The sequence below is a fragment of the Pseudomonas sp. BF-R-19 genome (assembly GCF_019956445.1).
Taxonomy (GTDB): Bacteria; Pseudomonadota; Gammaproteobacteria; order Pseudomonadales; family Pseudomonadaceae; genus Aquipseudomonas; species Aquipseudomonas fluorescens_BH.
This window is the reverse complement of sequence record NZ_JAHBDN010000072.1, coordinates 1-41,999: the sequence shown is the minus strand read 5'-3', so window position 1 is coordinate 41,999 and position 41,999 is coordinate 1. Positions and strand designations below refer to the sequence as shown.

Here is a 41,999-nt window from a genome sequence, read left to right as displayed (position 1 = left end):
GCCAATAAAGATGCTGAATGATAAACCGCATTCGCGAGCAAGCCCGCTCCCACATGGGATTTGTGTAAGTTCTGAAAACACAAACCCCGGCACAGGGCCGGGGTTTGTGATGTTCCCTTACAACCTTAAACCAGCGCAGCAACTGCCGCGTTGAAGGTTGCGCTTGGGCGCATGGCCTTGCTGATCAGCTCGGCGTCGGCGTGGTAGTAACCGCCGATGTCCACTGGCTTGCCCTGAACGGCGTTGAGTTCGGCAACGATGGTTGCCTCGTTCTCGGTCAGGGTCTTGGCCAGGGTCGCGAACTGCGCTTGCAGTGCAGCGTCTTCGGTCTGGGTAGCCAGGGCCTGGGCCCAGTACAGCGCCAGGTAGAAGTGGCTGCCGCGGTTGTCGATGTTGCCGACTTTGCGCGATGGCGACTTGTTGTTGTCCAGGAACTGGCCGGTAGCCTGGTCCAGGGTCTTGGCCAGAACCAGCGCCTTGGGGTTGTTGTAGGTCACGCCCAGGTGTTCCAGGGACGCGGCCAGGGCCAGGAATTCACCCAGCGAATCCCAGCGCAGGAAGTTTTCTTCCAGCAACTGCTGAACGTGCTTCGGAGCCGAACCGCCAGCGCCGGTTTCGAACAGGCCACCGCCGTTCATCAGCGGCACGATCGACAGCATCTTGGCGCTGGTGCCCAGTTCCATGATCGGGAACAGGTCGGTCAGGTAGTCGCGCAGAACGTTGCCGGTCACCGAAATGGTGTCTTTACCTTCGCGGGTGCGCTGCAGGGTGTACTTCATCGCGTCGACCGGTGCCATGATCTGGATGTCCAGGCCGGCAGTGTCGTGATCCTTCAGGTAAGCCTGAACTTTCTCGATCACTACGCCGTCGTGGGCGCGCATCGGGTCCAGCCAGAAGATCGCCGGGGTCGCGCTTGCGCGAGCACGGTTGACGGCCAGTTTGACCCAATCCTGGATCGGCGCGTCTTTGGTCTGGCACATGCGGAAGATGTCGCCGGCTTCAACAGCCTGTTCCATCAGCAGGGTGCCTTTGCTGTCGGTCACGCGAACCACGCCGTCAGCCTTGATCTGGAAGGTCTTGTCGTGGGAGCCGTACTCTTCGGCTTTCTTCGCCATCAGGCCAACGTTCGGCACGCTGCCCATGGTGGTCGGATCGAACGCACCGTTGGCTTTGCAATCTTCGATCACAGCCTGGTAGATGGTGGCGTAGCAGCGATCCGGGATCACGGCCTTGGTGTCGTGCAGCTGGCCGTCGGTGCCCCACATCTTGCCGGAGTCACGGATCATCGCCGGCATCGAGGCGTCGACGATGACGTCGCTCGGCACGTGCAGGTTGGTGATGCCTTTGTCGGAGTTGACCATCGCCAGGGAAGGGCGAGCGGCGTAGACCGCCTGGATGTCAGCTTCGATGGCCGCTTGCTGTTCAGCAGGCAGGGCCTTGATGCGAGCGTACAGGTCGCCGATGCCGTTGTTCAGGTTGAAGCCGATCTGTGCCAACACGTCAGCGTGCTTGGCCAGTGCGTCTTTATAGAACTCGGCAACGATCTGGCCGAACATGATCGGGTCGGAGACCTTCATCATGGTGGCTTTCAAGTGAACCGACAGCAGCACGCCTTGTGCCTTGGCGTCTTCGATTTCGGCCGCGATGAAGCTGCGCAGGGCGTTTTTGCTCAGTACCGCGCAATCGAGGATCTCACCGGCTTGTACGCTGGTCTTTTCTTTCAGGACGGTGGCGGTGCCGTCTTGAGCGATCAGTTCGATTTTCACGGCGTCAGCGGCGTCGATCAGGGCGGCTTTTTCGCTGCCGTAGAAATCGCCGGTGCTCATGTGCGCGATGTGGGACTTGGAGTCCTTGGCCCAGGCGCCCATTTTGTGCGGGTGCTTGCGTGCGTAGTTCTTGACCGAAAGCGGCGCGCGGCGGTCGGAGTTGCCTTCACGCAGGACCGGGTTCACGGCGCTGCCCTTGATCTTGTCGTAGCGCGCCTTGGCTTCTTTGTCGGCGTCGCTGGTGACGGTCTCAGGGTAGTCCGGCAGTGCGTAGCCCTGAGCTTGCAGCTCTTTGATCGCGGCTTGCAGTTGTGGAACCGAAGCGCTGATGTTCGGCAGCTTGATGATGTTGGCTTCAGGCGTAACGGCCAGGGCGCCCAGTTCGGCGAGGTGGTCGGCTACGGCTTTGTCACCCAGTTGCTCGGGGAAGCTGGCCAGGATGCGCCCTGCAAGAGAGATATCGCGGGTTTCAACGGCGATATCAGCCGAGGCGGTGAACGCCTCTACGATAGGCAACAGTGAATAGGTGGCGAGGGCAGGAGCTTCGTCGGTGAAGGTATAGATGATCTTCGAGCGGGTGGGCATATTCGGATTAACTCTCTCTTCTTTGCTAAAGCGTGCGCAGAAACTCGAGGGCGCCGGGTAAGCGCGTTCGTTCAAAGTCATCCATGAGCCGAATATCGAGGTTTCGTTGCTGTGATGTTGGGTGCATCAGTAGGGCGTCAAGTAGCCGGACTGCGATAACAGGCCAGCTTGCCGGGCGGAAAGTCTCGTCGTAGAGCACTTCAGCCGTCGTGACCCTGTGGTCAGCGGCGGCATTATACATAGGTAGCTGGCAATCTGCCGATGGTTCATACGCAACGAATGTCGTCCATTGGTCTAAAGGTCGCAGGGGCAAGTCGGGCGTAGAGTCATTCGTCGTGCTTGGTTTTGGCGCTTTTCCCTTTGCTTTCAGGCTTGTAGCGCACGAGTTGCAAGGCTTTGCGCCAGATGGATGGAACATAGGGTTTGCGCGCCGATTCAACTGGGTTACGCTCGAACCAAGCCAGATGTTCAATCCAATCAATGGAGTTCAGCATGGGTTACAAGAAGATTCAGGTTCCAGCCGTCGGCGACAAAATCACCGTCAATGCAGACCATTCTCTCAATGTTCCTAATAACCCGATCATCCCCTTCATCGAAGGCGACGGCATTGGTGTCGACATCAGCCCGGTCATGATCAAGGTTGTCGATGCTGCTGTTAAGAAGGCTTACGGTGGCGAGCGCAAGATTTCCTGGATGGAAGTGTACGCCGGGGAGAAAGCGACTCAGGTTTACGATCAGGACACCTGGCTGCCTCAGGAAACCCTGGATGCGGTCAAGGATTACGTGGTTTCCATCAAGGGTCCGCTGACCACCCCGGTCGGTGGCGGCATCCGTTCCCTGAACGTGGCCCTGCGCCAGCAACTCGACCTGTACGTCTGCCTGCGCCCGGTGCGCTGGTTCGAAGGCGTGCCGAGTCCGGTCAAGAAGCCAGGCGATGTCGACATGACCATCTTCCGCGAGAACTCCGAAGACATCTACGCTGGCATCGAGTGGAAGGCCGGTACGCCGGAAGCCACCAAGGTCATCAAGTTCCTGAAAGAAGAAATGGGCGTTACCAAGATCCGTTTCGACGAGAACTGCGGTATCGGCGTCAAGCCGGTGTCCCTGCAAGGCACCAAGCGTCTGGCACGCAAGGCCCTGCAATATGTGGTCGACAACGATCGCGATTCGCTGACCATCGTGCACAAAGGCAACATCATGAAGTTCACCGAAGGTGCCTTCAAGGAATGGGCCTACGAAGTGGCGGCTGAAGAGTTCGGCGCGACCCTGCTCGACGGCGGTCCATGGATGCAGTTCAAGAACCCGAAAACCGGCAAGAACGTCATCGTCAAGGATGCCATCGCCGACGCCATGCTCCAGCAGATCCTGCTGCGCCCGGCCGAGTACGATGTGATCGCGACCCTGAACCTGAACGGCGACTACCTCTCCGACGCCCTGGCGGCGGAAGTGGGAGGTATCGGTATCGCGCCGGGCGCCAACCTGTCCGACACCGTGGCCATGTTTGAAGCCACCCACGGTACTGCGCCGAAGTACGCCGGCAAGGACCAGGTCAACCCCGGTTCGCTGATCCTGTCCGCTGAAATGATGCTGCGCCACATGGGCTGGACCGAAGCGGCCGACCTGATCATCAAGGGCACCAACGGCGCGATTTCCGCCAGGACCGTGACCTATGACTTCGAGCGTCTGATGGAGGGCGCCAAGCTGGTTTCGTCTTCCGGCTTCGGCGATGCGCTGATCTCGCACATGTAAGAAAACGCAGGCACACAAAAACCGCCTGATTCAAGTATTTGAGTCAGGCGGTTTTTTTATGGCGGGATGACGGTGTGGGCTTAAACTGTAACGGTCTGTTGCGGGGCGGATGTCGTCGCTTTCGAAGCATCCACCGGGTTGCCAATGTTGATCGCGTGCAGGCCTTTGGGGCCCTGGATGATGTCGAATACGACAGCTTGCCCGGCTTTCAGGGTTTTATAACCTTCCATCTGGATGGTGGAGTAGTGGGCAAACAGGTCTTCTGTCTTGCCGTCCTCGATGATGAAACCGTAACCCTTGGCGTTGTTGAACCATTTGACCTTGCCGCTGACCTTGCCGCCTGACATACCCAACTCCCTCTGCAACAGACTCCATCACTGGAGTATCATCCAGTACATCCGCAGTCGAATCTGTAAATAAGATTGACTCCGCGGACCTTTTTTACCCACTGTGGGCTCTATTGGTTGTAACACCGTTTTGCCGATAGTCAAGCTGACCCGGCAGTCGGAGTTGAAATCGCTGATAGCCGCCCCCACCACTGTATTTGAACAACTGACGAACCTTTCTTTCCATGCATGCAATCAGCCAGATTCGACTAACATTCAATCAGGATCGCCCTGATTTACACGACGACGATTCCGCAGGCATTGCTGTTCAGGAGGCAAAACCTGCACTACAGGCGCCGCCGATGTACAAGGTGGTTTTGTTCAATGATGACTACACACCGATGGATTTCGTCGTCGAAGTGCTCGAGGTGTTTTTTAACCTGAATCGCGAGCTGGCGACCAAGGTCATGCTGGCCGTCCACACAGAAGGGCGGGCAGTATGTGGAGTGTTTACCCGTGACATCGCCGAGACCAAGGCCATGCAGGTCAACCAGTACGCCAGGGAAAGCCAGCATCCGCTACTCTGTGAAATCGAGAAGGACGGTTAATCGCCGACCACTTGGGTATGAGGTGAAGCTATGTTAAACCGCGAGCTCGAAGTCACCCTCAATCTTGCCTTCAAGGAAGCCCGTTCGAAGCGTCATGAATTCATGACCGTCGAACACCTCTTGCTGGCCCTATTGGACAATGAGGCTGCCGCCACCGTTTTGCGTGCGTGCGGCGCGAACCTCGACAAACTCAAGCATGACCTGCAGGAGTTCATCGACTCCACCACGCCATTGATCCCCGTGCATGACGAGGATCGCGAAACCCAGCCAACCCTGGGCTTCCAGCGTGTGCTGCAGCGTGCTGTGTTTCACGTACAGAGCTCGGGCAAACGCGAAGTGACTGGTGCCAACGTGCTGGTCGCGATCTTCAGTGAGCAAGAGAGTCAGGCGGTGTTCCTGCTGAAACAGCAGAGCGTTGCCCGTATAGATGTCGTCAACTACATCGCCCATGGCATTTCCAAGGTGCCGGGGCATGGCGATCACTCTGAAGGTGAGCAAGATATGCAGGACGACGAGGGCGGTGAGTCTTCTTCCTCAGGCAATCCCCTGGATGCTTATGCCAGCAACCTCAACGAGCTGGCACGCCAGGGTCGTATCGATCCGTTGGTAGGTCGTGAGCTGGAAGTCGAGCGCGTCGCGCAGATCCTGGCGCGTCGTCGCAAAAACAATCCGCTGCTGGTGGGCGAGGCGGGCGTGGGTAAAACCGCGATTGCCGAAGGCCTGGCCAAGCGCATTGTCGACAACCAGGTGCCGGACCTGCTGGCCAACAGCGTGGTTTACTCCCTCGACCTGGGCGCCTTGCTGGCTGGTACCAAGTACCGTGGCGATTTCGAGAAGCGCTTCAAGGCGCTGCTCAATGAACTGAAAAAACGTCCGCAGGCGATCCTGTTCATCGACGAGATCCACACCATCATTGGTGCGGGTGCCGCGTCCGGTGGCGTCATGGATGCCTCGAACCTGCTCAAGCCACTGCTGTCGTCCGGTGATATCCGTTGCATCGGTTCCACAACGTTCCAGGAATTCCGCGGCATCTTCGAGAAGGACCGTGCTTTGGCCCGGCGTTTCCAGAAGGTCGATGTGTCGGAACCTTCGGTGGAAGACACCATTGGCATTCTGCGCGGCCTGAAGGGGCGTTTCGAAAGCCATCACAATATCGAATACAGTGATGAAGCCCTGCGCGCGGCTGCCGAACTGGCCTCGCGTTACATCAATGACCGTCATATGCCGGACAAGGCCATCGACGTCATCGACGAGGCGGGTGCCTATCAGCGCCTGCAACCGGTCGAGAAGCGTGTGAAGCGCATCGAAGTGCCGCAAGTCGAGGATATCGTCGCGAAAATCGCGCGGATTCCGCCAAAACACGTCACCAGCTCCGACAAGGAGCTGCTGCGTAACCTCGAGCGTGACCTGAAGTTGACCGTGTTCGGTCAGGATGCCGCGATCGACTCCCTAGCAACCGCGATCAAGCTGTCCCGTGCCGGCCTCAAGTCCCCTGACAAGCCTGTCGGTTCGTTCCTGTTCGCCGGGCCTACCGGTGTCGGTAAAACCGAGGCGGCGCGTCAGCTGGCCAAGGCCTTGGGTGTCGAGTTGATTCGCTTCGACATGTCCGAGTACATGGAGCGCCACACCGTATCGCGTCTGATCGGTGCGCCTCCGGGTTATGTCGGATTCGATCAGGGCGGTCTGCTCACCGAAGCCATCACCAAGCAGCCACACTGCGTGCTGTTGCTCGATGAGATCGAGAAGGCGCATCCGGAAGTCTTCAACCTGCTGCTGCAGGTGATGGACCACGGTACGTTGACCGATAACAACGGGCGCAAGGCGGATTTCCGTAACGTGATCGTCATCATGACGACCAACGCCGGTGCCGAGACCGCAGCCCGTGCTTCGATCGGTTTCACCTATCAGGATCACTCGTCCGATGCGATGGAAGTGATCAAGAAGAGCTTCACGCCGGAATTCCGCAACCGTCTGGACACCATCATCCAGTTTGGTCGCCTCAGCCATGAGGTCATCAAGAGTGTGGTGGACAAGTTCCTTACCGAGCTTCAGGCGCAGCTGGAAGACAAGCGTGTGTTGCTGGAGGTCACCGATGCAGCCCGTAACTGGCTGGCCGAAGGTGGCTACGACGCGGCAATGGGTGCTCGCCCAATGGCTCGCCTGATCCAGGACAAGATCAAGCGTCCGCTGGCGGAGGAGATTCTCTTTGGCGAACTGGCCGAGCATGGCGGTGTAGTGCACATCGACATCAAGGACGGCGAACTGACCTTCGAGTTCGAGACCACGGCCGAGATGGCCTGACGTTCAGAAGCAAAAAAAAAGGCGCCGAGAGGCGCCTTTTTGTTGTCTGCAGAATGCACATCAAAACTTGTGGGAGCGAGCTTGCTCGCGATGGCGGCGGTTCAGTCGGCAAAGATGTTGAATGAAAAATTGCTATCGCGAGCAAGCTCGCTCCCACAGGGTTTTGTGGTGTGGTCGCTAAATCGCAGACAAACAAAAACGCCCGGCATAAGCCGGGCGTCTTGTATTGACTTGATCAGCGGGCGCGGTAAGTGATGCGCCCTTTGCTCAAGTCATAGGGAGTCAGCTCTACGCGCACTTTGTCGCCGGTAAGAATACGGATGTAGTTCTTGCGCATCTTGCCGGAGATGTGCGCGGTTACGACGTGCCCATTTTCCAACTCCACACGAAACATGGTGTTGGGCAGGGTGTCGACGACAGTGCCTTCCATTTCGAAGCTGTCTTCTTTCGACATGCAGTAAAGCCCTCGGTGTCCAATGAATGGCCCGGTGCAACTGCGCCAGGCAAAAGCGGCGTGCATTGTGCCCGAAAAGTGGGGTTTAAGCCAAGGGGTTTAGGGCCGGCTCTAGTTTAGAACCACCCAGCGCTGATTAATCAGCAACTCAATGGGGCGATATTGAGTCTTGTAGTTCATTTTTTTGCAGTTTTTGATCCAGTAGCCTAGGTAGACCGCATCCAGCCCCAGCCGCCTGGCCTCGGCGATTTGCCAGAGGATTGCATAGCGCCCAAGGCTGCGGCGCTCTTCGGCCGGTTCGTAGAAGGTGTAGACCGCCGAAAGACCGTTCGGCAGTAAATCAGTGACGGCGACGGCCAGCAGCTGGCCGTTCAGGCGGAACTCGTAAAATCTTGAAAACGGCAGGTCCCGCACCAGGAATGTCGAAAACTGGTCGCGACTCGGCGGGTACATATCGCCATCGGCGTGACGCTGCTCGATATAGCGCTGGTAAAGGTCGAAGTACTCTTCGTTGAAGCCGGGCTTGGCCGGGCGCACCTGCAAATCCACGTTGCGCTTGAAGATGCGTTTCTGTTGCCGGTTGGGCGTGAACTGCCCCACGGGAATGCGCGCCGGAACGCACGCATTGCAATTCTGGCAATGCGGCCGATAGAGATGATCGCCACTGCGACGAAACCCCATCTCCGACAGGTCTGCGTAGACATGCACATCCATGGGCTGACTAGGGTCGAGGAACAGGGTTGTGGCCTGCTCATCGGGCAGATAACTGCAAGAGTGCGGCTGAGTGGCATAGAACTTCAAACGCGCCAACTCGGTCATGATCAACCCTCGGGATAATGCTTTTGAATAAGTGTAAGCCACCTGCGCAAAAGTCGCTCAGCAAACCCAGGTGGCATGGTTGGGTTGGTCAAGGTGCCTGGCCAGATAATCGGCAAACTCGCGGCGCGCAATCGCCCGGGCGCCCAGGCTATGCAGGTGGTCGGTGGGCATTTGGCAGTCGATCAGCACGAAGCCTGAGTCTTTCAGATGCCGAACCAGTGTGGCAAAACCGAATTTCGAGGCGTTGTCAGCGAGGCTGAACATGGACTCGCCGAAAAACAACTGGCCCATTGCCAGGCCATACAATCCGCCGACCAGTTCATCCCCGTCCCACACTTCCACCGAGTGCGCGTGTCCGCGTCTGTGCAACTCGATGTAGGCGTCCTGCATGGCCTCGGTGATCCAGGTGCCATCTGCGTAATCCCGGGGCGCGGCACAGGCACGGATGACGGCCGCAAAGTCCTGGTCAAAGGTCACTTGATAGCGTTGCTGGCGTAGCAGCTTGTTCAGGCTGCGCGAGACGTGCAATTCGTCGGGAAACAGAACCGTGCGCGGGTCCGGAGACCACCAGAGGATCGGCTGGCCTTCGGAAAACCATGGGAAGCAGCCGTGGCGATAAGCCGAGATCAGCCGATCGGCGGACAGATCGCCACCGGCAGCCAGCAGCCCGTTGGGGTCGCGCATGGCCTTTTCCAGCGGTGGGAAATGCAAGGTGTTGCGTTGTAACCAGGTCAGCATGGCATCCGGACTTACAGAAGGGGAGGGCAGTGGCGGGTTTTGGCCCGCCATAAAGTTTGCCTTCAAACGGTTGGAATGTCGTCGAGGTATTTTTCGGCGTCCAGTGCCGCCATGCAACCGGCCCCGGCAGACGTAACGGCCTGGCGATAAACGTGGTCGGCCACGTCACCGGCGGCAAACACACCTGCAATCGCCGTAGCGGTGGCATCGCCTTCGCTGCCACCCTTGACCAGCAGATACCCGTCGCGCATTTCCAGTTGGCCCGTGAACAGGTCGGTGTTGGGTTTGTGGCCGATGGCGATAAACACCCCGGCCAGCGGCAGCTCTTTGGTTTCGCCCGTTTGGCTGTCCCGCAGGCGGGCGCCGGTCACGCCGCGGGCATCGCCGAGCACTTCGTCCAGGTTCTGGTTCCAGTGCAGGCGGATATTGCCATTGGCGGCTTTTTCGAAGAGTTTGTCCTGGAGGATCTTCTCCGAGCGCAGTTTGTCGCGCCGATGGATCAGGTGCACTTCCTTGGCGATGTTCGACAGGTACAAGGCTTCCTCGACCGCCGTATTACCGCCACCGACCACCGCAACCAATTGATTGCGATAGAAAAATCCATCACAGGTCGCGCACGCCGACACCCCTTTGCCAGCAAACGCTTCTTCCGACGGCAGGCCCAGGTATTGCGCGCTGGCGCCGGTGGCAATGATCAGTGCGTCGCAGGTGTAGGTGCCGCCATCGCCAATCAGCTCGAACGGCCGTTGTTGCAACTTGGCGGTGTGGATGTGGTCGTAAACGATCTCGGTGGCAAAGCGTTCGGCGTGTTTTTGCATGCGATCCATCAACACCGGCCCGGTCAGGCCTTCGACGTCGCCCGGCCAGTTATCCACTTCGACGGTGGTGGTGAGCTGGCCACCTGCCTGTATGCCGGTAATGACAACGGGCTTGAGGTTGGCGCGGGCGGCATAAACGGCTGCGCTGTAACCGGCAGGGCCGGAGCCCAGGATAATCAGGCGTGAATGCTTCGCTTCGCTCATAAAAACACCTCATAAGCCTTTGTCACCAAAGAGAATGCATGCTCAAATTGAACGGCATGTCATGCGCTGTTGACTATGCTACACCCAAGGGGCTCAAGCATGGCGTCGTGCGTACAAACCCGTACAATGCCCTGCGTGTTAGATATATTCAGTGCGCACCGTATTTATAAAGACCGGGGCGCAGTGTTAAAAGTAGTCCCGGTTACACGTGTTAACTTTTTTACCTGCCTGGATTGGGCGGTTTTTTGGCAGTTTTTATAGACATTCACCAGATGGACGCGCCCATGGCGCAGGAATAGAAGCGTTTTGAAGAAATCCACCGCAGCACCTAAACCAGCCGTCGTACCGCTCTGGCGCCAGCACTTGCACTACCGACTCAAGGAAGGTGCGCTGATCGCCATCGGTGCCTTGTGCCTGTTCCTGATGATGGCCTTGTTGACCTATGGCAAGGATGATCCGGGCTGGAGTCATAACAGCAAGATCGACGACGTGCAGAACTTCGGCGGGCCAGCGGGTTCCTACAGCGCCGATATTCTGTTCATGGTGCTGGGTTACTTCGCCTACATCTTCCCGTTGCTGCTGGCCGTAAAGGCGTACCAGATCTTCCGCCAGCGTCACGAACCGTGGCAGTGGAGCGGCTGGCTGTTCTCCTGGCGCCTGATCGGTCTGGTGTTCCTGGTGCTTTCAGGCGCCGCCCTGGCCCATATCCATTTCCATGCTGCGACCGGTCTGCCGGCCGGTGCGGGCGGTGCGCTGGGGGAAAGCCTCGGCGAACTGGCCAGGAACGCCCTGAATATCCAGGGCAGCACGCTGTTGTTCATTGCCTTGTTCCTGTTCGGCCTGACTGTGTTTACCGACCTGTCGTGGTTCAAGGTGATGGACATCACTGGCAAGATCACCCTCGACCTGTTCGAACTGTTCCAGGGCGCCGCCAATCGCTGGTGGGCGGCCCGTACCGAGCGCAAGCAACTGGTCGCCCAGTTGCGTGAAGTCGACGACCGTATGGATGAAGTGGTCGCGCCGAGCGTCACCGACAAGCGCGAGCAGGCCAAGGTCAAGGAACGTCTGATCGAACGTGAGCAAGCCCTGAGCAAGCACATGTCCGAGCGTGAGAAGCAGGTGCCGCCGGTGATCGCGCCCGCGCCGCCAAAGCCCGTCGCACCGAGCAAGCGCGTGGAGAAAGAGAAGCAGGCGCCGCTGTTCGTCGACAGCGCCGTGGAAGGCACCTTGCCGCCGATTTCGATTCTCGACCCGGCGGAAAAGAAACAGCTCAATTACTCCCCCGAATCCCTGTCTGCGGTTGGCCACTTGCTGGAAATCAAGCTCAAGGAATTCGGCGTTGAAGTCACGGTGGATTCGATTCACCCGGGCCCGGTAATCACCCGTTACGAAATCCAGCCGGCGGCCGGGGTCAAGGTCAGCCGTATTTCCAACCTGGCCAAAGACCTCGCGCGCTCCCTGGCCGTGACCAGCGTGCGTGTGGTGGAAGTGATTCCGGGCAAGACCACGGTCGGTATCGAGATTCCCAACGAAGACCGGCAGATCGTGCGTTTCTCCGAGGTGTTGTCGACCCCCGAGTACGACAACTTCAAATCCCCGGTCACCCTGGCCCTGGGCCACGACATCGGCGGCAAGCCGGTCATCACCGACCTGGCGAAAATGCCGCACCTGCTGGTGGCCGGTACCACCGGTTCCGGTAAGTCGGTGGGTGTGAACGCGATGATCCTGTCGATCCTGTTCAAGTCCGGCCCGGAAGACGCCAAGCTGATCATGATCGACCCGAAAATGCTCGAACTGTCGATCTACGAAGGCATTCCGCACCTGCTGTGCCCGGTGGTCACCGACATGAAGGACGCCGCCAACGCCCTGCGCTGGAGCGTTGCCGAGATGGAGCGGCGCTACAAGCTGATGGCCAAGATGGGTGTGCGAAACCTGTCGGGCTTCAACGCCAAGGTCAAGGAAGCCCAGGACGCCGGCGAGCCGTTGAGCGATCCGCTGTACAAGCGCGAAAGCATCCACGACGAAGCGCCGTTGCTGCAAAAGCTGCCGACCATTGTGGTGGTTGTCGACGAATTCGCCGACATGATGATGATCGTCGGCAAGAAGGTTGAAGAGCTGATTGCCCGTATCGCACAAAAGGCCCGTGCGGCCGGTATCCACTTGATCCTTGCGACCCAGCGTCCGTCGGTGGATGTGATCACCGGTCTGATCAAGGCCAACATCCCGACCCGCATGGCGTTCCAGGTATCGAGCAAGATCGACTCCCGGACCATCATCGACCAGGGCGGTGCCGAACAACTGCTCGGCCACGGTGACATGCTCTACATGCCGCCGGGTACCAGCCTGCCGATTCGTGTTCACGGTGCTTTCGTGTCCGACGAAGAGGTTCACCGCGTGGTGGAAGCCTGGAAACTGCGGGGCGCGCCGGAATACAACGACGACATCCTCAATGGCGTCGAAGAGGCGGGCAGCGGCTTCGAAGGCAGCAGCGGTAGCGGCGACGGTGACGATCCCGAGGCCGACGCGCTGTACGACGAAGCGGTGCAGTTCGTGCTGGAAAGCCGTCGCGCCTCCATTTCCGCGGTTCAGCGCAAGCTGAAGATCGGCTACAACCGCGCCGCGCGCATGATCGAAGCCATGGAAATGGCCGGGGTCGTGACGTCCATGAATACCAACGGTTCGCGTGAAGTCCTGGCCCCGGGCCCGGTGCGCGACTGACCCGAGTATGAAAAGGGTGGTTCCTTCGGCGCCGCCCGCACTCCCACGAATGTTATGAGGACTCCCATGCGTCTGATCCGCATGCTGTTGCTGCCGGTACTGGCCTTGACCACGCTCCAGGCTAACGCCGATGACAAGGACGTGGCGCGCCTGACCCAACTGCTGGAAAAATCCCAGACCCTGACTGCACGCTTCTCGCAACTGACCCTTGATGGCACCGGCACCCAGTTGCAGGAAACCGCCGGCGAGATGTCCCTGCAGCGTCCGGGCCTGTTCTACTGGCACACCGATGCGCCGGCCGAACAGACCATGATCTCCGATGGCAAGAAAGTCACCCTGTGGGACCCGGACCTGGAACAGGCCACCATCAAGAACCTTGATCAGCGCCTGACCCAGACCCCAGCGCTGCTGCTGTCCGGTGACGTGTCCAAGATCAGTCAGAGCTTTGACATCAGTGCCAAGGAAGCCGGCGGCGTGATCGACTTTACCCTCAAGCCGAAAACCAAGGACACCCTGTTCGACAGCCTGCGCCTGTCGTTCCGCAATGGCCTGGTCAACGACATGCAACTGATCGACAGCGTCGGCCAGCGCACCAATATCCTGTTCACCGGGGTGAAGGCCAACGTGCCGATCCCGGCTTCCAAGTTCAAGTTCGATATCCCCAAGGGTGCGGATGTAATCCAAGAGTAAAACACCGAACCTGTGGGAGCGGGCTTGCTCGCGAAGGCGGTGTGTCATTCAATCAAAATGTCGACTGACACGGCCTCTTCGCGAGCAAGCCCGCTCCCACAGGGATCTTTGTCCAATCTCTGGACGGTGTGGCATATAAGCCCAGTGAGGTTTCACAAGTAGCCATGGACCTGTTTCGCAGCACCCCCATCGCCCAGCCCCTGGCCGCCCGCTTGCGTGCGGCCAATCTGGACGAGTACGTCGGTCAGGAACACGTGCTCGCTCGCGGCAAGCCCCTGCGCGAGGCGCTGGAGCAGGGTGCCCTGCATTCGATGATTTTCTGGGGGCCGCCGGGCGTGGGCAAAACCACCCTGGCGCGATTGCTCGCGGAAGTCTCGGATGCGCATTTCGAAACGGTCTCGGCGGTGTTGGCCGGGGTCAAGGAGATCCGCCAGTCGGTGGAAATCGCCAAGCAGCAGGCCGCGCAGTACGGTCGCCGCACCATCCTGTTCGTCGACGAAGTGCATCGCTTCAACAAGTCTCAGCAGGATGCGTTCCTGCCCTATGTCGAAGACGGCACGCTGATTTTCATCGGCGCGACCACGGAAAACCCTTCGTTCGAGCTCAACAACGCCTTGCTGTCACGGGCGCGGGTCTATGTGCTGAAAAGCCTCGACGAAGCGGCCCTGCGCAAACTGGTGCATCGCGCGCTGACCGAAGAGCGCGGTCTGGGCAAGCGCAACCTGACCCTCAGCGACGAAGGTTTCCAGATGCTGCTGTCGGCCGCCGATGGCGATGGCCGGCGCCTGCTCAACCTGCTGGAAAACGCTTCGGACCTGGCGGAAGACAACAGCGAGATCGGCACCGAACTCCTGCAAAGCCTGCTCGGCGATACCCGCCGGCGGTTCGACAAGGGCGGCGAAGCGTTCTACGACCAGATTTCCGCGCTGCATAAATCGGTGCGCGGCTCCAACCCCGACGGCGCCTTGTATTGGTTCGCACGGATGATCGACGGCGGTTGCGACCCCTTGTATCTGGCCCGGCGCGTGGTGCGCATGGCCAGCGAAGACATCGGCAATGCCGACCCGCGCGCCCTCAGCCTGTGCCTGGCGGCGTGGGAAGTGCAGGAACGCCTCGGCAGCCCCGAAGGCGAACTGGCGGTGGCCCAGGCCATCACCTATCTGGCCTGCGCGCCGAAAAGCAACGCGGTGTACATGGGCTTCAAGACCGCACTGCGCGCCGCCGCCGAACACGGCTCGCTGGAAGTGCCGCTGCACCTGCGCAACGCGCCGACCAAGCTTATGAAGCAACTGGGCTACGGCGATGAGTACCGTTATGCCCATGATGAGCCGGACGCTTATGCCGCTGGCGAAGACTATTTCCCGGAAGAACTCGACCCGATCCCGTTCTATCAGCCTGTGCCCCGAGGCCTGGAATTGAAGATCGGCGAAAAACTCAATCACCTGGCAAAACTCGACCGTTTAAGCCCAAGGCAGCGGAGAAAATAGTGCTTCCCTTGATCGTTGCGGTTTCCGTCGGCGGGATGGCCGGCACGTTGTTGCGCTTCGCCACGGGCAACTGGATCAACGCGAATTGGCCGCGGCACTTCTATACCGCGACGCTGGCCGTTAATATCGTGGGCTGTTTGCTGATCGGCGTTCTATACGGTCTGTTTTTGATACGCCCGGAGGTGCCCATCGAGGTGCGTGCCGGGTTGATGGTCGGCTTCCTCGGGGGGCTGACGACTTTTTCATCCTTTTCACTGGATACGGTGCGCCTGCTGGAAAGCGGGCAAGTGCTGCTGGCCCTGGGCTATGCGGCGCTCAGCGTATTCGGCGGGCTGCTTGCCACCTGGGCCGGCCTGTCCTTGACCAAACTTTGATAAACGAGAAACCGACATGCTCGATTCCAAACTGTTACGTAGCAACCTTCAGGACGTAGCGGACCGCCTGGCATCCCGTGGCTATACCCTGGATGTTGCGCGCATCGAAGCGCTGGAAGAACAGCGCAAGACCGTCCAGACCCGCACCGAAGCACTGCAGGCTGAACGTAATGCGCGCTCCAAATCCATCGGTCAGGCCAAGCAGCGCGGCGAAGACATCGCGCCGCTGATGGCGGACGTCGAGCGCATGGCGGGCGAATTGAGCGCCGGTAAAGTCGAACTGGACGCGATCCAGACCGATCTGGACTCGATCCTGCTGGGTATCCCCAACCTGCCGCACGAATCGGTACCGGTCGGCGAAGACGAAGACGGCAACGTCGAAGTGCGCCGCTGGGGCACCCCGACGGCCTTCGATTTCCCGGTTCAGGACCACGTGGCCCTGGGCGAGAAGTTCGGCTGGCTGGACTTCGAAACTGCCGCCAAGCTGTCCGGCGCCCGTTTCGCCCTGCTGCGCGGCCCGATCGCTCGTCTGCATCGCGCCCTGGCGCAGTTCATGATCAACCTGCACGTCACCGAGCACGGCTACGAAGAGGCCTACACGCCTTATCTGGTCCAGGCCCCGGCGCTGCAAGGCACCGGCCAACTGCCGAAGTTCGAAGAAGACCTGTTCAAGATCGCGCGCGAAGGCGAAGCCGATCTGTACCTGATCCCGACCGCCGAAGTGTCGCTGACCAACATCGTCGCTGGCGAAATCGTCGACTCGAAACTGCTGCCGATCAAGTTCGTCGCCCACACGCCTTGCTTCCGCAGTGAAGCCGGCGCATCGGGCCGCGATACCCGCGGCATGATCCGTCAGCACCAGTTCGACAAGGTTGAAATGGTGCAGATCGTCGAGCCATCGCAGTCGATGGAAGCACTGGAAGGCCTGACCGCCAACGCCGAGAAAGTCCTGCAACTGCTGGAACTGCCTTACCGCACCCTGGCGCTGTGCACCGGCGACATGGGCTTCAGTGCGGTCAAGACCTACGACCTGGAAGTGTGGATCCCGAGCCAGGACAAATACCGTGAAATCTCGTCGTGCTCCAACTGCGGCGACTTCCAGGCCCGCCGCATGCAGGCGCGTTTTCGCAACCCGGAAACCGGCAAGCCGGAACTGGTACACACCCTGAACGGCTCCGGTCTTGCAGTCGGCCGTACCCTGGTGGCGGTGCTCGAGAACTACCAGCAGGCCGACGGTTCGATCCGTGTGCCTGAAGTCCTCAAGCCGTACATGGGTGGCCTTGAGGTTATCGGCTAAATGAACTATCTGCCGCTGTTTCACAACCTTCGCGGCAGTCGTGTGTTGGTCGTCGGCGGGGGGGAGATTGCCTTGCGCAAATCCCGCCTGCTGGCCGATGCCGGTGCGCTGCTGCGGGTGGTTGCACCTGAAATCGAAGCGCAACTGCGCGAACTGGTTGCCGGCAGCGGTGGCGAGTGCCTGCTACGTGGCTACGCCGAGGCGGATCTGGACGGTTGCGGGCTGATCATTGCCGCCACCGACGACGAAACGCTGAACGCACAAGTCTCCGCCGATGCCCATCGGCGTTGCGTGCCGGTCAACGTGGTGGACGCGCCAGCCCTGTGCAGCGTGATCTTTCCGGCGATCGTCGACCGCTCCCCACTGATTATCGCGGTGTCCAGCGGCGGCGATGCGCCGGTGCTGGCGCGTTTGATCCGCGCCAAGATCGAAACCTGGATTCCTTCCACCTACGGTCACCTGGCCGGTCTGGCGGCGCGATTCCGTCATCAGGTCAAAGGCCTGTTTCCGGATGTGCAGCAGCGTCGGGCGTTCTGGGAAGATGTTTTCCAGGGCCCGATTGCCGATCGGCAACTGGCCGGGCAGGGCGGTGAAGCCGAGCGGTTGCTCCAGGCGAAAATCGATGGCGAAGCGCCAGTGGCGACCGGTGAGGTCTATCTGGTGGGCGCCGGGCCGGGTGACCCGGACCTGCTGACGTTCAAGGCATTGCGTCTGATGCAGCAAGCCGACGTGGTGCTGTACGACCGTTTGGTCGCACCGGCGATTCTCGAACTGTGCCGTCGCGACGCCGAGCGGGTCTACGTCGGCAAGCGCCGAGCCGATCACGCGGTGCCGCAGGATCAGATCAACCAGCAATTGGTGGACCTGGCCAAGCAAGGCAAGCGCGTGGTGCGATTGAAGGGCGGTGATCCGTTCATCTTCGGTCGTGGTGGTGAGGAGATCGAAGAGCTGGCGGCCCATGGCATCCCGTTCCAGGTCGTGCCAGGGATCACGGCGGCCAGTGGTTGCGCGGCTTATGCCGGGATTCCGCTGACCCACCGCGATTATGCGCAGTCGGTGCGTTTCATCACGGGCCACCTCAAGGACGGCTCCAGCGATTTGCCATGGGCCGATCTGGTGGCCCCGGCGCAAACCCTGGTGTTCTACATGGGCCTGGTGGGCTTGCCGATCATCTGCGAACAGTTGATCAAGCATGGACGCGCCGCCGATACCCCGGCGGCATTGATCCAGCAGGGCACCACGGTCAACCAGCGGGTGTTTACCGGCACGTTGGCCGATTTGCCTCGATTGGTGGCGGAGCATGAAGTGCATGCGCCGACATTGGTGATCGTCGGTGAAGTGGTGCAACTGCGCGAGAAACTGGCGTGGTTTGAAGGGGCTCAGGGGCAGGTCTAGAGACCGAGTTGCCCCATTCGCGAGCAAGCCCGCTCCCACATTGGATTTGTGAACGACACAAAACCAATGTGGGAGCGGGCTTGCTCGCGAAGAGGCCCTCAAGTTCGCCGCAAAATTCAGATCAGGTTCAGGCCTTGCGCCAAACCCCTTTCCCACTCAACCGCTCCCGATCATGGGGCGCGGTGAAGTCCTGGGCCGGGCCTTTGGGCACCACACCCGTCGGGTTGATGGTGCGGTGGCTGGCGTAGTAGTGGTTCTTGATGTGGGTGAAATCCACCGTCTCGGCAACCCCCGGCCACTGGTAAATCTCCCGCAGCCAGTTCGACAGGTTCGGATAATCGGCAATCCGCCGCAGGTTGCACTTGAAGTGCCCGTAGTACACCGCATCGAAGCGAATCAGCGTGGTGAACAGGCGGATGTCCGCTTCGGTCAGGTACTCGCCAGCCAGATAACGGTTGGCGCCCAGCAGCAACTCCAGGCGGTCCAGTTCGGCAAACACCTCATCGAAGGCTTGTTCATAAGCCTGTTGCGACGTGGCAAAGCCGGCGCGGTACACGCCATTGTTCACCGCCGGGTAAATCCGTTCGTTCAGCGCATCGATCTCTCCGCGCAGCGGCGCCGGGTAGAAGTCCAGGTCGTTACCGGTCAAATCGTCGAAGGCGCCATTGAACATGCGGATGATTTCCGATGATTCATTGTTGACGATGCGCTGGTGCTGTTGGTCCCACAGCACCGGTACAGTGACGCGGCCGGTGTAGTCGGCGGTGTCGGCTGTGTAGCGCTGGTGCATGAAGTCGAAGTGATCGAGCTTGTCGCCGGTCGACCCGAGGTTCTGGTCGAAGGTCCAGCCGTTTTCCAGCATCAACCAACTGACCACCGAAACGTCGATCAGCTTTTCGAGGCCTTTGAGTTTGCGCAGGATCAAAGTGCGATGGGCCCATGGACAGGCCAGGGACACGTACAGGTGATAGCGCCCGGGCTCGGCCGCAAAACCGCCGACACCGGTCGGTCCCGGCTTGCCGTCAGCGGTCAACCAATTGCGACGCTGCGCCTGTTCACGCTGGAACGCGCCGTCCTTGCTGCTTTCGTACCACTTGTCCTGCCAGCGGCCATCCACTAACAAACCCATGTTCAAGACTCCCGAAACCCATAATCGATGGAGTCGAGTCTATTCCGATGAGTTCGAACAAAAAGCGCAAAGATCGGGCGTGAATGATCGATTAAATCGATTTATCCCGCGCCGCCCAGTATTTTTCAGCGGTTTCGAAGGCCTGTTCGCGGCTCTGTCCCAGGCCACGCAGGGCCAGGGCCATGGTCGAGATCAGGGCCATTTGCGGGTAGCTGTCGACCACATCGCCACGCCAGACCGCTTTCAAATGTTCAGGCTCGAGCGAGGCAGGTTTGACGTGACGCTGCGCCGACAACTGCGGCCATTCCTCGTCCCAGCTTTCACCCCCGCTCGTACCGTACAGGTGGCTGTCGGCGTCCGGGTTGATCTCGATCTCGCCGCCATCGCCCTTGATCACGATGGCCGTGTCACCCAGCAGGCCGCTGGCATCGCGATGCACCGCCTGATAACCCGGGTGGAAAATGCTCTGCAAGCCGCAACGGGCGCCCAGCGGATTGAGAATCCGCGCCAGCGAGTGGATTGGCGAGCGCAGGCCCAGGGTGTTGCGCAGGTCGATCATGCGTTGCAGCTGCGGCGCCCAGTCCATCAATGGCATGAAGGCCAGCCCGCCGTTATCCAGCGCCGAACCCACCTGTTGCCAGTTGCGGCACAGCGGGATGTTCAATTCGCCCAGCAGTTGCTCGCTGTACAGCCGACCGGCCGTGTGGGCGCCACCGCCGTGCATGAAAATCCGCACGCCGTTTTGCGCCAGGCACTTGGCTGCCAGTAGGTACCACGGCAAGTGCCGCTTCTTGCCGGCATAGGTCGGCCAGTCCAGATCCACCGCCAGCGCCGGAGGATTCAGGCGTTCGCGTAAGGCTTCGGTGAAGCCCGCCATCTCTTCCGCGCTTTCTTCCTTGTGCCGCAACAGCATCAGGAATGCGCCGAGTTGGGTTTCCTCGACTTTTTCATCGAACACCATGCCCATGGCTTCGCGGGCCTCGACCCGGGTCAAATCGCGGGCGCCGCGCTTGCCTTTGCCAAGGATCCGCACGAACTGGGCGAACGGATGCTCGGCGGGCGTTTCGAGTGTCAGTGCTGGGTAATCGTTCATAAGCAATTCGTCGGTTTGGGCAGGCCCGCCAGTTTCGCGGCGAGTTTGGCGGGAGTGCCTTTGAACAGTCGGTTCAGATGCAGGCTGTTGCCTTTTTCCGGGCCGAGTTTCAGGGCGGTGTACTTGATCAACGGGCGGGTGGCCGGTGACAGCTGGAATTCGGCGTAGAAACTGCGTAGCAGTTCGAGGACTTCCCAGTGTTCGGGCGTCAACTCGATGTCTTCGGTCGCCGCCAGGGCACTGGCCACATCCGCAGACCAGTCACTCAGTTCGACCAGGAAACCATCCTTGTCCAGCTCGATGGCGCGGGCGCCGACCGTCAATGCATTCATAGCCAACTGTTGACCTTGTCGTAGTGAATCGACAGTTCGACGAAGGCCGGGTAATCGATGGCTTTGGCCCAGTCTGGAACCGCAAGCGCACGGGCCTGGGCATCTTCGGCAAGCACGAACAGCTTCAGGCCACGTGCGCTGAGTGCCATGAACGGCGCGGTGCCTGGCTGCAACGCATAGGCTGCATCTCCAGACAACAGCAACCCGTCGCTGGCGCCGATCACGCGCAGGCAACTGGTCAGGTGTTCGTCGCCGAACGGGGAATGAGACAACACATGCAAAGTCGACATCAGAGGGTGATCACCTGGTCGTAACGGTCAATGAGGGCGGTGATTTCGTGGGCGGCCAACACCTGGGCTTCTTCCAGCGACAGGCCGCTCGGGTCCAGGCCACGCAGGGCGATGCTGTCGCCGCAGGCGAACAGTTCCTCGACACCGAACATCGGCAGGGCTTGCAGGTTGGCGCTCAGATCTTTCTGTTGCAGGGCCTTGGCGTTCTGGCTGGCGGACAGCTGGAACACGCCGTCATCGAGAAACAGCAGGCCGATCGGCAGGTCGAAGGCGCCGCCAGCGAGCACGATATCCAGCGCTTCCCGCGCGCCAGGGCCGGACCATGGCGACTGGCGGCTGATGATCAATATGGATTTGGCCATGTCATGCGCCTCCGAAACAGATCAGACGGTCGGCATCCTGCGCCGCGTCATGCAATTGGCCGAGGCCGGACAATTCCCACGGCGCGCCGACGGCTACCGCCTCGCGCTGATAGCGCCTGGCTTCTTCGTCGTTCAACACACCACGCCGCAGGGCAGCGGCGATGCACACCACGCCATCGAGTTGATGGTCGCTGACAAAGGCGCGCCACTGTTTGGGCAAGTCCAGTTCATCCTGGGGAGTGACCACACTGGCGGACGCGTTGTAGACGCCATCCTGATAGAAAAACAGCCGGACAATCTCGTGCCCGCCGGCCAGTGCCGCTTGGGCGAACAGCAAGGCGCGGCGCGAGGAGGGCGCGTGGGCGGCGGAAAACACGGCGATGGCGAACTTCATGACGGACTCGATCAGCGAAACTGCGGCCATGATAAAGCTTTATCGGCGGGGCAGCTAAATCGATGTTGTCTATTCTGGCCCCATCGCGAGCAAGCTCGCTCCCACAATTGTTTCGTGGTGGATTTCAATTTTGTATTCGACACCGATCCCCTGTGGGAGCGAGCTTGCTCGCGATGAGGGCCGCATAGGCACCGCCAAGCTCAGCGCGGCATATACCCCAACTGCCAGCGCCGCGGGATCTTCAACGACAATACCCCGAGCCCGGCAGCCAGCAGGCCACTGGCAAACAACGCCTTGAGCCCCAGATGATGTTCCAGCACGGCACCGAGTACCGCGCCGGCGAACATGCCGGTCCAGGGGATCAATTGCACGCGCCAGCCGCTACGGCGCTCGCCGAGCATCCAGCGGCCCAGCCCGCGGCCGAAACGCGACAGGGCACCGGTGACGTAGGTCAGACCCACCGGCAGGCCATTCACTTCTTCCACTGCGGCGTTGAGCATGCCCATTGCGATGATCGCCGCCAGCAGGGCCGGCAGTTGCGCCTCATAAGGCCAGGCTGCGGCGGCGCACAGCAGGGCGGCAATGCACAACAACAAGGGCAGCGCCCGGCGTCTGCCTAGCCGGTTGACGATAATGCCCAGCGCGTTACCGACGATGAAGGTGGCGACGAGGATCACCAGGCGCAGGGTCAACCCAAGGTCGCCAGCACTGATGGCGACCGCCATCCGGGTGGTATTGCCGCTCATGAACGAGACGAAGTCGCCGCTGGCCATGAAGCCGATGGCGTCGGTCATACCGGCCAACACCGAAAGCATGGCCACCAGGCTCAGGCCTATGCGCCCGCGCCATTTCTGCGTGTGCAAGTGACCGGGGCTGGCGTGGGTCCTGGCGGTGTTGGGCAGCATTGGCGACAGTATCCCTGAACAGTGCTTAGGGTTTTATCCCATTCAACTCGCAATACTCCAGCCAGTCCATGCCGGCCATTTCCGCCACTTCCCGGTGCACTTCCAGGCGCTGCGCTTCGTAGTCCTGGGGTGTGGCGGTGGTTAACTGCAGCGTCAGTTCCCAGGCAAACAACTGCTGGCGTTCTGCTTCAGCTTCAAACGCTTCGTGCAGCCGTTCCTCGCGATACTGAGCCGCCGTTTCACCCTTGGCCTGAGCCAACAGCGGGTTGAGGTGGTCGAGTTCTTCGCGCAACTCGGGGCGTGCATCGAGAAACCTCTTGAGTGCTTGCTCATGCTGCAGTTCGGTTGTCGCCATGGTCGCTCCTTGAGAACGGATTACGAGGATTGCTTCTTGCCGGCCTTGGCCGCTGCCGCCAGGCATTCGAGGGCAAACTGTTCGGTGTAGGTCATCTGGATCGGCGTGGTTTCGCCTTTGACAGTTCTTTCGCCGTCGAGGATGTAGCGAATCCGCTTGTCGGTGACACCGATTCGCTTGGCAATCCAGGAAGGCGTCTGACCGATCTGGCTGATCAGCTTGTCGGCATATTCAGTGCTCGGTTTGTAGAACTCGGCATTAGGTGTCATCAGGTTTCCAGTCAGGGGTGTAATGGGGCGTTATTGGCGCGACAGGGTGCGCGAATCGTTGCGCGCTGTCGCGGTATAAATGCAGTAAAGCAGAACGATACGGGCTGCCGGGGTGATAAAGTCCGCTTTTTCCCGATGAGTGAATGCAATGCGAATTCTGATGGTGGCGCTGGCCGTGACGTTGCTGGCCGGATGCGCTGGCTCGGCGATGAACGACGCCCGCACCAAGGCCCCGTACAAGACCCTGAACTCGGAAAAACCGGGAAAAGACGTCGCCCAGTGCGTGCAGTTTTCCTGGCAGGACGAGGCCGTGTTCGGCGTCGATGCCGCTGCCTATTTGCAACCGGGGGAGAAGGGCGGCACGACCGTTTACACCCGTTCGGCGGAGTCCTTCGTCGACGTGACCACCGATGCCTCGGGCACGGTGTTGAACTACTACGCACAGAAGGACGATTTCGTGGCCAAGCGCCGGTTGGCGGCGTTGGCGACTTGCCTGTGATTTGAAGGCTAACGCAAGTCCCTTGTGGGAGCGGGCTTGCTCGCGAAGGCGGCTGTTCAGCAGTATTGATGTCGACTGACCCACCGCTTTCGCGAGCAAGCCCGCTCCCACAGGGATTTGTGTGTGTCAGTAGTTCAGGCGCTTCTGGAAGAAGAAGTGCTTGTGGCCCGGCGGGTAATCGGCAATGTGCCCGATCTCGCTGTAGTCGCATTTCTTGTAGAACCCAGGCGCCTGGAATTCAAAGGTGTCGAGCCACAGCCCGACGCAGCGCCGTTCCCGCGCCAGGTCCTCGGCCATCTGCATCAGTTTCGATCCCAGGCCCTGTCCCCGGGCCTGTTCCGGCACTACCAGCAAGTCGATGTACAGCCACTGGTAAAACAATCGGCCATGCAGGCCGCCGAGGATCTCGTCGTTGTCGTCGCGCACCAGCAAGGCGATGTGCTCAGGCACGTTACCTTCGGCCTTCGAGCCGTTGTAGGCGCGCAGCGGTTTGAGGATGGCCTGTCGTTGTTCATCCGTGGGGTTATGCGACAGTTCGATACGCAAGTTCATGGCTATATCCTTATGGCATTGAAGCCGCAGCCTATCCCGGTTGCAGCGATTGTTCCATCCCCGGAAAAGTTGAACCGTCGCCAACGCGCAGCTTGCCTGAGGGGGCAAAGGCTGTCCGTTTTCACTTAACATATGGACCCTCAGACCAATAACAGGACGCGTTGTCATGTCGAACACAGCCGAGCGGGTCAACATCCTCGAGTCTCAGGTGTTGTCCCACGACTGGTACCTGCTCAAGAAAATCACCTTCGATTACCAACGCAACAACGGCGAGTGGCAACGCCAGGTCCGGGAGGTCTACGACCGTGGCAATGGCGCGGCGATTCTGCTGTACAACCGCGAAAAGAGGACCGTGGTACTGACCCGGCAATTTCGCCTGCCGGTGTTCGTCAATGGTCACGATGGGCTGTTGATCGAAGTGGCGGCGGGGCTGCTGGAAGGCGCGGCGCCTGAAGACCGCATCCGCGACGAAGCGGAGGAAGAGACGGGGTATCGCGTGCACCATGTGCAGAAGGTGTTCGAGGCATACATGAGCCCCGGTTCGGTGACGGAAAAACTGCACTTCTTCATTGCCGAATACGACGCGAAGTCGAAAGTCAGCGACGGTGGCGGGCTGGAGTCGGAAACCGAAGAGCTGGAAGTGCTGGAGTGGGCGTTCGACGACGCGCTCGAAGCGTTTTACCGCGGCGAAATCTGCGACGCCAAGACCATCATGCTGTTGCAGTATGCGGCGATGAAAAACCTCTTCGCCCAAGCATGATCAAAAGCCTGGCAGGCGTGCCGTGCCGGGCCATTGCCCACCCTCCAGCGTCAGCAACAGCTCCTTCGCTTCAAGTCCGCCGGCAAACCCGGTGAGCTTGCCCGACGCGCCAATCACCCGATGACAGGGCGCCACGATCGAAATCGGGTTCTTGCCATTCGCCGCGCCCACCGCCCTGACCGCCGCCGGGTTGCCGATCTGTTCGGCGATCTGGCTGTAGCTGCGGGTCTCGCCGAACGGGATGGTCAGCAGCGCCGCCCAGACCTTCTTCTGGAATTGCGTGCCGGCAAAATCCAGATCCAGTTCGAAACGATCGCGGGTGCCGGAAAAATATTCGCGTAGCTGCGCAGCCGTGCGCACCAGGATCGGATTGTCCGGCGCTTCGCTCATCGGCCCCAGGCGCACCCGCCCGGGTTTGTCGTTTTCCCAGAGGATGGCCGCCAGTCGTGAACCGTTCGCGACCAGCTTCAACTGGCCCACGGGTGAAGCCACGGTGGTGCAGGTATAGGTCATGCCAGGGCTCGCGCAAAATTGCTGAACAGGCGTTAAGGATACTGCCTCGACGGGGAGGCGCAATACGTAATCCCGACCATACTTGGCAACGGCTTTTGAAACGTTTCCCTGTTTAATGACAAGAAGAGACCGACTCATGAAGTACGAACCTTTTGCCAAATCGCTGATTGCGACCTCATTGGCGCTCAGCTGCCTGACCGCCCACGCCGCCTCCGTGGCCCCGGCTACCGGGGAAAACGGCATGGTGGTAACGGCCCAGCACCTGGCCAGCCATGTGGGCGTGGATGTGCTGAAGAACGGCGGTAATGCAGTGGATGCTGCGGTCGCTGTCGGCTATGCGCTGGCGGTGGTGTACCCCGCGGCAGGCAACCTCGGCGGCGGTGGTTTCATGACCATACAACTGGCGGACGGGCGCAAGACCTTCCTCGATTTCCGTGAAAAGGCGCCACTGGCCGCAACCGCCAACATGTACCTGGACAAGGAGGGCAACGTCGTTCCCGATCTGAGTACCCGTGGCCACCTGGCCGTGGGCGTGCCGGGCACCGTTTCGGGCATGGAACTGGCGCTGTCCAAATACGGCACCAAGCCGCGCAAGGAAATCATCGCCCCGGCCATCAAGCTGGCCGAAGACGGTTTCGTGCTGGAGCAGGGGGATGTCGATCTGCTGGACTACGCCACGGACATGTTCAAGAAGGACATCAAGGATTCCGGCGCGATCTTCCTCAGCAAGGGCGAGCCGATGCAGGTCGGCCAGAAACTGGTGCAAAAGGACCTGAGCAAGACCTTGCGGGAGATCTCCGACAAAGGCGCCGACGGTTTCTATAAAGGTTGGGTGGCCGACGCCATCGTCACCTCGAGCCAGGCCAACAAGGGCATCATCACCCAGGCCGACCTCGACAAATACAAGACCCGTGAACTGGCGCCCATCGAGTGCGACTACCGTGGCTACCACGTGGTTTCCGCACCGCCACCGAGCTCCGGCGGCGTGGTGATCTGCGAAATCATGAACATCCTCGAAGGCTATCCGATGAAGGATCTGGGCTATCACTCGGCCCAGGGCATGCACTATCAGATCGAAGCGATGCGCCACGCCTATGTGGACCGCAACAGCTACCTGGGCGACCCGGATTTCGTGAAGAACCCGATTGCCCACCTGCTGGATAAAAACTACGCGACCAAGCTGCGCGAAGCGATCAAGCCGCAAAAAGCCGCGATTTCCAGTGAACTCAAGCCCGGTGTAGCGCCCCATGAAGGCAGCAACACCACGCATTACTCCATCGTCGACAAGTGGGGCAACGCGGTGTCGGTGACCTACACCCTCAACGACTGGTTCGGTGCCGGCGTGATGGCGAGCAAGACCGGGGTCATCCTCAACGATGAAATGGACGACTTCACCTCGAAGATCGGCGTACCGAACATGTACGGCCTGGTGCAGGGCGAGGCCAACGCCATCGCGCCCGGCAAGGCGCCGCTGTCGTCCATGAGCCCGACCATCGTCACCAAGGACGGCAAAGTGGTGATGGTGGTCGGCACTCCGGGCGGCAGCCGCATCATCACCGCGACCTTGCTGACCATGCTCAACGTGATCGACTACGGCATGAACATCCAGGAAGCGGTCGATGCACCGCGTTTCCACCAGCAGTGGCTGCCGGAGGAAACCAACCTGGAAGCCTTCACCACCAGCCCGGACACGGTGAAAATCCTCGAAAGCTGGGGTCACAAGTTCGCCGGTCCACAGGATGCCAACCACCTGGCGGCGATCCTGGTCGGCGCGCCATCCCTGGGTGGCAAACCGGTAGGCAAGAACCGTTTCTACGGGGCGAACGACCCACGGCGTAACACCGGGTTGTCGCTGGGTTATTGAGGGTTGTGTCTGGAGGGGGACGGGCTTATGTTCGTCCCCTGACCCCTCGACATCACAAGGAAGGAAATCATGACCACTGCACTGTTAATCATCGACGTTCAGCAGGCATTGTGCTCCGGTGAATACGAGTGTTTCGAGATCGGACGGGTTATCGATACGATCAACGATCTCTCGGCCCGGGCCCGCAAGGCCGAAGTTCCTGTGGTGCTGATCCAGCACGAAGAAGCGGGCAGCCCGCTGGCGCATGAAGCTGCCGGCTGGCAACTGGCGGAAGGGCTGGAAACCTCGCCAAAGGACCACCGCGTGCGCAAGACCACCGGGGATTCGTTCTATCAGACCAACCTGCAAAAACTGTTGCCGAAAGAGGACTTCGAGCGCCTGGTCATCTGCGGCCTGCAGACTGATTACTGCGTCAACGCCACCGTGCGCCAGGCCCTGAAACTGGGCTACGACGTGGTGCTGGCGGGCGACGCGCATTCCACCGTCGACAACGGCAACCTGACCGCCGAAGACATCATTGCCGAGCACAACAAGGACCTGAAGCGCCTGACCGGTTCCGTGGCGCGGATCGATGTAATACCGGCCAAGGACATCCGTTTCTGAAACCACCACATCCCCCCTGTAGGAGTGAGCCTGCTCGCGATGACGTCATTACAGCCAACATTGATGTTGACTGACCCACCGCCATCGCGAGCACATTCAACATTGATATCGGCTGACCCACCGCTATCGCGAGCAAGCTCGCTCCCACAATAATTTCGGTCGCTGGCAGATGTTGCATACACCCACTAACCCTGTGGGAGCGAGCCTGCTCGCGATGAGGCCAGCACATTCAACATTGATATCGGCTGACCCACCGCTATCGCGAGCAAGCTCGCTCCCACAGTAATTTCGGTCGCTCGCAGATTTCGCGTACACCCACTAACCCTGTGGGAGCGAGCTTGCTCGCGATGGCGTCATTACAGCCAGCATTGATGTTGGCTGACCCAGCGCTATCGCGAGCAAGCTCGCTCCCACAGGACCTACACCGCTCCGAAAATCTCGATCAGTTCGTTGAGGAACGCACTCACCAAGTCCCGCTGCCGCGCCGAATGTCTTACCGCCGCATGAAAGCTGACTTCATAGCGCAACAGGTCCGGGTTCAGCGGGTGTAACTGCCCCAGCTGTTCATGGCGGGTCGCGTAGTGCTGCGGCAGAAACCCCAGGTGCTGGCCGGACAGGATCAGCAGGGCTGCGCCGTCCATGCTGTCGGTGAGCACGGTCAGGCGTTCGATGGACGTGGGGGCCGGCATTTCCGGCAGCGGATGGCTCGGCCAGACCCAGTCAAACTGGCTGACATCTTCGCGAGTCAGTGCGCCGACCTTGCCGAACAGCGGATGCGAAGGCGCGCAATAAGCGATCTGGGTTTCCGGGAACAGCGGGAAATAATCGATGCTGGGCAAGCGATGCCAGAAGTAACCGATGGCCAGGTCGATATGGCCGTTGATGATTTTTTCTTCCAGCAGCGACGACGACAGCTCGGTGAAATGGAAGTACAGCCCCTCGTGCCGCGCTCGCAGCCGGGCAATGGCCAAGCCGATTTTCCTGTTCGCCACCGGATCGATTTGCCCCAGCAGGCCGATGTTGATACTGCCCGAGACTTTGCGGTTGATGTGCTGCACCTCGACCCGGAAACCTTCGGCCGCCGCCAGCAAGCGTCGGGCCGCGTCGATGAACTGAGTGCCTTTGGGCGTTACCGAAAACCCGCCGCGCCCGCGTTCGCACAGACGGAAACCAACCCGCGCTTCCAGCGTCGCCAACTGCGCGCTGATCGTGGGTTGCGTGGTATTGAGCGCGGTTTGTGCCGCCGAGATGCCGCCCGCCTCGACGACGGTCAGAAATACCCGGATCAGGCGCAGATCCAGCTCCGTTACAGTTCCCAGCATGGGGGCTCCCGATTCTCGCTTACATAGGTGCTGATCTATGTGAACAGTGTGCCTGCGATATTTTATTGCCCGAACTCACGCCCTACATTGCCGTGAAACCAGCGTCATCGTCAGATTTTTATGGAGTTTCACCTGATCTGGACGTCGTAGCGAGCGCTGTACCCACAAAAATAACAAACAACAGCATAGGAACAATCGTATGTCAGGTTCCCCAGTGTCTGCGCACGCCGCCGAGGCGAGCGGCGGGTTGGCCATCGAAGGCCACTCCATCGACTACATCCCGGAAAGCGAACGCCACGCCAAACTCAGCAGCCAGGGGCCTTTCTGGTTCCTGGGCAACTTCCACTTCTTCACCATTTCCATTGGTTTTGTCGGCCCGAGCCTCGGCCTGTCCGCGTTGTGGACCATGCTCGCCGGTGCCCTGGGCATTATGTTCGGCACCATTTTCATGGCGTTTCACGGTTCCCAGGGCCCGGAAATGGGCCTGCCGCAGATGATCCAGTCCCGCGCCCAGTTCGGCTATCGCGGGGTGATCCTGGCGTTGATGGCGACGATGTTTGTGTTCGTCGGTTTCAACGTGGTGAACATCTCGCTGATCATGAACGGCCTGGAGCATGTGTTTGGCATCGATCCGACCATCGTCGCCGTGGCCGTGGTGCTGATCGGCGCGCTGTTGTCGATCTACGGCCACGACCTGATGCACAAGGCCTTCAAGTGGGCCTTGCTGGCGACCTTGCCACTGTACGCACTGGTGACCATTGCCCTGATGTTCGGCGCGGGCCAGGAAGGCGTCACGCCAGCGACCGACCTGGGCTTCAACTGGGTGGCTTTCGCCACGCTGTTCGCCATCGGCGCGAGCTACAACATTTCCTATGCACCCTACGTGTCTGACTATTCCCGTTACCTGCCGAAAAACACCAGCCGGGCGAAACTGATCGCCGCGGTGTTCATCGGCGCCTCGTTGTCCGGCAGCTGGATGATCGGCCTTGGTGCCTGGCTGGCTCAGGAGCTGAAAGCGGTGGATGCGCTGGTGGCGTTGAATCAGGTCGGCTCCTCGATGGTGCCGGGGCTGGGCAATCTGTTGGTGATCGTCTCGGTGGCGGGCTTCCTGCCGATCATCGCGCTCAACACCTACAGCGCCATGCTGACGCTGCTGACCGGCGTCGACTCGATCAGGAAAATCACCCCGACACCCCGCGCCCGTGTGCTGTCGATCAGTGTGATCAGCGTCATTCTGTTGACCTGCGTGCTGTCGATCAAAGGTGACGGCATCGCCCTGTTGAACACCTTCCTGGTGTTGTTGCTGTACTTCCTCGTGCCGTGGACCGCCGTCAACCTGGTGGACTATTTCTTCGTGCGCAAGGGCCGCTACGCGATCCCGCATTTCTTCACGCCAAACGGCATCTACGGCGCCTGGCAATTTCGCGGCATCGTTTCGTACCTGATCGGCTTCGCCGCCATGGTGCCGTTCTTCTACATATTCGATGCCGCCGCCGGCAAAGAAGTCTTCGTCGGCCCGCTGGCGCGAGTGCTGGAAGGCGTGGACATCGCCTGGCTGGTGGGCCTGGTGGTGTCGGGGCTGACCTACTACCTGCTCAGCCGCTCGATTGACCTGGCCGCCGAACGCCGGGTGATCGACGCGCTGAGCGAGAGCGACATCGTCGCCATGACCCATTCATCTGCGGAGGCAGGGCGTTGAACAGCGTAAAAAATACCGTGGTCGCCTGTTGCCAACTGGCACCGAAAATCGGCGACCTGGCCCACAACCGCACGCTCACCGAACGCGCGATTCGCCAGGCAGCCTTACAGGGTGCGCAAGTGGTGGTGCTGCCAGAACTGGTGCAGAGCGGCTATCTGTTCGCCGATCGTGAGGAAGCGCTGTCACTGGCGGAAACCGTTGACGGTCCGACCTTGCAACTGTGGCAGGCCCTGGCCCGTGAGCTGAACCTGGTGATCGTCGGCGGATTCTGCGAGCGCCTGCCCGGTGACGAACTGGCCAACAGCGCGGCGATGATCGACGCCAATGGCCTGCGCGCGGTGTACCGCAAGGCGCATCTGTGGGATGCCGAGAAGGACATCTTCACGGCCAGCGATGCGCCGCCGCCGGTGGTCGAAACGGTGCATGGACGGCTCGGCATGCTGATTTGCTACGACCTGGAGTTCCCCGAGTGGGTGCGCCTTCCGGCGCTGGCCGGGGCCGATCTGCTGTGTGCGCCGGTCAATTGGCCCGACGGTCCGCGGCCGCAAACCGAGCGCCCGGCCGAAGTGCTGCGGGTGCAGGCCAATGCCTCGGTCAACCGCATGTTCATCGCCGCCTGTGATCGCTATGGCCATGAACGCGGGGTCGGCTGGGTCCAGGGCTCGGTCATCGTCGATGCTGACGGCTACCCGTTGGCCGGGCCGGCGGAGCAGGGCGGCGAGCAAATCCTGCTGGCGACGCTGAACCTCGCCGAGGCGCGCAACAAGCGCATCAGTGCGCGCAACGACCTGCATCAGGACCGCAGGCCGCAGCTGTATGGGCTGCACAGCACTTTGTGACCGATGATGTCATTGCGTGCTGGACGCCCATCACGGGCCTATGGCATCGTCGAAACCAAAGGCCATGCAGTGAACGGGATCGCAATGATGGGGGAGGGAAATAAAGTCGACGGTGACGCAACTATGGTCACGCTCAAGGCGTTCAATCATTGCGTATTGCACCTTGGCCGGCTGGCGCGGGAGAGCGGGGCGTCGCGATTCATCGCCGATGGCCTGCAGGCATTCGGTCAACTGGTGCCCTTCGCGTCTGCCTGGTGGGGCGAGATGTCGACCCCAGGTCCTGATGTTCCCCCTCAGAGCTGGATGCACGGCAGCATCAATCTCCCCGAATCCTTTGCCGCCGAATGGCATCCGGTGGCGGCAAACGACCAGTTCTCCCACGCCACGCTCAATCGTCCCGGTGAGGTGGTGCGCGACAACGGTTTCAACGACCCGTGCGAGGCGGTCAACGATTTCGCCCGGCGCTACGATCTCTACCACTTGATGAGCATCACCTATGAGCTGCCCGAAAGCGGCTTGATGTTTTTCGTCTGCCTCTACCGTGGCCAGGGTGAACAGGCGTTCGAGGAGAACGAAGCCGAGCTGTTTTCGGCATTCTGCGATCACCTGTTCCAGCTGTGGCGGTTCCAGGTGCAGGACATGATCCGCTTCGACAGCGAAAACGGCGCGAGTGATTTTGGCGTCGCGCGCATGGATGGCAGCCTGCTGTATGTGGGCGCCAGGTTGTGCGCCGCCATTCAACGCGAATTACCCGGCTGGAGCGGTTCAATGCTGCCGGGCGAGGTGATCGCGCAACTGTCGAAGGCGCCCTGCGTGATCCGCCTGGGCCGCTGCGCCCTGACCCTGAGCCCCAACGCCGGACATGTCATCCTGTCCCTGGAAGCACCGTCGGGCGGGGACGGCCTGGCGCCACGGGAACGCACGGCAGCGATGCTGTTCGCCGCCGGCCACTCCTACAAGGAAATCGCCAAAATGCTCGCCCTGAGCCCCGCGACCGTACGCACCTACCTGCGCAATTGCTACTTGCAACTGGGTGTGAAAAGCAAGGTGGAACTGGGCTCGGCCCTGCGTTCGCCGGGTGCGCTGGCGGAGTCCGTGCGCCGGGATTAATCCCAGCCGTTTCAATTATTTGCCTTACCCCTCCTCATTTGCAGAGGTCCATTCGAACGCTGCGCCCTATAGGGTAGGTCCTGTCTATCAGGGGCTGGCGCAGTCGCTTCGGGCCGCTTCAAAACAATAAGAACAGGGGTGAGGCATTTGAGACTTTCCAGGCTTTTTGTCGCCGTCGCGGCGACGACGGCATTTTCCGGCATGGCGTGGGCGGCGACACCCGCCGACACGGTCATGCGCAATGGCTACGTCTACACCGTCGATGGCCAGGATTCCGTGCAGCAGGCCATTGCCATTTCGGGCGGCAAGATCGTCTATGTCGGCAGCGATGCCGGGGTCGACGCCTACATCGGCAAGCAAACACAACTGATCGACCTGGCCGGGCGCATGCTGATGCCGGGCTTCGTCGATGCGCACATGCACCCGGGGGATGGCGGTCGGGCCATGACCTTGTGCGACCTGAAATACCAGACCATGACCCGCGCACAGTTTCAGGCGAGCATCCAGGCTTGCCTCGATGCCGACAAGGACAAGGGCCCGGACGTGTGGCTGGAAGTCGGCAGCTGGGACCGCATGGGCATGACCGGGCTCGACGGCGACGCTGACAAATCGACCCTGGACGCGCTCAAGACCAAGCGTCCGATCCAGGTGCGCTCCACCGACTTCCACACCGTGCTGACCAACTCTCGCGGCCTGGAACTGGCCGGCATCAACAAGAAAACCGCCGACCCCGAAGACGGCAAATACCGACGCGACAGCGCCGGCAACCCGAACGGCATCTGTGAAGACGGCGCCGCCGAATCGTTGGCCGCCGTGGTGCCGCCTGCGACCGACGCGGAAAAACTCAATCAGGTTCGTGCAGCCCTCGACGCCATGCGCCAGCAAGGCATCACCAGTTTCATGGATGCGCTGTCCGGCCCGGAAAACGGCAAAGCCTTCACCAGCCTGCAAAAGTCCGGCGAGCTGACCGCCCGGGCCTTGCTGGCGATCAAGCTGGACCCGGCCGCCGCTGCCGCCGACCCGGTGAAAACCATCGCCGAGGCCAAGACCCTGGCCAGCACCTACGACCAGGGCGAAGTGCATGTCGCGCCGGGCGTGAACATGCGCCACGTCAAACTGTTCATGGACGGCATCATCAATGCCCCGGCGGACACCGGCGCCATGTTGACCCCGTACATGCACAACAGCGGCACCGACAAGGCGCCGAAGTGGACACCGGGCAAGAACCTTGGCGAACTGTACTTCCCGCCGAAAGTGCTCAATCCGTTGTTGCTGCAAGCGGTCAAGGCCGGTTTCGATCCACACCTGCACGCCACCGGCGAGCGCGCGGTGCGCGATGCACTGGACAGCGTGGCCTACGTGCGCAAGGAACTGCCCGGTCAGGACTTCCACCCGGCCATCGCCCACGCCGAGTCTGTCGACCCTGCCGACTATTCGCGTTTCAAGGCACTGGACGTCACGGCCACCATGTCGTTCCAGTGGGCACAGCAGGCACCGTCCACGGTCGACGGCACCAGTGATCACCTTGGTGCCGAGCGATTCGAACGCATGGAGCCATCGGGCAGCATCGCCCATGCCGGCGGCCGAGTGGCGTTTGGCAGCGATTGGCCGGTCGATCCCCTCGATGAGTTCCTTGCGCTGAAAGTCGGTGTCACCCGTTCCGGCGACCCGACCAATCCGCACAGCTATGGGCCGAAGTATGCCGGGCGACTCAATGCCGATCCGGCGCTGTCGCGAGCCGAAGCGCTGCGCAGCATCACCCTCAGTTCCGCCGAACAGCTGAAGCTGGACGCGGTGCTGGGTTCGGTCGAAGTCGGCAAGTTCGCTGACCTGATCGTGCTCGACAAGAACTTCATGCAGGTGCCCGAGGAGGAACTGGGCCGCAATGACGTGCTGCTGACGCTGGTCGGCGGCAAAGTCGTGTGGGCCAAGGCGCCGTTCCTGGGGCTTGCGCCACACGTGGTTTCCCAAGCGGTTACTTCCCGATCCGCACAATAAAAACTAGAGAGCGTCCCGATGCGATTGATTCCAAACCTGTTGGCCGCCGCGCTGGCCTTGTCGTCGGTGCAGGCCATGGCCGCCGCTGACCTGGTGTTGTTCAACGGCAAGGTCTTTACCGCCGAACCCGGCCAGGCACTGGTGCAGGCTGTTGCGGTGCAAGACGGCAAGATTCTGAAAGTGGGCAGCGATGCCGAAATCAATGCCCTGGCCGATGCCAAGACCCAGCGCATCGACCTGGCGGGCAAAGTGTTGATGCCAGGCATGATCGACACCCACAGCCACCCGGTCTCGGGCGCTTTCGACAGCATGAAGGCCAACCTGCTGGACGAGGTCAAACCCTTGCCGGAACTGGAGCAATGGTTGATCGAAGAGGACAAGGCCGGACGTGCCCGTTCCGGTGATGTGATCAGTGTGGCCGGGGTCAGTTCGGCCTACTGGGAGAAAAGCCGTGAACTGGGCAAGGTGTTCAACCAGGGCCGCTGGGTTGATCAGCCCATCGTCTTCAGCGGCATCGACGGCCACACCGGTTGGGCCAACAACGCGATGCTCAAGCGTCTGAACATCGACGCGGCACTGGTCAAGAGCCTGCCGGAGAAAGAGCGCAGCTTCGTCGGCCATGAAGCGGACTTCACCCCTAACGGCTACTTCGCCGAATCCCGCTGGGATGTGGTGCGCAACGGTGTTCCGGCGCCCACCCCGGAGGCCATGCTCAAGGCCGCTCGCGAGGCGGTGAAGATCAACAATCAATTCGGCGTCACCGCCTGGATGGACGCGGCGGCGAACGGCGGCAGTGAAGATTCGCTGTTCGATTTCCATGCCACCGCGGAAAGTGTCGGCGTACTGCCGTTGTACAAGGAGTTGGCGCAGAACGGCGAACTCAGTGCCCACGTCGCCGCGTTGATGGTCACCAACCCGAAGAGCAAGCCTGCCGACCTGGAAGTGATCGCCACGGTGATGAAGCAGTTCGATGGCGTGCCTAACCTGACGTTCCCCGGCGTGAAGATATTTGTCGACGGTATTCTCGAGTTCCCGGGACAAACTGCGGCAGTCGTCGTGCCGTACAAGAACAGCCACAAGGACGGCCAACTGCTGACCGACCCGGCGCACTTCGGTGAACTGGTGGTGGCGGCGGAAAAACGCGGCTGGATCGTGCACATGCACGCCGTCGGCGACCGCGCGGTGCGTGAAGCGCTCAATGGCGTGGCGTATGCGCGCAAGCTCAGCCCGACGCCTGTACCCCACAGCATCGCGCACCTGCAGCTGGTCAACCCCAAGGAGTTTCCGCGCTTCAAGCAACTGGGCGTGATCGCCTCGATGCAACTGCTGTGGGCCACCGGCGAGTCCTACACCGTCGAACTGGTCAAACCCTACATCAGCGCCTTTGCCTACGGTTACCAGTATCCCGCGCGGTCCCTGCATAACGCCGGCGCGACGATTGCCGGTGGCAGCGACTGGCCGGTGTCGAGCGCCAACCCGTTCAACGCCATTGCCCAGGCCAGCACGCGCAAGGGTCCGTTGGGCGTACTCAATGCCAAGGAAAGCATCGACCGCCAGACCATGTTCTACGCCTACACCATCAATGCGGCGAAAACCCTGCGCCTGGAGCAGCAGATCGGTTCGCTGGCACCGGGCAAGCAGGCCGACCTGATCATCCTCGACCGCGATGTGTTCAAGGTCAGCGATGACGACCTGTTCGAAACCAAAGTCCTGAACACCTTCTTCGCCGGCAAGCAGGTCTACGCCCCAGCGTCCTGACCTGCGTACACCCAGCACACGCAAAAACCGCCAGCCCCTCGTCGCGCGAGGGGCCTGGCATCGCCATGCCTGAAATTCCCCGTACGCCATAACAACAAGAGAACTGTATGAACGCACTTTCAGCATTGACCCTCGCGACACTGGCATTGATCCCCCTGAGCAGCCAGGCCCTGACCCTCAACGATGATTTCAGCCTGGAGATGACCCTGGGCGTCGTCAGCGACTACCGCACCCGGGGCATCTCGCAGACCCTGGGCGATCCGGCAGTGCAGGGCGGTGCAACGCTGCTGCACAGCAGCGGCCTGTATATCGGCGCCTGGACCTCCAACGTCGATTTCGGCGGCGGCTTCGACACCCGGCAGGAGCGTGAGTACTACGCCGGTTACTACTGGCAGGCCACGGACGCCATCAGCCTGGACCTGGGCTACATCAAGTACGACTACCCGAAAAACTCCGAATTCAACCTCAGCGAGGCGTACGCCGTTCTCGACCTGTACGGCGTGAAGCTGGGTGCCTATTACTCCAAGGACACACCGAACTTCTTCGGCGAGGACCAGGACACCCTTTACACCTACGTGGGCTACAAAATCGATTTGCCGGCCGAAGTCGGCCTGGACCTGCGCTTTGGGCGCAACGATGTGAATGACCCCGCGTTCTGGTCCGCCAATGGCGATAGCCGTGAGTCTTACTACGAGTGGGAAGCCAAGTTGACCCGCGACTTCGTCGGCGTCACCTGGGGGCTGAGCTATGTCGACACCGACTTGTCGAAAAGCGAGTGCAGCAGTTGGTACGGCTATGACGACCTCTGTTCGGCGACAGTTGTAGCCAGCGCAACCAAGACCTTTTAAATTCCGTCCCTGACAACAAAAACAGTTCCACAAAGGAAACACCGTCATGAGTGCGCAACGCAGTCCCCTGATCGAGACCCGCTCGATCGATTTCATTCCCGAGGCTGAGCGACACGGCAGTCTCTACAGCCAGTTCACCCTGTGGCTCGGCGCCAACCTGCAAATCACCGCCATCGTCACCGGCGCCCTGGCCGTGGTGCTGGGCGGCGATGTGTTCTGGTCGCTGATCGGCTTGCTGATCGGGCAAGTACTCGGCGGTGCCGTGGTGGCGCTGCACGCGGCGCAAGGGCCGAAGCTCGGGCTGCCGCAGATGATCTCCAGCCGCGTGCAGTTCGGGGTGTATGGCGCGGCGATCCCGATTGTCCTGGTGTGCCTGATGTACCTGGGTTTCAGCGCCACCGGCGCGGTGTTGTCGGGGCAAGCGATCGCACAGTTGATCAGTGTCAGCGACAGCACCGGCATCCTGATTTTCGCGGCGAGCATCGCGTTCCTGACGATCTTCGGTTATCGGGTGATTCACCTGGTCGGGCGAGTGACCAGCGTGCTGGGCATCATCGCCTTCGCCTACCTGTTCACCCGGTTGATGACCCTCAACGACATCGGCCTGCTGCTCGACAATCGTCATTTTGGCTGGAGCACCTTCCTGCTGGCGGTTTCGCTCTCGGCGTCCTGGCAGATCGCCTTCGGCCCTTACGTTGCGGACTACTCGCGCTACCTGCCGAGCAAGACTTCGTCGTGGAAAACCTTCACCGCCGTGGGTCTGGGCACGGTGCTGGGGGCTCAGACTTCAATGGTGCTGGGGGTGTTCGCCGCCGCACTGGCCGGGGCCAGTTTCCGTGGGCATGAAGTGGCGACCATTGTCGGCCTGGGCAGTAGCGGTGTGATCGCGTCCTTGCTGTACCTGAGCATTGTGTTCGGCAAGGTCACGGTGTCTACCCTCAACGCCTACGGCAGTTTCATGTGCATCGCCACCATCATCAGTGGCTTTCGTCGTCGCCTGGAAATCACCGCCCGCCAGCGCATGCTGTTTGTGCTGCTGATCGTCGCGGCGTCCACCGCGCTGGCATTGCTGGGGCAGTACTCGTTCCTCAACTCGTTCAAGTACTTCATCCTGTTTTTGCTGACGTTCTTCACCCCGTGGAGCGCGATCAACCTGGTGGATTACTACTTCATCAACAAGGAGCGTTACGACATTCCTGCATTGTCCGACCCGAATGGGCGCTACGGTCGCTGGAACGTGTTGGGGATCAGCGTGTACGTGATTGGCGTGTTGATCCAGTTGCCTTTTGTCGACACCCATTTCTACTCCGGGCCGATGGTTGCGCAACTGGGCGGCGTGGATATTTCATGGATCGTCGGGCTGCTGGTGCCGGGGGTGATCTATTACGCGCTGGCCAAGCCGTCGATGAGTGGCGTGGTGGTTGAGCGGGGGTAATGCCCGCATTTGTGGCGAGGGAGCTTGCTCCCGCTGGACTGCGCAGCAGTCCCATCTTTTGGGGCCGCTTCGCGCCCCAGCGGGAGCAAGCTCCCTCGCCACAGGTTCAGCGTTTACCCGTTAGCGCTTCGGCAGTTTCCAGCGCTCGCGCAACTGCTCGTACTGCACTTCAGGCAGTTGCACCAGCACCGGGGATTTGCCCGGGTCCAGCCAGTCGAACAATCGCGCGATATCCGCCGGGTCCATGGCCGTACAGCCACGGGTAGGTGCCGTGGGGCCGCGCCAGATGTGGAAGAAAATGCACGAACCGGCAGCGGGAGAGGCCGGAGTGTTGTGCTGGATGACAATGCCTTGGCGGTACAGCTCATCCGAGCGGCGCATCCGTTCGGAGCTGCTCCAGTCCTTTTCCACGACCGCTCCGTCGACCAGTTCGTTGTAGCGAGTCGATTGGCTGTCATCCACGCATTCGATGGTCGGCGTCAACGGTAGATAAGGCAGGCGGGTTTCGGCCGAAGGCGCGTAGCCGAACGCCGTGCCCAGCTTGAACATTCCAGCCGGCGCCTTGCCATCGCCTTCCTGTTTCACCGGTCCTTCAGGTTGCCCGATATCGAGCAGCCCCTTGCCCCAACCCATGCCGTTCTTGCCAAGAACGACTGCAAAGGGCGCTTCGAGTTTCTGCAAGGTCTGCCCGTGCCGTTCATAGCGCTGGGCAGTGCCCTGGATGTCATCCCAGCCTTTACTGGTGACCACGATCAGTTGGTCGCTGCCGTCGAGTCCCTGGGCCATTGCGGCCAGCGGAAACAGCGCCACCAACAGGGTTTTGAGCAGAATGTTCATGGCGCCATCGGCGTGATGGGGAAATCCATGACGTCCGGCTTCGGCGGATTCCCGCTGTACGTGAAGTGCCACCACTCGGCCGAATAACCCACAAAGCCTTCCTTGGCCATGGCACTGGTCAGGCGTTGGCGATTGGCTTTGGCCGTGGCGTTGACCAGCGCCGAGTCGGTATGGGCCCGCTCATCGAAGCAATCGAAACCGGTGCCCATGTCGAGCGCGCCGTCGCGCCAGCGCTGGCCGTAAGGGGCGGTGCAATCCACTGGAGTGACCGAAGGCGCCCAGGTGTCGGCAGGCAGGGCGTCGGGGCCGGTCATCGTCAGGTCGACGGTGTTGCCCCGGGAATGATTGGACACCCGGGCCACATAACCCAGGCGCCAGAAGTCCTGCTTGTCGACCCGTGGATAGAACTCGGTCTTGAGCGGGTCGCCAGGTTCGGTGGCGAAGCGGCCCATGTCCGCCACTGCGCGGGTCGGGCGATAGCAGTCGAATACTTTCAAGCCGTAGCCTTCGGCTTTCAGTGAGCTTTGCACTCGGGCTAACGCCTTGGCAGCGTCCTCCGACAGCAGGCATTCCGCCGCCTGGTAGCCGTCGAGCGGGTGCCCGGTGAAGTTGTGCGCGCTGGCGTAGCGGATGTCCTGCTCGATGCCCGGGTCGACGCTGCGCACATACACCATGTGCCCGGGTTTCGGCTCGTCGGCCATGCACGGCGTGGCAAGGCTCAGGCACAGCAACAACAGACAGGGTGAACGCGACATCGGAAACGGCTCCATGCATGACCAGTCATTCCATCATGGCTTGAAACCGTCCGTACCTCCATGAAGTTGTTGATCAGCGTGATAGGACGAACGCACCAGCGGCCCGGACGCCACGTTCTTGAAGCCCATGCGTGTGCCTTCTTCGGCGAACCAGGCAAAGGTGTCCGGGTGCACGAAGCGCTGCACCGGCAAGTGGCTGCGCGAAGGTTGCAGGTATTGGCCGAGGGTCAGCATGTCGATGTCGTGCTCGCGCATGCGCTGCATGACCTCGATGACTTCCTCGTCGGTTTCGCCAAGGCCCAGCATCAGGCCGGATTTGGTCGGCACATGGGGCACCGATTGCTTGAATTTCTGCAGCAGGTCCAGCGACCACTCGAAGTCCGAACCCGGTCGCGCGGCCTTGTACAGGCGCGGTACGGTTTCCAGGTTGTGGTTGAACACATCCGGTGGCTCATTGGCAGTGATCGCCAGGGCCACGTCCATGCGTCCGCGATAATCCGGCACCAGGGTTTCCAGTTGAATGCCGGGCGACAGCTTGCGGATCTCGCGCAGGCAATCGACAAAGTGTTGGGCGCCGCCGTCGCGCAAGTCGTCGCGGTCCACCGAGGTGATCACCACGTACTTCAGGCGCAGCTCGGCGATGGCCACGGCCAGGTTCATCGGCTCGTTGGCGTCCAGCGGTTTGGGCCGGCCATGGCCGACATCGCAGAACGGGCAGCGGCGGGTGCAGATGTCGCCCATGATCATGAAAGTCGCGGTGCCACCGGAAAAACATTCACCGAGGTTCGGGCACGAAGCTTCTTCGCAGACGCTGTGCAGCTTGTGCTTGCGCAGCAGCTGCTTGATCCGGTCGACCTCGGGAGAGATCGGCATGCGCACGCGAATCCAGTCGGGTTTGCGCGGGAATTCATCCGTGGGAATGATCTTCACCGGGATCCGCGCGACCTTTTCCGCGCCGCGCAGTTTGGTGCCGATTTCTACTTTTGCCGGGCTCTTGCCGGTCGATTCGACAATGGCATTCATCGTTATTTCCTTGTGCAACAGCCGCAGAACCTGTGGGAGCGGGCTTGCTCGCGAAGGCGGCGTGCCAGTCAATACTGATGTCGACTGACACGGCCCCTTCGCGAGCAAGCCCGCTCCCACAAGGGG

Annotated in this window: 42 protein-coding genes; 20 read left to right on the top strand and 22 right to left on the bottom strand. The window is 60.7% G+C overall.

The window, feature by feature from the left end; all coding sequences use genetic code 11:
• Nucleotides 1-125 precede the first annotated feature (125 nt).
• Together KGB28_RS21675 and KGB28_RS21670 are read right to left on the bottom strand one after the other, a co-directional pair.
• Complete coding sequence (locus tag KGB28_RS21675; protein ID WP_223447815.1) at nucleotides 126-2,351, bottom strand: NADP-dependent isocitrate dehydrogenase; 2,226 nt, start codon at nucleotides 2,349-2,351, stop codon at nucleotides 126-128.
• A 326-nt stretch (nucleotides 2,352-2,677) separates the two neighbouring features.
• The gene (locus KGB28_RS21670) at nucleotides 2,678-2,845 is read right to left on the bottom strand and encodes a hypothetical protein (RefSeq protein WP_191628038.1); all 168 of its coding nucleotides are present in this window, start codon (nucleotides 2,843-2,845) and stop codon (nucleotides 2,678-2,680) included.
• Here KGB28_RS21670 and icd point away from each other — a divergent pair.
• Complete coding sequence (gene icd / locus KGB28_RS21665; protein WP_223447814.1) at nucleotides 2,844-4,100, top strand: NADP-dependent isocitrate dehydrogenase; 1,257 nt, start codon at nucleotides 2,844-2,846, stop codon at nucleotides 4,098-4,100. The two genes, KGB28_RS21670 and icd, sit on opposite strands and share 2 nt — an antisense overlap.
• Before the next feature lie 80 nt (nucleotides 4,101-4,180).
• On the opposite strand, the gene cspD is transcribed toward icd, so the two are convergent.
• Nucleotides 4,181-4,447, bottom strand: a complete 267-nt coding sequence (cspD, locus tag KGB28_RS21660) for a cold shock domain-containing protein CspD (RefSeq protein WP_223447813.1) — start codon at nucleotides 4,445-4,447, stop codon at nucleotides 4,181-4,183.
• Between the two features lie 224 nt (nucleotides 4,448-4,671).
• On the opposite strand from cspD, the gene clpS reads away from it, so the two are divergent.
• Nucleotides 4,672-5,034, top strand: a complete 363-nt coding sequence (gene clpS, locus KGB28_RS21655; protein WP_015094394.1) for an ATP-dependent Clp protease adapter ClpS — start codon at nucleotides 4,672-4,674, stop codon at nucleotides 5,032-5,034.
• 30 nt (nucleotides 5,035-5,064) lie between these two features.
• Nucleotides 5,065-7,335: an ATP-dependent Clp protease ATP-binding subunit ClpA gene (gene clpA / locus KGB28_RS21650; RefSeq protein ID WP_056723817.1), complete on the top strand. Its 2,271-nt coding sequence runs from the start codon at nucleotides 5,065-5,067 to the stop codon at nucleotides 7,333-7,335.
• 235 nt (nucleotides 7,336-7,570) lie between these two features.
• Here clpA and infA read toward each other — a convergent pair whose 3' ends face one another.
• The 4 genes from infA to trxB all read right to left on the bottom strand — a co-directional run bounded on the left by infA (nucleotide 7,571) and on the right by trxB (nucleotide 10,368).
• Complete coding sequence (infA, locus tag KGB28_RS21645) at nucleotides 7,571-7,789, bottom strand: translation initiation factor IF-1 (protein ID WP_002553999.1); 219 nt, start codon at nucleotides 7,787-7,789, stop codon at nucleotides 7,571-7,573.
• 111 nt (nucleotides 7,790-7,900) lie between these two features.
• Nucleotides 7,901-8,608 (bottom strand): arginyltransferase, encoded by a 708-nt coding sequence (locus KGB28_RS21640; RefSeq protein ID WP_223447812.1) that lies wholly within the window; start codon nucleotides 8,606-8,608, stop codon nucleotides 7,901-7,903.
• 57 nt (nucleotides 8,609-8,665) lie between these two features.
• Nucleotides 8,666-9,346, bottom strand: coding sequence for a leucyl/phenylalanyl-tRNA--protein transferase (gene aat, locus KGB28_RS21635; protein ID WP_108217862.1), 681 nt, complete (start codon nucleotides 9,344-9,346; stop codon nucleotides 8,666-8,668).
• A 62-nt stretch (nucleotides 9,347-9,408) separates the two neighbouring features.
• A complete protein-coding gene (gene trxB / locus KGB28_RS21630) occupies nucleotides 9,409-10,368 on the bottom strand; it encodes a thioredoxin-disulfide reductase (RefSeq protein ID WP_223447811.1) in 960 nt (319 codons plus the stop codon).
• Nucleotides 10,369-10,674: 306 nt separating this feature from the next.
• Between trxB and KGB28_RS21625 the strand changes: the two genes are divergently transcribed.
• The 6 genes from KGB28_RS21625 to cysG all read left to right on the top strand — a co-directional run bounded on the left by KGB28_RS21625 (nucleotide 10,675) and on the right by cysG (nucleotide 18,329).
• A complete protein-coding gene (locus tag KGB28_RS21625; protein ID WP_223447810.1) occupies nucleotides 10,675-13,086 on the top strand; it encodes a DNA translocase FtsK in 2,412 nt (803 codons plus the stop codon).
• A 66-nt stretch (nucleotides 13,087-13,152) separates the two neighbouring features.
• Entirely contained in the window at nucleotides 13,153-13,776 is a 624-nt protein-coding gene (gene lolA / locus KGB28_RS21620) for an outer membrane lipoprotein chaperone LolA (RefSeq protein WP_223447809.1), read from the top strand.
• 164 nt (nucleotides 13,777-13,940) lie between these two features.
• On the top strand, nucleotides 13,941-15,263 hold the full coding sequence (locus KGB28_RS21615; protein ID WP_095943730.1) for a replication-associated recombination protein A: 1,323 nt from the start codon (nucleotides 13,941-13,943) through the stop codon (nucleotides 15,261-15,263).
• Nucleotides 15,263-15,637 carry a fluoride efflux transporter CrcB gene (gene crcB, locus KGB28_RS21610; RefSeq protein ID WP_223447808.1) on the top strand — a complete coding sequence of 125 codons (375 nt, stop codon included), beginning with the start codon at nucleotides 15,263-15,265 and terminating at the stop codon, nucleotides 15,635-15,637. Before KGB28_RS21615 ends, crcB begins: the two co-directional genes overlap by 1 nt.
• A gap of 16 nt (nucleotides 15,638-15,653) precedes the next feature.
• On the top strand, nucleotides 15,654-16,934 hold the full coding sequence (gene serS, locus KGB28_RS21605) for a serine--tRNA ligase (protein WP_046037868.1): 1,281 nt from the start codon (nucleotides 15,654-15,656) through the stop codon (nucleotides 16,932-16,934).
• Nucleotides 16,935-18,329: a siroheme synthase CysG gene (cysG, locus tag KGB28_RS21600; RefSeq protein ID WP_223447807.1), complete on the top strand. Its 1,395-nt coding sequence runs from the start codon at nucleotides 16,935-16,937 to the stop codon at nucleotides 18,327-18,329.
• A gap of 127 nt (nucleotides 18,330-18,456) precedes the next feature.
• On the opposite strand, the gene KGB28_RS21595 is transcribed toward cysG, so the two are convergent.
• The 9 genes from KGB28_RS21595 to KGB28_RS21555 all read right to left on the bottom strand — a co-directional run bounded on the left by KGB28_RS21595 (nucleotide 18,457) and on the right by KGB28_RS21555 (nucleotide 23,458).
• Entirely contained in the window at nucleotides 18,457-19,458 is a 1,002-nt protein-coding gene (locus tag KGB28_RS21595) for a glutathione S-transferase family protein (RefSeq protein WP_223447806.1), read from the bottom strand.
• Between the two features lie 91 nt (nucleotides 19,459-19,549).
• Nucleotides 19,550-20,551 carry a glycosyl transferase family protein gene (locus KGB28_RS21590; RefSeq protein ID WP_223447805.1) on the bottom strand — a complete coding sequence of 334 codons (1,002 nt, stop codon included), beginning with the start codon at nucleotides 20,549-20,551 and terminating at the stop codon, nucleotides 19,550-19,552.
• Nucleotides 20,548-20,883: a TusE/DsrC/DsvC family sulfur relay protein gene (locus KGB28_RS21585; RefSeq protein ID WP_223447804.1), complete on the bottom strand. Its 336-nt coding sequence runs from the start codon at nucleotides 20,881-20,883 to the stop codon at nucleotides 20,548-20,550. The genes KGB28_RS21590 and KGB28_RS21585 overlap by 4 nt, the downstream gene beginning before the upstream one ends.
• The gene (gene tusB, locus KGB28_RS21580; protein WP_223447803.1) at nucleotides 20,880-21,173 is read right to left on the bottom strand and encodes a sulfurtransferase complex subunit TusB; all 294 of its coding nucleotides are present in this window, start codon (nucleotides 21,171-21,173) and stop codon (nucleotides 20,880-20,882) included. Before tusB ends, KGB28_RS21585 begins: the two co-directional genes overlap by 4 nt.
• Nucleotides 21,173-21,535, bottom strand: coding sequence for a sulfurtransferase complex subunit TusC (tusC, locus tag KGB28_RS21575; protein ID WP_223447802.1), 363 nt, complete (start codon nucleotides 21,533-21,535; stop codon nucleotides 21,173-21,175). The genes tusB and tusC overlap by 1 nt, the downstream gene beginning before the upstream one ends.
• Nucleotide 21,536: 1 nt before the next feature.
• Nucleotides 21,537-21,929, bottom strand: coding sequence for a sulfurtransferase complex subunit TusD (gene tusD / locus KGB28_RS21570; protein ID WP_223447817.1), 393 nt, complete (start codon nucleotides 21,927-21,929; stop codon nucleotides 21,537-21,539).
• A 200-nt stretch (nucleotides 21,930-22,129) separates the two neighbouring features.
• Complete coding sequence (locus tag KGB28_RS21565) at nucleotides 22,130-22,834, bottom strand: YoaK family protein (protein WP_223447801.1); 705 nt, start codon at nucleotides 22,832-22,834, stop codon at nucleotides 22,130-22,132.
• A gap of 25 nt (nucleotides 22,835-22,859) precedes the next feature.
• Nucleotides 22,860-23,189: a DUF6388 family protein gene (locus KGB28_RS21560; protein ID WP_223447800.1), complete on the bottom strand. Its 330-nt coding sequence runs from the start codon at nucleotides 23,187-23,189 to the stop codon at nucleotides 22,860-22,862.
• Nucleotides 23,190-23,209: 20 nt separating this feature from the next.
• The gene (locus tag KGB28_RS21555; RefSeq protein WP_008049352.1) at nucleotides 23,210-23,458 is read right to left on the bottom strand and encodes a hypothetical protein; all 249 of its coding nucleotides are present in this window, start codon (nucleotides 23,456-23,458) and stop codon (nucleotides 23,210-23,212) included.
• 148 nt (nucleotides 23,459-23,606) lie between these two features.
• Between KGB28_RS21555 and KGB28_RS21550 the strand changes: the two genes are divergently transcribed.
• The gene (locus tag KGB28_RS21550) at nucleotides 23,607-23,957 is read left to right on the top strand and encodes a hypothetical protein (protein WP_223447799.1); all 351 of its coding nucleotides are present in this window, start codon (nucleotides 23,607-23,609) and stop codon (nucleotides 23,955-23,957) included.
• Nucleotides 23,958-24,083: 126 nt separating this feature from the next.
• Here KGB28_RS21550 and KGB28_RS21545 read toward each other — a convergent pair whose 3' ends face one another.
• On the bottom strand, nucleotides 24,084-24,509 hold the full coding sequence (locus tag KGB28_RS21545; protein ID WP_223447798.1) for a GNAT family N-acetyltransferase: 426 nt from the start codon (nucleotides 24,507-24,509) through the stop codon (nucleotides 24,084-24,086).
• A 166-nt stretch (nucleotides 24,510-24,675) separates the two neighbouring features.
• On the opposite strand from KGB28_RS21545, the gene KGB28_RS21540 reads away from it, so the two are divergent.
• A complete protein-coding gene (locus KGB28_RS21540; RefSeq protein WP_223447797.1) occupies nucleotides 24,676-25,269 on the top strand; it encodes an NUDIX domain-containing protein in 594 nt (197 codons plus the stop codon).
• On the opposite strand, the gene KGB28_RS21535 is transcribed toward KGB28_RS21540, so the two are convergent.
• Nucleotides 25,270-25,782: a methylated-DNA--[protein]-cysteine S-methyltransferase gene (locus tag KGB28_RS21535; protein ID WP_223447796.1), complete on the bottom strand. Its 513-nt coding sequence runs from the start codon at nucleotides 25,780-25,782 to the stop codon at nucleotides 25,270-25,272.
• 136 nt (nucleotides 25,783-25,918) lie between these two features.
• Here KGB28_RS21535 and ggt point away from each other — a divergent pair, with 136 nt between their 5' ends.
• Both ggt and KGB28_RS21525 read left to right on the top strand, forming a co-directional pair.
• Complete coding sequence (gene ggt, locus KGB28_RS21530; protein WP_223447795.1) at nucleotides 25,919-27,646, top strand: gamma-glutamyltransferase; 1,728 nt, start codon at nucleotides 25,919-25,921, stop codon at nucleotides 27,644-27,646.
• Nucleotides 27,647-27,715: 69 nt separating this feature from the next.
• Nucleotides 27,716-28,249, top strand: a complete 534-nt coding sequence (locus KGB28_RS21525; protein WP_223447794.1) for a cysteine hydrolase family protein — start codon at nucleotides 27,716-27,718, stop codon at nucleotides 28,247-28,249.
• A 419-nt stretch (nucleotides 28,250-28,668) separates the two neighbouring features.
• Here the strand turns inward: KGB28_RS21525 and KGB28_RS21520 are convergent, their stop codons facing one another.
• Complete coding sequence (locus KGB28_RS21520) at nucleotides 28,669-29,571, bottom strand: LysR family transcriptional regulator (protein WP_223447793.1); 903 nt, start codon at nucleotides 29,569-29,571, stop codon at nucleotides 28,669-28,671.
• A gap of 199 nt (nucleotides 29,572-29,770) precedes the next feature.
• On the opposite strand from KGB28_RS21520, the gene KGB28_RS21515 reads away from it, so the two are divergent.
• The 7 genes from KGB28_RS21515 (at nucleotide 29,771) to KGB28_RS21485 (ending at nucleotide 39,258) form a co-directional block, all read left to right on the top strand.
• Complete coding sequence (locus KGB28_RS21515; protein ID WP_223447792.1) at nucleotides 29,771-31,270, top strand: purine-cytosine permease family protein; 1,500 nt, start codon at nucleotides 29,771-29,773, stop codon at nucleotides 31,268-31,270.
• Complete coding sequence (locus KGB28_RS21510) at nucleotides 31,267-32,109, top strand: nitrilase family protein (RefSeq protein WP_223447791.1); 843 nt, start codon at nucleotides 31,267-31,269, stop codon at nucleotides 32,107-32,109. Before KGB28_RS21515 ends, KGB28_RS21510 begins: the two co-directional genes overlap by 4 nt.
• Before the next feature lie 87 nt (nucleotides 32,110-32,196).
• Entirely contained in the window at nucleotides 32,197-33,219 is a 1,023-nt protein-coding gene (locus KGB28_RS21505; RefSeq protein ID WP_223447790.1) for a helix-turn-helix transcriptional regulator, read from the top strand.
• A gap of 201 nt (nucleotides 33,220-33,420) precedes the next feature.
• A complete protein-coding gene (locus KGB28_RS21500) occupies nucleotides 33,421-35,217 on the top strand; it encodes an amidohydrolase (protein WP_223447816.1) in 1,797 nt (598 codons plus the stop codon).
• An 18-nt stretch (nucleotides 35,218-35,235) separates the two neighbouring features.
• Nucleotides 35,236-36,975 (top strand): amidohydrolase, encoded by a 1,740-nt coding sequence (locus KGB28_RS21495; protein WP_223447789.1) that lies wholly within the window; start codon nucleotides 35,236-35,238, stop codon nucleotides 36,973-36,975.
• Between the two features lie 107 nt (nucleotides 36,976-37,082).
• Nucleotides 37,083-37,823 carry a TorF family putative porin gene (locus KGB28_RS21490; RefSeq protein WP_223447788.1) on the top strand — a complete coding sequence of 247 codons (741 nt, stop codon included), beginning with the start codon at nucleotides 37,083-37,085 and terminating at the stop codon, nucleotides 37,821-37,823.
• Nucleotides 37,824-37,869: 46 nt separating this feature from the next.
• Complete coding sequence (locus KGB28_RS21485; RefSeq protein WP_223447787.1) at nucleotides 37,870-39,258, top strand: purine-cytosine permease family protein; 1,389 nt, start codon at nucleotides 37,870-37,872, stop codon at nucleotides 39,256-39,258.
• 120 nt (nucleotides 39,259-39,378) lie between these two features.
• On the opposite strand, the gene KGB28_RS21480 is transcribed toward KGB28_RS21485, so the two are convergent.
• Genes KGB28_RS21480 through lipA form a run of 3 tightly spaced genes read right to left on the bottom strand, consistent with a single transcriptional unit; the run spans nucleotide 39,379 to nucleotide 41,873 of the window.
• Nucleotides 39,379-40,095: a L,D-transpeptidase gene (locus tag KGB28_RS21480; protein ID WP_223447786.1), complete on the bottom strand. Its 717-nt coding sequence runs from the start codon at nucleotides 40,093-40,095 to the stop codon at nucleotides 39,379-39,381.
• Entirely contained in the window at nucleotides 40,092-40,850 is a 759-nt protein-coding gene (locus tag KGB28_RS21475; RefSeq protein ID WP_223447785.1) for a M15 family metallopeptidase, read from the bottom strand. The genes KGB28_RS21480 and KGB28_RS21475 overlap by 4 nt, the downstream gene beginning before the upstream one ends.
• Nucleotides 40,851-40,883: 33 nt before the next feature.
• Nucleotides 40,884-41,873 carry a lipoyl synthase gene (gene lipA, locus KGB28_RS21470; RefSeq protein ID WP_223447784.1) on the bottom strand — a complete coding sequence of 330 codons (990 nt, stop codon included), beginning with the start codon at nucleotides 41,871-41,873 and terminating at the stop codon, nucleotides 40,884-40,886.
• Nucleotides 41,874-41,999 lie beyond the last annotated feature (126 nt).

Excerpts from the sequence above, each read along its gene's own strand:
- KGB28_RS21675 (WP_223447815.1), bottom strand. The coding sequence starts at position 2,351 with ATGCCCACCCGCTCGAAGATCATCTATACCTTCACCGACGAAGCTCCT.
- icd (WP_223447814.1), top strand. The coding sequence starts at position 2,844 with ATGGGTTACAAGAAGATTCAGGTTCCAGCCGTCGGCGACAAAATCACC.
- KGB28_RS21670 (WP_191628038.1), bottom strand. The coding sequence starts at position 2,845 with ATGCTGAACTCCATTGATTGGATTGAACATCTGGCTTGGTTCGAGCGT.
- cspD (WP_223447813.1), bottom strand. The coding sequence starts at position 4,447 with ATGTCAGGCGGCAAGGTCAGCGGCAAGGTCAAATGGTTCAACAACGCC.
- clpS (WP_015094394.1), top strand. The coding sequence starts at position 4,672 with ATGCATGCAATCAGCCAGATTCGACTAACATTCAATCAGGATCGCCCT.
- clpA (WP_056723817.1), top strand. The coding sequence starts at position 5,065 with ATGTTAAACCGCGAGCTCGAAGTCACCCTCAATCTTGCCTTCAAGGAA.
- infA (WP_002553999.1), bottom strand. The coding sequence starts at position 7,789 with ATGTCGAAAGAAGACAGCTTCGAAATGGAAGGCACTGTCGTCGACACC.
- KGB28_RS21640 (WP_223447812.1), bottom strand. The coding sequence starts at position 8,608 with ATGACCGAGTTGGCGCGTTTGAAGTTCTATGCCACTCAGCCGCACTCT.
- aat (WP_108217862.1), bottom strand. The coding sequence starts at position 9,346 with ATGCTGACCTGGTTACAACGCAACACCTTGCATTTCCCACCGCTGGAA.
- trxB (WP_223447811.1), bottom strand. The coding sequence starts at position 10,368 with ATGAGCGAAGCGAAGCATTCACGCCTGATTATCCTGGGCTCCGGCCCT.
- lolA (WP_223447809.1), top strand. The coding sequence starts at position 13,153 with ATGCGTCTGATCCGCATGCTGTTGCTGCCGGTACTGGCCTTGACCACG.
- KGB28_RS21615 (WP_095943730.1), top strand. The coding sequence starts at position 13,941 with ATGGACCTGTTTCGCAGCACCCCCATCGCCCAGCCCCTGGCCGCCCGC.
- serS (WP_046037868.1), top strand. The coding sequence starts at position 15,654 with ATGCTCGATTCCAAACTGTTACGTAGCAACCTTCAGGACGTAGCGGAC.
- cysG (WP_223447807.1), top strand. The coding sequence starts at position 16,935 with ATGAACTATCTGCCGCTGTTTCACAACCTTCGCGGCAGTCGTGTGTTG.
- KGB28_RS21595 (WP_223447806.1), bottom strand. The coding sequence starts at position 19,458 with ATGGGTTTGTTAGTGGATGGCCGCTGGCAGGACAAGTGGTACGAAAGC.
- KGB28_RS21590 (WP_223447805.1), bottom strand. The coding sequence starts at position 20,551 with ATGAACGATTACCCAGCACTGACACTCGAAACGCCCGCCGAGCATCCG.
- KGB28_RS21585 (WP_223447804.1), bottom strand. The coding sequence starts at position 20,883 with ATGAATGCATTGACGGTCGGCGCCCGCGCCATCGAGCTGGACAAGGAT.
- tusB (WP_223447803.1), bottom strand. The coding sequence starts at position 21,173 with ATGTCGACTTTGCATGTGTTGTCTCATTCCCCGTTCGGCGACGAACAC.
- tusC (WP_223447802.1), bottom strand. The coding sequence starts at position 21,535 with ATGGCCAAATCCATATTGATCATCAGCCGCCAGTCGCCATGGTCCGGC.
- tusD (WP_223447817.1), bottom strand. The coding sequence starts at position 21,929 with ATGAAGTTCGCCATCGCCGTGTTTTCCGCCGCCCACGCGCCCTCCTCG.
- KGB28_RS21565 (WP_223447801.1), bottom strand. The coding sequence starts at position 22,834 with ATGCTGCCCAACACCGCCAGGACCCACGCCAGCCCCGGTCACTTGCAC.
- KGB28_RS21560 (WP_223447800.1), bottom strand. The coding sequence starts at position 23,189 with ATGGCGACAACCGAACTGCAGCATGAGCAAGCACTCAAGAGGTTTCTC.
- KGB28_RS21555 (WP_008049352.1), bottom strand. The coding sequence starts at position 23,458 with ATGACACCTAATGCCGAGTTCTACAAACCGAGCACTGAATATGCCGAC.
- KGB28_RS21550 (WP_223447799.1), top strand. The coding sequence starts at position 23,607 with ATGCGAATTCTGATGGTGGCGCTGGCCGTGACGTTGCTGGCCGGATGC.
- KGB28_RS21545 (WP_223447798.1), bottom strand. The coding sequence starts at position 24,509 with ATGAACTTGCGTATCGAACTGTCGCATAACCCCACGGATGAACAACGA.
- KGB28_RS21540 (WP_223447797.1), top strand. The coding sequence starts at position 24,676 with ATGTCGAACACAGCCGAGCGGGTCAACATCCTCGAGTCTCAGGTGTTG.
- KGB28_RS21535 (WP_223447796.1), bottom strand. The coding sequence starts at position 25,782 with ATGACCTATACCTGCACCACCGTGGCTTCACCCGTGGGCCAGTTGAAG.
- ggt (WP_223447795.1), top strand. The coding sequence starts at position 25,919 with ATGAAGTACGAACCTTTTGCCAAATCGCTGATTGCGACCTCATTGGCG.
- KGB28_RS21525 (WP_223447794.1), top strand. The coding sequence starts at position 27,716 with ATGACCACTGCACTGTTAATCATCGACGTTCAGCAGGCATTGTGCTCC.
- KGB28_RS21520 (WP_223447793.1), bottom strand. The coding sequence starts at position 29,571 with ATGCTGGGAACTGTAACGGAGCTGGATCTGCGCCTGATCCGGGTATTT.
- KGB28_RS21515 (WP_223447792.1), top strand. The coding sequence starts at position 29,771 with ATGTCAGGTTCCCCAGTGTCTGCGCACGCCGCCGAGGCGAGCGGCGGG.
- KGB28_RS21505 (WP_223447790.1), top strand. The coding sequence starts at position 32,197 with ATGGGGGAGGGAAATAAAGTCGACGGTGACGCAACTATGGTCACGCTC.
- KGB28_RS21500 (WP_223447816.1), top strand. The coding sequence starts at position 33,421 with ATGGCGTGGGCGGCGACACCCGCCGACACGGTCATGCGCAATGGCTAC.
- KGB28_RS21495 (WP_223447789.1), top strand. The coding sequence starts at position 35,236 with ATGCGATTGATTCCAAACCTGTTGGCCGCCGCGCTGGCCTTGTCGTCG.
- KGB28_RS21490 (WP_223447788.1), top strand. The coding sequence starts at position 37,083 with ATGAACGCACTTTCAGCATTGACCCTCGCGACACTGGCATTGATCCCC.
- KGB28_RS21485 (WP_223447787.1), top strand. The coding sequence starts at position 37,870 with ATGAGTGCGCAACGCAGTCCCCTGATCGAGACCCGCTCGATCGATTTC.
- KGB28_RS21480 (WP_223447786.1), bottom strand. The coding sequence starts at position 40,095 with ATGAACATTCTGCTCAAAACCCTGTTGGTGGCGCTGTTTCCGCTGGCC.
- KGB28_RS21475 (WP_223447785.1), bottom strand. The coding sequence starts at position 40,850 with ATGTCGCGTTCACCCTGTCTGTTGTTGCTGTGCCTGAGCCTTGCCACG.
- lipA (WP_223447784.1), bottom strand. The coding sequence starts at position 41,873 with ATGAATGCCATTGTCGAATCGACCGGCAAGAGCCCGGCAAAAGTAGAA.